The following is a 57,671-nucleotide window of genomic DNA, read 5'->3' as shown; positions in this document are numbered from 1 at the left end:
GTTGTTGATTTATTAGAGGAAAAAGGATTGTTAACAGAATCCGAAGGCGCAATGGTTGTATCTCTGGATGAGTACGACATGCCTCCTTGCTTAATAAAAAAACGTGACGGTGCTACCCTTTACGCAACCCGCGACCTAGCTGCTGCTTTGTATCGCCATGAGCAATATGATTTTGGAAAAGCATTATATGTGGTTGGCGGAGAACAACGCCTGCATTTCCAACAGCTATTTAAAGTCTTGCTAAAAATGGGCTATGACTGGGCTAACAATATGCATCACATTCCATTTGGTATGATGTTAAAAGATGGTAAAAAAATGTCCACCCGCAAAGGGAAAGTCGTTCTGTTGGAAGAAGTATTGTCCCAAGCAATCGCAGATGTATTAAAAGTAATCCAAGACAAAAATCCTTCTCTTGCAAATAAAGAACAGGTTGCTCGCCAAGTTGGTGTAGGTGCCGTTATCTTCCATGACTTGAAAAATTATCGTTTAAACGATGTCAACTTTTCCTGGGAAGAAATGCTTACTTTTGAAGGGGAAACAGGGCCTTACGTTCAATACACTCATGCCCGCGCTTGCTCTCTATTGAAAAAAGGTGGGTACCAGCCAGGAGCTGTAACCGTAGTAGACAAAGCTTTAGAGGGTCCAGAAGCATGGGCAGTCATTACTACTCTCTTGCAGTTCCCAAGCATTCTGGAAAAGGCTCGCGATCAATTCGATCCTTCGCAGATTGGAAAATACGTAATTGACCTGGCTCAAACCTTCAACAAATTCTACGCGCATGTCCGCATTGTCGCAGAGGATGAGCAAGTAAAACAAGCTCGCCTACAATTGGTTGCAGCAGTTATTGTTGTACTAAAAGAAGGACTCCGTCTATTGGGATTGGAAGCTCCTGAGGAAATGTAAGAAAAATAAGGGCCCCAAACACAATGGGCGCCCTTTTTATTTTTGGTCAAAAATTCATCCAACTCATCCAAAAAAGGAGGGCTTCCCCTCCTCTTTTTAATCCTGCTTTACCTAAACGCCTCTCATCTATGTTCCTTTTACTCTTTTTCGTTTATTTTCGGTTCAATAGCTGGTTTTGGTGTCGAGAACCAAGCCTTTGCTAATTGCTCAACAAGCTTTTTCGGTAGGGAAACAGGCTCTATTTTTACAGTTCCAATAGGGTCAACACCACGATATAGCATTGCCTTATCATCATTAGGGTCTGACATTGTTTCTAAAATCAGCTCGTCGATTTTGCCAGCCACTTTCCATTCCATAATCATTAGTTCATATTCATCTGGAGCTAATTCAATGTATTCTTCTTCTGTAATATCTACAATTGCATAGCCATCTGATTCAATTTCTGCTTCTAAGACCTTGCCATTTGCTTCTTCATAAAGTTTTAGTTCATTAAGGTCAGCTAAATTTTCTTTGATTTTATCAAAGCTGTGAATGGTTACTTTAATTGTGCGTGTCATAATATCTCCTCTGTCTCGTAAAATCCGTTCTGAAATACGGTCCCTCTAATCATATCCTACTGTGGACTTGCAAACAATTGTTTGACAAAAGCGATTTCTGACTTATGCCCACCCGGTCGTTCTGCTGGCGTTTCCAAAAATAAGGGAACCTCACGAACACCCCTGCTTCTAATCAATTCGCCTATCCTTTCAGCACCGATCTCTCCGTAACCAATATCAGCATGGCGATCACGATGGGAGCCGGTAGGATAGCGAGAATCATTGAGATGAACAGCCTTCAAATGGGTAAAATATCCTAATTCCTCGCCTCGCTTCTGCACCTCTTCCCAATTCCCTCCTGTCCATAATCCACTTGCAAAGGCATGGCAGGTATCGAAGCAAAATCCGACAAGCTCGGGTCTATTGATCAATGCACGCACTTGTACAAGCTCTTCTAATGTCATCCCCATCTTATTTCCCTGACCAGCATTATTTTCAAGTAAAATAAGTGCATTACCTGTCCAGCCTTCTAAGATTTCATTTAGTGAACGAATCATCAATTGGTAGCCAAATAACGGATCAGGGTGATTTCCTTTATATTGCCCGAAATGAACAACAACGCCAATCGAGCCACACGCGTCCGCAATCTCCAAATCATTGCGTACTGAAGCCACCATTGCCGCTTGTTCCTCTCTTCCCTCTGTACACAAGTTAGTTGGATATGGTGTGTGGGCAATCGAAATAATCCCGTGTTCCTTGCAAAAATCACGACATTGTTGGGCATCCTGTCTTGAGAATGATTTGATTTGTAAACTGCGCGGGTTTTTAGGAAAATACTGATAGCAAGTCCCTCCCAAGCGTTGCGCGATCCGGGCGGCTTCCGTATATCCCTGACGTACGCTTACATGACAACCGATGTGCAATTTGTCGCCTCCCTTCCTTGTTTCTCGTTGCTACGCTGTCAACATTATTTATTATTGTTTCAGACTTGAGAGAGGTACATTCACATGCACTGTTGTTCCTTGATTGATCACACTGTCAATGAGTATAGAGCCCTGATGGTCCCTGATGATTTTTTTACTAACCATGAGGCCTAGCCCTGTTCCTTTATCCTTTGTAGTATAAAAAGGCTCACCAAGTTTACTAACACGATCTTCCGGTATGCCGCATCCTTCATCGCGAAAACATATATCCACCATCTGAGCATTCTGTTTTACCGTTATATAGATCATTCCACCATTCGGCATTGCTTCCATTGCATTTTTCATGATATTTATAAAGACTTGTTTAATCTGATTTTCCTCACAAGTGATCAATATTGGCTTCTCTTTACATTCAAGCTGAAAAATTACATTATGCATCAAAGCTTGGCTCTCTAATAGCGTCATTACATTACGAACGAGATCGACTACATTTTTTTGCTTTACATTCTGAACTTGCGGTTTCGCTAATACCAATAACTCGCTTACAATAAAATTGATTCGATCTAATTCAGATATCATGACTTCAAAATAAAAATCATGCTCACTGGTTTGATTTTGTAACAACTGAATAAAGCCTCGCAGTGCAGTTAGCGGATTGCGAATTTCATGAGCAACTCCTGCCGCCATCTCTCCAATAAGGGATAGCTTATCCGAGTTACGCAATAAGGCCTCTGCTTGTTTCCGATCGGTAATATTTCTGGCTACAAAAACAAAGTGCTCTAAATTTTTTTCCCCATTAAAGACTGGCGTACCATTAGCCTCCAAATACATCCAGTCGCCTGAAGCACACCGATAGCGAAGCTCTACTTGCATCACGCTACCTTCAGCGATTAATCGTTTACGTCCCTGTTTCAAAAACTCTCTGTCATCGGTATGTACCCATTTACGATAATCCATTCCCAATAAGCTTTCCGGTGTATATCCTAAAATGGTCTTAAACGAAGGAGACACATAAATATAGCGTCCACTCCGATCCAAAATAGCAATAAGATCCGTCATATTTTCGGAAATCAATCTATATTTTGCCTCACTGTCACCCAATGCCTGCGCAATCCTCCTCTGTTCCGTTACATCCCTCGTAATTAAAGCGACCGCCAAAATCTTTCCTTCCGTATTTCGAATCGGAATATAGGATGATAGGGTGTGAACAAGATGTCCATTGCGATGAGTAAATGAATTCTCCTCATCCAAAACCATCTTTCCGTTCATAGCCTTTTGTGTGTTATCAATAATTCCTCGCAATATGACTGGCTTTAGCAGATTTTCTTGATGCATAAGCAATTCTTCATAACTGTATCCATACATTTTTTCACAAGCAGGATTCACCATTAAAATATTCCAATCTAAATCAATAAGCACGATACAATCAGAAGCGCTATTCACGAAAGATTCCAACAGTTCTTTCGCATCTCGTAATTCAGTCTCAACCTGAATACGCTCAGTAATATTGCGCATCACCGCTATTACACCTATAACGCCAGCATCTTTCTTGCAAATAGGTTTATAAGTCATACAAATCTCAAGAAGATGCCCCTTCTTATGACGTCGTCTCGTATGAAACAATACAGGTTTTCCTGTTTTTACAACGTAATCAAAATGCAGCTCCTGTTCTTGTAGCGCAACAGCATCAGGAAGTAAGATTCTAGGATTGTCATACAGCTCCTGTGGAGAATACCCAGTCATGATCTGAAATGAATTGCTCATACGTAATATTTGAAAATCGGGTGAAATGAGAAAAAGCGCATCCCGTGTGTACGTAATAAAGGTATCGAGGCTCTTCTCCATTTCCTCCAGCTTCCTCTGTCTTAGCTTTTGCTCTGTTACATCTCGTACAAGAGCTCCCACAGCCGCTTTTCCTTTATACCATTTCATCGGAAAAAGCGTAAATGAAACGTCCATCATCCCCCCTTCCTTATGAGGAATTTGAATGATGTAAGGATCATGATTGGTACACAATGGTTGTATGACACTTGGCTCTACGCTCACTATCCCTTGTTTACATCGAAGTAGATATACATCAATGGCTACTTCGAATTCATCAGAAAAACAATTACCTGCCAATTGGTACCAGGACTGATTGGCATACAAAACAGTACCGTCTGAAGAAAAAATGAAGACTGCATCTGGACAATTTTGAACAAAAGATACAAATCCATCTGTTTCTGACCACGAGATGACCTCTCGCACAAACCGCACCTCCAAAATAAGGATAAAAATGTATGTATATTTCATATTCGCATCAAAGATCAACCATTGTAAAGGAAAAAGAACTTTTTTATTGTTTGTTTTAAAAAAAGAGACAGGGTACCATGTTAACCTGCTTTGCATACGATGAGCCTAGATGACCGGTTTTACTTAGTAACGTTTACATGAAAAAGCACAGATGAGAAAGGGTGAGAAATCATGTGTGGAATTGCAGGCTGGGCTAGTTTTATGCGGAATGTAAAAGATGAACAAGAGACTATAGAAGCAATGACTAAGACACTTCAACACAGAGGTCCAGATAGTATGGGGTATTTTTTTCATGATCGGGTTGTATTTGGACATCGTCGTCTTATTGTTGTAGATCCTGAAGGCGGAACTCAGCCCATGACCAAAAGATATGGGGATATAAGCTACACACTTGTGTATAACGGCGAATTGTACAATACAGAAGATTTACGCAAGGAATTGCTAGACCGTGGTCACCGCTTCTCTTCCCACTCAGATACGGAGGTATTACTCACGGCTTATGTAGAATGGGGAGAAAAATGCCTAGAGCGACTGAACGGTATTTTTGCATTTGCTATCTGGAATGACAAAGAGCAGCTCTTATTTGTCGCACGTGATCGAATGGGTGTGAAGCCGTTCTTTTATCTAGTAAAAGATGGGCAGTTTCTATTCGGTTCAGAAATAAAAGCTATTCTTGCCCACCCCGAAGTTGAGCCTATTGTTGATCGGGAAGGCTTAGCCGAGGTACTGCTTATTTCACCCGCTCGCACGCCTGGACACGGTGTATTCAAAGGAATGCATGAGTTACGCCCCGGCTATTATGGAATATACTCTCAAAATGGCTTTACTACAGAATCGTATTGGTGCTTGAAAAGTCGTGAGCATCTCGACAATTTTGAGACAACCGTCGATACCATTCGTGATTTAGTCATAAATGCAATCGAACGTCAACTCGTTGCTGATGTTCCTGTCTCGATGCTGCTTTCAGGAGGCCTTGATTCCAGCGCCATCACCGCTATTGCGGCAAGATATTATCAACATCAAGGAAAAGGAACGATTCACACCTACTCCATTGATTATAAAGATAATGACCACTTTTTCACTGCCCATGCCTATCAACCTGATTCAGATTCTCAATGGATTAAACGAGTTAGCGATCATATAGGAACCCAGCACCATTATATTGAGTTTGATACCCCCGAGTTGGTGCAAGCCCTCCAAACCGCTGTTTATGCTCGCGACTTGCCTGGTATGGCAGATATTGACGCTTCGCTGTATCTTTTTTGCGCGGAAATGAAAAAGGAAACAACAGTCGTACTTTCAGGTGAATGCGCTGACGAAATATTTGGGGGCTATCCTTGGTTTCATCAAGAAGAAGCTCTTTATGCAGAAACTTTTCCATGGGCGCGAAAAAGTGAGCAGCGATACAAATGGCTCTCGAATGAAATGAAGGCTTGGTTACAACCAGATTCGTATGTAAAAGGACGTTTTCGTGATACACTAGCAGAGGTTCCCCGCTTGGAGGGGGAGTTTCGTATAGATGAAAAACGGCGCGAGATGTTTTACTTAAATCATGTCTGGTTTATGAATACGTTACTGGATCGAAAGGATCGCATGAGTATGATGGCTAGCCTAGAAGCCCGTGTACCCTTTTGCGATCATCGACTTGTAGAATACATGTGGAATGTACCTTGGGAGATGAAAATGTACGATTCCAGGGAAAAAGGCATTTTGCGCAAAGCTTTGGAAGGAATCTTGCCCTCTGATGTGTTATATCGTAAAAAAAGTCCTTATCCCAAAACACATAATCCCGCATATGCCCTAGCAACAAGGCAGTGGCTTAACGATGTTTTAGATGATAACAGATCTCCCCTTCATACTCTATTAGATGTTCCTTACCTCCGTACTCTCCTACAAACAGATGCATCTGCGATTGAAATTCCTTTTTTTGGTCAATTAATGAGCACCCCTCAGATGTTTGCCTTTTTAGCACAAGTAGACTTCTGGATGAAAACATACAAAGTACGCATCATGTAAAGAAACAAAAAAACCGGCGCGTTACTGCACCGGTTTTTCCTTTATAATACGATCATATTTGTTTGTTGCTTTATCATTTCATTTACATTTATACTTAAAAAATATTGAATAAGCAAGGAATGCTATAAGCCAGGTTCTGTATCTCTCGTGCTGCAAACGGACCTTCCCCTCGCACGAAGAGCTGTAGTCATCTATCTATGGCAAAATTTCTTTTGCCATCCGTCCTTTTCGTTCAATTCCGTCCAGACGGTTCCCCTACCTAATTTGGGTTTCTCGCTCGCAGGGTTTACCTCGTTCCATCTTCTCTGTCGCCAGAGAAGCTACGTTTCTGTGGCACTTTCAGCGTACTTGGGTCTCAGGGAGAACCCTTTCTGCGCCGTCAATGAGGCGAACCTCACTGCCCTAGTTTGCACTAGGTACGAACACTCCGGGCATCGCAGCCCGGGCGAGCCTGGACTTTCCTCTATCGTCTCCCAGACAAGCTGGTGACAACAGCGACTACCCACAATCCTTGCCTTACTAAGGATTAATCTATCATATATAGGGGTACAATTCAACCTTGACATTCTGGAAACGCTACTAAAAGATGTAAAATATCATGTTTATTCTTATTTACTTTATTTTTAGGAGGTTTGAAAATGAATGTATTTAACCTACGAATAAAGGGTAGGCTGATTTTTTTACAATTACTAACCCCTGCACATGCAGAATTTTTTCTTACTTATTTACTTGCAAATCAACCATTTCATGCACCGTATGTCCCTTTGCGTGACGAGAGTTATTTCACACTCGAAAATGCCATTAATCAAACTACTCAATGGACAGAGGTTGAACAGGATCAACGCTATTCTTTTGGTATCTTTGAGCAAGCTAGTGAACGCCTTGTTGGAAAAATAACACTATCCCAAGTATTTCGCGGTCCTTTTCAAAATGCTTTTATCGGTTATGATCTAGACCATTCCTGTCAAAGCCAAGGCTATATGACTGAAGCTCTCCATCTCATGATGTCGTTTTCCTTCAATAGACTTCTTTTGCATCGTTTGCAAGCCAATATCATGCCACATAATCGAGCGTCTCAACGGGTTTTGGAAAAAGCAGGATTCGCCAAAGAGGGGTTCGGTGCCAATTATCTTAAAATCAACGGGAAATGGGAAGATCATTTATTTTATGCTTTGACTAAAGAAAGGTTTGACGAACTTTATCAAAACGCTCCTTATCCTGTTATCTATGAAGAAAGAGCTGAGACGATTACTATAAAAGACTAAAGACAAAGCGATTACTCACAGAAATGCCTTAGCAAAGCTTGGTAGATCGTTGTGTGTTAGAATTATAAAAAGAGTATCGCAACTCTACATTTCACTCAGGAATGAAATATCCATCATCGAACAGGAGGCTTATTTTTCATGCTACTACTCCCTTTTGAAGGTAAAGAGCCACAGATTCATCCTAGCGTGTTTATCGCCAAAGGTGCTGTTGTCACGGGTGACGTTATTATCGGGGAAGAGACATCGATCTGGTACAATTCGGTCATACGAGGCGATGTCTCTCCTACTATTATTGGGAAACGAGTCAGTGTTCAAGATAATAGCACTCTCCACCAAAGTCCTCTTTGTCCACTCCTTATTGAGGATGATGTCACAATTGGCCATAACGCCGTGTTACATAGCTGCACCGTACGCCAAGGCGCTTTGATCGGTATGGGTTCTATTGTGCTAGATGGCGCCCAGATCGGGGAAGAGGCTATGGTTGCAGCGGGTGCTTTGGTTCCACCCGGCATGAAAGTCCCCCCTCGGACATTGGTCGTAGGCTCTCCCGCTAAGGTAAAGCGCGAATTAAACGAAGACGATTTTAAGGATTTACGCCGAGTTCGTCAGTCTTATGTGGATAAAGGAAAAATGTATCGAAAGCTGGAAGAAAATCCACTTACCAGATAAAAACAAAAAACGATCGTACCCTCTTCTAACAAGGATACGATCGTTTCTTTATTTTTGGATATGAGTAATTTTCGTAATGATCCAGCCGTACGGATTGCTACTCTGGTCGCTTTTAACCATTTCATATTCCACTTCATAATTACCAGTCATTGTGGAAAAATAAGCGCCTTTAGCCTTCATGGTACTTTCATTACTATCCATCACCTGATAGCTACCCAAAACATCATGCAAAGGTAGCGGGCGTAGCTTCTCTATCGTCTGTAATGCCTCTTTCCCGAAGTAGGACGTCATCCCTTGCTCGTTCTTTCTTAGATAAGCATGGGTGGCCGCTGTTAGCATCAGATTGCTGATGCGTGTTTGCTGTTGCACTGAGCCGTTCCATTGTTTTTCTTTTTGCTGCTCATTGGCGATCACTAGCCGCTGTAAAATAACCGCGAATTGGGCCCGAGTCATAGTCTTGGTTGGCTGAAAAAAACCGGTGCTATCTTCCAATAATTGATAGCCTTTAATTCCGGTAGCATACAACGATTTTGTATCCTGATACGCATTCGAAAGCGTCGCCTGATAATAGCCGTTTAAACCCTCCTGAATTTTAGCGGGCTCTATATGTAAATCATGTCGAATATTCGGCAGAATCGTATGAAACAACAGCATGCTAGCTTCTTCTCGATTTAATGGTGCTTGTAAATGCTCAGCGGATAACCACCAATCGCTTTCTAAGATAGCTCCCATTTTCATTGGCTTTTTACCTGCACTGAGGTGAAGCAAGTACAAGGCATTATCCCCTGGATTAAAACGTGTATATGCCTTCTGATCCGCATACAGCATAGCATTCATAGTACCTACAGCCTGCTTGAGTTCTTGAACGAGCGGATATCGTTTATCTACTTTAGCTGCTTCAACAGGAGGAGCTACAACTCCGTAGGAATACTGCGTTACCCGATTCAACAAAGCAATTGCCTCTCCCCGAGAAATCGGAGCGTTCGGGCGAAACGGAATATATTTTCCTTTTACAATGCCACGCTCGGCAAGAAATTGAATGTAAGATTTCGCCCAATGTTCATCTATATCAGTGAAGGTACTCGCTTGTACAGTGCTAGGGGTATGTGGATTTTCCGCTTGTATCTCGGCCGGCATACAAAAAGCCGCAATGACTGCAAACATTGTTGTGATACCTGCTACGATTTCTTTTCTAACCTTCATGGATCTGTTCCCACTCTCTTTCTTTTATCTCAATCTTTCATATTTCTTTCACAAATAATGTGTCTGAAAGAAATATTACCAGACAAAAAAATGGGAATCTATCATACTTTATTCATAAGATAGATACCAACCAAAGTCCTATAATGAATCGTTTGCCTCTTCCATATTCCGAAAATAAATAAACAACGCATAAGACCGAATCGCTGTATCCATATGTATGCGCTCCGGTTCCTTTGTTGTAAGATAATATTGCAAGAAGCCCGATACACGATACAATGGCTCAATTAGTCTTGGTGCATATTTGGATAATAGATTACATATTCCTATTCCAACAAGTCCAATCACAATAGCTATCCACAGTTGGAAAAAACAAATGGTTGGAAGAAAAAAAGCAAAGAAAAAAGTAACCATATTCGTTGAACAGCCTCGATTGATAATGGAAGCCTGCTGTATTGTTTCCCAATTCTCTGGTTTAACTTCCCCATAGTAGCTAAAAACCTTATGCTCAGCTCCATGAAACTGTTTTAATCGTTTTGGAAAAATAAAATGAAAGCCTGCTCCATAAACTACCAACCACAATGGATCAAATTCTCCTAAAACCGGAAAAAAAACATACAAAAGCATCAACAAATGTAGGATATGATAGTACCAAGGCAATGAGCTGACAATCCGCCACCACATTTTACATAGCGTTCTCATCCCCATTTTCTCGGCCCATGTGTGGATGACACCGTTCTTTACCTCGGCACATGCAATGACATTTTTGTTGTGATAAAAGACTCCGTTGCCAAATGAAATGCCTGCAATCATGGTGTTGGTATTCTCACCCTCTCCATTTATGGTTATAATGGTGTTTGTTCATATAGCCTCATCTAAGCTATTGAGGCCACGTTATGTTTCTACTAAGGAGGTTTCACCATTGAAACGCTTTGTTCCAACTACACCCATTACACCTCAAAAGGACCCATGGGAGCCTTTATATAATGCTACACCACCTTCCTACAAATTGACCAGTATCGAGTTTACTGTGACCAATCTATGCAATCTGCGCTGTGAACATTGCGCTGTTGGTGAAACATTACGGATAAAAGACGATCCACACTTGCCAATAGAACTTATCCTACAACGTCTAGAGGAAGCCAAGGATTTATTAACCCTTAGCATTACGGGTGGGGAACCGATGTACAGTATACGGACAGTAAATAATGTAATTGCACCAATTTTACAGTATGCGACAGATCGGGGCTTGCGCACACAGATTAACTCCAACTTATCTCTGCCATTTTCTCGTTACGAGGCTGTTTTGCCCTACATTGATGTCATGCATATGTCGTGGAACTATAGTAAGCCTGAGGATTTTCATGAAGTGGTATACGTAAATAGTCCGCAAAAGGTTTCACTCACCCAAGCAGAGAAACTGTACCAATTGACAATGGACAATGCAAAAAAATTAGCACACGCAGGTGTAATCGTCTCTGCCGAAAGCATGCTGAATACTCGGACGTGGCAAAAGCTCCCGAAGATTCATCAACTAATTAAAGAAATGGGTTGTGTTCGTCACGAGGTGCACCCTATGTATCAAAGCGATTTCGCCAAAAATTTACCAGTGCTGAGCTTGCCTCAATTACGTGAATCTATTCACACCCTTTTAGATGTACGCGATGAAGAGATGTGGATGCTGTTCGGTACCCTGCCATTTTTCGCATGTAGCCAAGACCCTGATGATCAGGAGCTTATTCTGCGTCTGCGTCAATCCAAGAATGTTACTGTACGTAACGACCCTGATGGACGCTGTCGCTTAAATATCAACATATTTACCGGAGATGTAACCGTAACTGACTTTGGGGATGTAGGCATTCTAGGAAATATTCAAACAGATACCCTAGAGACTATGTTCGCTCGTTGGCAAAGTCACTCTCTCAATCAATCCATTAATTGTTTTTGCCCAAATGCAGAATGTGCAGGCCCAAATCTGCTCGTATATCATAGCTATTACCTGAATACTGATTTTAAAGAACGTAAGGCACTTATATAAAAATCATTCTCAATATGTACGGCGAAAATAAAATGATCTTCCAACACGTTGAAAGGTTGCCCTTCTCAAGGCAACCTTTTCAGCGTGCATTTCCCATATTAATCCATATCGTGTGGAATGTTCTCTTTTGTTTTTTTAGCCTTAAAAGGGTTAACAGCTTTCCCTAATTCACCCATTCGATCGAATGAAGTAAATAAGGTGTCCACTGTCTCCACTAACTCTCGGATTTGAACAACTTTTGTACGAATCCCTAAAAAATGGTGCATCATCCCTTTGCTATTAAGTCCAGCCATTGTTCCCCACCTCCTAACATTCCTTACTATAGGCTATGTAAAAAAGGGGCAAACGCTGTAGGCAGAAGCATAGATACCGACCATTTTCTCCAAGCTACAATCAACCATGCCTTCTTAGTTGTAAATATCAGGACGGCGATCAGTAAATACCGGAATCTTAGAACGAACCTGATCGACAATATCCAAATCGATCTCAGCAGTTAGAATCATTTCTTCTTCACCAGCTTCAGCAATCACTTCTCCCCATGGATCAATCACCATAGAGTGACCGAAGAAGCTACTCGCAGAATCGCTTCCTACTCGATTGCAAGCAACGACATACATTTGATTTTCAATCGCTCGGGCAATCAATAGGGCGCGCCAATGAGCCAGTCTCGGGTTTGGCCACTGAGCACATACGAACAAGACCTTTGCTCCCTTAACTGCATAGAGACGAATCCATTCCGGGAAACGAATATCATAGCAAATAACCGCTCCCACCTTCTGATCGTCCATTTGATACAAGCCCAGTTGATCACCTGATTGCAGGAACTGGTGTTCATTCATTAGCTTGAATAAATGGGCTTTTGAATAAGAGCCAACCAAATTTCCCTGCTTATCAAACACATAGGAGGTATTATAGACCCCATCTTCCTTATGTTCAGCAATAGAGCCACCATATACATAGCTATGTAGTGATCGAGCAAGTTCCTTTAAAAACATCTGGGCATTCTTCCCTTGCTCATCCGCAATCTCGTCCAGACGCTCCAAATCATAGGCAATATCCCATAATTCGGGTAGCAATAATGCATCAATCCCTTTGCCTGATTCGCGTAAATTTTCGGTCATTTTCTTTACCTTTTCTCTGTTTGCCTCTGGATTTCCTAGCACGACATCCATTTGGATTAAAGCTATTCTCCACTTGTTACTCATTACGTATTCCTCCCATCCCCCGCATCTTTATCACCATTATAGTAGTGGAATTTTGTCAAAAAAGAAAGAGGAGCGGATACAGCTCCTCCCTTCCATGCATAGCATACTAGTAGTTACTAAGTACGGCGATGTTGTTCTAAAGCTCTGACCCGACGATTTAAATCTCTATACCTTTCATTTAGTCTCCGTACCTCACGCTCTAAACGTTCGATTCTGCGTTCCTCACCCACATTAGGTAATGGAGGCCCTTGATTAGGAATGAAAAGAGTTTGACCGACGTACAGCTCATATGGGGGAAATAGACGATTCACACGAATAAGTACATCGATAGGCACTCCAAAGCGTTGAGCAATAGCATATAGTGTATCCCCGCGTTGAACAGTATAATTCATACGTACCAGCTCCCTAAAGAAAGTTATCTTCTATTAGTACCGTATGCCCGTTTTGGTTGAGAGGAGATAAACGAATACCCATTTTTTAAAAGGTAGGCATCAACCTATGACCTGACAAGTAATGGAAGGTAAAAGCTCCTTTATTTCTTCATTGTATCGCAACCCTTACTCCTCTTTTGTACCTCTCTCGGAACGGGCATCCTCTCCTTTTCTTCTGTTGCTGACCCTGTCCTTACTTGTCTTCTAAATCGATGCACAAAAAGACCTTGCGTTCGCTACTGGTAGCGTTGCAAGGTCTTTTCCTTTTCTATGCGCTCAAATACTACATGTTGATTTAGAATACTAATTTTTTCTTATTAAAAAACGGGATCTGCATACTTCGCGAGCTTCTCAGCAGAATCCTTATCTACATCAGCATGAAGGCTGTTGCCGTGTGAATCCATTGTGACTATAGCGGCAAAGCCTTTAACACGTAAATGCCACATTGCTTCTGGAATACCAAATTCCAAGTAGTCCACGCCTTCTACCTGCTCGATACAATCCGCGTAGTATTGCGCAGCTCCACCAATGGCATTTAAGTATACGCCACCATGCTCTTGTAAGGCTTTCAATGTTTTAGGACCCATACCACCTTTTCCCATTACCGCTCGAATTCCGAATTTTTTCATGATGTCGCCTTGATATGGCTCCTCACGAATACTAGTGGTAGGCCCTGCTGCTTTGACATGATAGTTCCCTTCTTCATCTTTTAGCATAACTGGACCACAGTGATAGATAATGCCACCATTTAGGTCAATTGGACAATCATGATCGATTAAGTATTTATGCAAGGCATCGCGGCCGGTATGCATCATACCATTAATAGTGACCACATCACCCACTTTAAGACTGCGAATCTGTTCTTCTGTTATTGGTGCCTCCAATACAACCTCACGACGCTCTGTTTGTTCCTCGCTTGCGGAAGTCATGTCCATTTCCACATGATTTTCTTCTGTGTATAAATAACGGATGATTTCTCCAGTTTCTGGGTTAATATGCACCCCTTGACGTCGGAATGCCCAGCAGTTATAAGCTACAGAGACGAAAAAGCTAGCTGGCAAGCGATTTTCTACACCAATTTTACAGCCAAGTAGGGTTGTATTTCCGCCGAAACCCATGGTTCCGATCCCCAATTCATTTGCCGTTTGCATAATATAGTCTTCCAATTCAGCTAACGCAGGAATCGGATTGGAATCATCTGCGCTGCGGAACAATTGATGTTTGGCAAGTGAGTAGCCACTTGTACGATCTCCGCCAATACCTACCCCGATAAAGCCAGCGCTACAGCCTTGACCTTGTGCCTGATAGACAGCATGCAGGATACATTTGCGGATGCCATCTAGGTCACGACCAGCTTTTCCTAAGTGGGGAAGCTCACAGGGAAGAGAATATTGTATGTTTTTATTTTCACAGCCGCCACCTTTAAGAATTAACTTCACTTCGGCGTAATCCTCTTCCCATTGTTCAAAATGAACAACAGGTGTACCAGGTCCAATATTATCTCCAGAGTTGGCACCTGTTAACGAGTCTACAGAGTTCGTACGTAATTTACCAGTACGTGTCGCTTCTGCAATCGCTTCCAGAATCGCTTTCTTCATCGCGATCTGATTAACTCCTACCGGTGTCTTAATTTCAAATGTAGGCATTCCTGTATCCTGACAAATTGGGGAAACATTTTCTTCAGCCATCTTAATGTTTTGCGCAATGGTAGTGAGCGATAAAGCAGCACGCGTGCCAGCATCCTCTCTTTTTTTCGCAGCGTTAATGGCATGACGAACATCTGGCGGCAAGTTAGTGGAGGTCTCCACAATCAACTGCAACATGCTATCTTTGAACTTATCCATGATGGAAGTCGCCTCTCTTTTCAAAAAAGAATAAATACTCTACACAACGATCATAATTATAGCATAGCAAAAAAATAGGTGCGACACTTCCAATTGTGCGTTTTTTCTCAGCCGACTCAGATACAGCCCTCCCTATACCTGTCATCTTAGCTGTGATATCATGAAGATACTTTTTTGACGGAAAAAACGAAAGAGGAGTAGGGTTCATATGCATTATTTTCAGATGACGTTGCCTGCTACACTGACCGGATTGGCAGTAGTTTTATTCGTTGGCTTACTCCGTTTGCAGTGGCCTTTTCGCTACTATTACAGAACGTTGTTATGCAAGCGAAACCCCGAGCGTATGCAAATGATCCTAGAGGCTTCTTATCTTAAAAACAAAAAGCGCTCAGTAGCGCTACTCGACAAATCAAGTCAACAGCTACTGCAAGGGAAGTACGATGCAGCTGAATCATATATTACGCAGGCTATTATCTTGTGTAAAGAATCACCCACATTATTTCATCGTGCTCTCTTACAGCATCTTTTTTACAATTTGGCTGTTGCCTGCTATTATCGGGGACGATATCGGGATGCTCTGCAAATTGGCATACATCTATATAAGAGAGATCCGCGCATGCACTGTGCTCTGGGCGTCATTATTTGCTGTCAAGCTCGAATGGGGGACCTTCCAGGTGCTAAGCACGCCTTATCATTATTACAGCGAAGACGAATCCGCCCTGCTTTGCATTATTTTTGTTTAGCTGAAATAGAAGCCGCAGCAGGACGTTATACACATGCAGTCGAGCATATTGAAAAAATCAGGAACTACGCATATTCTCAAACACTGTATCTCCGTAAAGAAGAACTTGACTTGCGTCTACAAGAATGGACAAAAGCGGCTTCTCATGCAGGATGATCCAGTGAGGGTTTTACTTGTGGGCTAGGAGCCATTTCCCTTCAGCTCACAAGTTTTTTTATATTTTTTTGCTAAGGAAAAAATTGGCCAATGCCCCTTCTCCGATAGGATTTTTAAAGATATTTATTAAAAAAATTTGGTATTAAATGTGAATAATTTCACAACATAATCTTCTATTTTTTGTATAATGAATTTGCAAGTGAAAAGAAGAAAGAATCGGGTACATTCCGATTGTCTCTTCGAAATCAATGTTAAGAGGAGTGAATTGTATGAAACTAAAAAGAATAAGCAAATGTCTTACAATTTCAGCCGTCTTATCCCAGCTCGCTGTCTATCCAGTAACATCTTATGCAGTCAGCAACACAGAACAAAATACTGACGATAAGAAAATAGCGGAAGAAAAAAGCAATATGATAAGAAATGATTTATTAGGAAATGCTCATAAATCCTCTGTCAAATCTGCCTACTCTTCCAATGTTACTAACGTTGACGAGCAGATGAACAAAATTTCTGATTTTTATTATCAAAATAACTTTCGGGGGAAAGAAATCTCGACTTACTATTATGTAAACCAATTAAAAGAAAAAAAGACTACCATGTCCTTAAATCTGAACGCCTCTGATATAAATAACGTAACATATAATGACTTACAACCAGAATATATAGGTGAAAACGAATTTGAAAATACAACCGATCAGGATCAAACATTTACGACAGCATCCTATTCTCATGCAGTTACAGACACTGTAAGTTCTACTGTTACAAATGGATTTAAAATCGGAGGTAGTGGAGATACTATTTTCAAAATTCCTATTTTATTAAAAGATGGAATAAAACTGAGTGCAGAATTCAATTCCGCTACGAGTACAACGAACACAACTACAGATACGAAGACGCTTACAGCATCTCCTCAAAACATCAAGGTACCAGCAGGTAAAACCTATAAGGTGGTAGTAAATCTATACAAGAAAAGCTTCACTGGAGATATAGACTTCACTGGTAAAGCAACCAATGTAAATTCAAAATTAAGAGTAAATGCATCATATGTTGGCCCTGGATTCCCTCGACTGGATAAAGAGTACTCCTTCACCTATGCGACAGCAGACATGTTAAAAGATTTAACGAATGATCAACGAAATCAAATTACTGGAATCTCCTTTGATAATAATAAGAATTTAACACTTAATGGTAAAGCAAAAATAGAGGGTATTTTTGGAAGTAAATTACAAGTGAGTGTATATGATGTTACAAATAATGCTTATAGATTAGTGCAAGTATTCTAGTAAAACCCGCCTCTTCATTGAGTATAAATTATCTTTAGATATAATGTAAGAAAATGTTAATATATAAAAAACCAGTTGTATCATGAGCCTTACTTGATATAATTGGTTTTTATTTTGTTAAATGAATGGGGGTCTGCCAGCATTTTAACGAAAATATACGCTAAGCCCAATCATGACCTGCTAAGCGCGTTTTATCATACGCTAAGCATGGTTCGGGGCAGTTCATCCGGGATCGCCGGTCATTCAATCTTCTGCTCTTTAAATGGCCAGTAGCCTCGCTTTCAGCCCCTCCTAATTTGCTTATTAGTCTTTCTCCCTTTCCTCGTCAAAATAAAAGTACTTGGCAACGACTGAAACTTCAAACACGAAAAAATGCCCATTTGCGTCATTTTCTCAGCCTATAAAACCCGATTCACTTGAAGAATCGGGTCAGACTGTGGACAAGTTTTTTGTTTTCCTACTATGCATTCGTCATCTATTATTTTTACAGCCCTATAGCTAAGAGCTTTCTTTGTTACTAGGTCATCTCTTCATGTATTCAAGCCAAGCGCTGCTCCGTGTATTGAGACAATATCTCCACGATTTCCTGGAGGAATTGCGGAATATTACCTTGTAGAATTGGACCATGCCCTGTCGCCAGTATTTCAATGGGCCACTGTAGTAATGACTTGGTTGCTTCTAGAAATCCCATAACCTGATCGATATCAGGACAACGTTGTAACCAGGCCACGAAATAAAAAATAAGCTCTTTTCGACATTTCTCCTGATAACCGATCACCTGCTCAATGTCCATACCAAAAAAATGAAGGTGATCGCCAATAAAACAAATATTTGTTTCGGAATCAAAAAAAGCTACTGAGCCCTCTGTATAAGTTGGTAAGTTCACAAATGAAAACAGCCCAATCTGCCCTTTTTCTCCCGTAAAGGAATGACCGAATAACGTTTGCGAAAAATCATCTAGTTCAAAAAAATCATGCAGGTGAATCCAATTTTGGCTGGTGGCAAACAACTCCACATTTCCAATATGATCAGGCAAACGATGGGTACATAGCACATCTTCCACTTTATCTGAAGTGGCACCAATATCCTCAAGTGCTTGCTGAAAATACGAACGATGCTTTTTAAGATTTGTATCAATTAAATAAAACCGTCCATTTCGTTCCACTACATAATTATTGATGTAACTTTTCCATGAGTCTTCATAAGTGATAATCGTCCAAACACCAGGAGCAATTTGGCAGGTGACATTGGTCAAATTCCCATCTCTCCTCTCCGTGAACCGTTATGTAACATCTATCGTAAATACGATATCCTCCGTTATTTCCTTCTTATATTCCTATTATACAACATTTTTCACGAAAAGATTGCGAAAAAGCATGATTACAATCGTTTTTCTTCCAAATTCCGGACATCTGTAAAAATGTTGTCAGAAATTAATAATGGTTATTTCAATATTTATAAAAATAGTTTATCAAAAAAATATTGTAAATATTCAGAATATACTTTATACTGAGCATGTCTTACAAAAACAAAACATAAAGGAGGTACTACTTATGAAAATTCAGGCTAAAAAAATGGAGAAAGTCGCTCCTACCCTTGCTAACACTTGCGTTTAATGTAAGACTAGTTCATTTTCATAAACTGCCTTATTAATCGAATTGACAACAGAAAGGAGGTACTTCCTTATGAAAATCCAAGCTAAAAAAATGGAGAAAGTTGCTCCTACTCTTGCTAACACTTGCGTTTAATGTAGTCAAAAATGCATTACATATTGCCCCGAGCTAACTGTAAAAAAGATGGTTGAGCCATTCTCTGGCTACCATCTTTTTTATCATATTCTTTTATTGAATTTGATTTTTTGCTTTCATAACCTCGGTAACTAAAATAACACCATGCGAAAAAGTTGTTCCGCCTCCATACGCTCCAGAGACGCCTACTGTTTCTGCAATCTCCTGCTGGCTAGCACCCTCAGCTAAGGCAGCCTCCATATGATAGACAATACAGTGCTCATTACCTGCATATAAAGAAATTCCAAGGGCCATTAAGTGCTTCTGTTTGCTATCCATCGCACCGGAAGCAAAACAAGCGCTCGTAAATTGATTGTAGGCTTGCAATACATTTGGCATCATTTGTCCAAATGTCTGTAGGCCATCCCGATATTGTTCTGCTAATAAATGTTCTGCCATGTTAACGCCTCCTCTATCATCCAGATCATGCTTATGTTTCCACCTTCTTCTTACATTCATGTATTCTTTTTTTCATGAATCGGGTAATACTACTCCTAACCAACCATTAGGAGAAAGGAATGAGCATGATTGATCCGTCTGGGCTATGCCTGCATCAGTATGGCAACCAAGAACAATCCAAATAAAAAAACTACATTGGGACAACTAGCTAAGCTTTCTCCTCCTGACCAGTTAAAAAAACTACGAAAAATCATGCAAACTAATTTTTTTAATCTCTTAGATCTGTTGAAATACAACGTGGAGCATGGCATATTTCTATACCGATTACCTTCTGAATTTGTGCCTTTTGCTACACATTCTGTCGCAGAGCAATGGGATTGGGCAAAGGAATTTACTTGGGATTTTAATAAGGTAGGAGAATATATTCGTGCGCATGGCATACGAATGAGCGCCCATCCAGGTCATTACAGCATTTTAAATACACCGTCTAAAAAAGTTCTGGAGAGCACCATTAAGGATTTTTATTATCATGCCTCTGTCTTTGATTTAATGGGCCTCGATGAAAACTCAGTGTTAGTCACGCATGTAGGGGGCGTTTATGATGATAAAGAAAGCTCACTTAATCGGTTTGAGGAGAATTTTTTACAGCTACCGGAGAAAATAAAAAAGCGCCTCGTCGTAGAAAATGACGATACCTCTTTTACTATGCGCGAAGTCTTACATTTATGTGAGCGTATTAAGATACCTATGGTACTCGATATCCATCATCATCGCTGTCTTCATAATGGAGAGGATTTAGCTGAATACTTACCGCGTATCATCAAAACTTGGGGAACTCGGACCGTTAAAATGCACTTTTCTACACCTAAATCTGATAAAGAGTATCGCAGTCACGCAGATGATATTTTGTATGAGGACTTTATGTCATATCTCCCTCTATTAGAGAACTATAATGTGGATATTATGCTTGAATGTAAAAATAAGGATGAAGCTCTTTTGAAACTGCGTAATGAAATGCTAGCCAATAATCAGACTCAAGAATCCATTTATCTATAAACCTATGTACAAAAATAAGCCCACAATCACAGGGATAGTGGGACCTAACTAGTATGAAACGTTAATGCTTGTTAGCGACTATTTTTGCCACCGACCACACTTACCGCTGCATGCGCCGCCACATTTACCTCCGCACTTACATCCGTCATCTTTGTAAGGCTCTACATAATGGGAAGGACTAGAAGCTGAACAACTGGATTCGGAGAAAGAATGAGAGGCAGAATGCGAGCTACATGAATCACTTGGGTGATAGTTGCAGGCATAACATTTTTGGTAGTAATAATTCATTTTTTTCTTGTGATGCTTATACATTTGATAATATTTGTGGTAGTGCCTAGGAGATCTTCTATGTCGCATGCACTTATCCTCATAACCCATCATTTTTTCATAATGGAAATGATACTTAAAGATATAGATCTCTATTTTGGGCTGTACCATGGGGGCAGTAGGTCTTTGTCTAGGCGGCCTGGGCATTGGTCGCATTGGTTTCATAGGCCTTGTAGGCCTTCTGGGATACTCCTTTTTTGGTGCTGGCCTTACTGGCATCATTTCCTTAGGCGGATATTTTTCCCTGGCAGGCATATATATGCTACTACTTTCCATTCGATTAACCCCATCCTTTCATTATTACATGACATATAGCATGGTATGATAAATAACCAGTATATGCACCCCTGACCAATGCCCAATTTGGGTGAAGACCCGCGCCCAAACCTATTTATACAAACACTCTTATTGACACTCAAGCTATCCATTTGACATAATAACGATATTACGAAAAGCGAGGAATAGCGAATGAGGGTAACATGCCAATATAAATGTGACATGTCAACTATATATCAGGGTAACAAGGGGTTAGGAATTCGTTCCTAGCCCCTTTTATTTTCGCTCTCTGCTCTGCTAAAGGAGGAAATTTATCATGTCCATTCAACACGCACTAGCATTAGACGGTACTTCTCTTTCAATTGAACAGGTTGTTATGGTAGCTCGTAAGCATCATCCTATTTCTCTTTCTTCTAATGCTGTGGCCAAAGTACTCCACTCTCGTGAAATGGTAGAAGAAATAATCCGTGAAGAAAAAGTCGTATATGGAATCACTACAGGGTTTGGTAAATTTTCAGACGTCATGATCTCACAGGAAGATGTTAGCCATTTACAGGAAAATTTAATTATGAGCCATGCTTGCGGAATGGGAGAGCCTTATCCTACCGAGGTGGTTCGTGCCATGATGATCCTTAGAATCAATGCTTTATCCCAAGGTTTTTCAGGCATTCATTTAAAGACCCTTCAATTGTTAGTAGAGATGTGCAATCGTGGTGTTCATCCCATTATTCCTCAGCAGGGCTCTTTAGGGGCTAGTGGTGATTTGGCTCCCTTAGCACACATGGTATTGGTGATGCTGGGTAAGGGAGAAGCCGAATATCAAGGAAAACGGATGTCAGGAAAGGATGCCTTGCAAAAAGCTAATCTGACTCCCGTTCGTCTAGGAGCCAAAGAGGGATTAGCATTAATAAATGGGACACAGGCAATGACCGCTCTCTTATGTCTTGCTCTTTATGATGCGCGTTCTCTTATGGAAAATGCTGAAGTTATTGCTTCGTTAACAGTGGAAGCACTTCACGGAATTCCCAAAGCATACGATGCTCAATTGCATGCTGTACGGCCTCATCCAGGTCAGCAAGAGTCTGCGCGACGGATGTTACAACATCTAGCAAATAGTGAACGCACAACCGAACAAGGAGAAATTCGGGTACAGGATGCCTACAGTCTGCGTTGTATCCCGCAAGTACATGGGGCTACTCGTGATACACTGGAGTATGTTTGGCAAACAGTAACACGTGAATGCAACAGTGTCACAGATAATCCAATCTTATTTTCTGAAACGGGAGATGTCATTTCAGGCGGTAATTTCCATGGTCAACCGATGGCGTTGGTAGCCGATTTTTTAGCAATTGCTATGTCTGAGTTAGCTAATATTTCGGAACGCCGGACAGAGCGTCTCGTTAACCCTCAGCTCAGTAACCTACCAGCTTTTCTAACACCTAATGGCGGCTTACATTCTGGATTTATGATCGCCCAATATGTAGCTGCTTCGATCGTTTCTGAGAACAAGGTACTATGTCACCCTGCTTCTGTTGATTCTATCCCGTCCTCTGCCAATCAGGAGGATCATGTAAGTATGGGAACGACCGCAGCGCGTAAGCTTCGTACCGTTTTAGCCAATGTACGTAAAGTTTTAGCTATTGAATATATTTGTGCTGGCCAAGCAATTGAATTCTCAACTGGAAAACTGGGAGAAGGAACATCAAAAGCCTATCAGCGTCTGCGTCGTATAATACCAAAGCTTGAGGAGGATAGAGAACTGCATGTAGATTTAGCTTTAGCAGAACAAATCCTCCAAGAAGATATCCTATCTACCAACTAAATTGTAAAATAACGCACTCAAAAAAGGCACAGATGTCAAGAACATCCTCTGTGCCTTCCTGCATTTATCGTTATAGCTGTATCTTACTTCATAAGAAAACGAATTCGCTCTGTATATTGATTCCAATGAGCAAGGATTCGATTTGCATTTTCTGTGCGATTTTTAATAATTTGTTTCATGGATTCATTCGGAATTCTTTGGGGGTAGCATTTCAGAACAAAAACATTTTGCTTAGGACCAGCCTTCATCCCTTCTCCTCCTTTTTATCAGTATATGGAGAACCAACAAAATGTAAACGTTACAAGACCAAAATAAAAAAGCCCTATCGCTTAGGACTTTCTATCTGTATGCTTTGATCCACTAAGTGTCGCGGCAATTTGTATATTATTTTCTTCTACAACACGGGATGCCATAAGATTAAAGCCCTGAATGATATCTTTAGCAGTCTTTTGTCGTTTTTGATTGATTTCATTTTGGGTTAAGGATACGATTCTTCGTAGGTCTGTGTCATCTTGATAAGAGGTGGTCATCTGAGCTCTCCTCCTTCTTAGGAAATCCAGTGCTTTGCAGTAAAAGACAGAGAACATGTATCAATCTGAACAGTAATTTATTATCAATTATATCATGAATTGTCAAGTCTACCGCTTTTTTGTTCCGGTCTCGATGAAAATGAAGATTATACACCCACAGCTCATTATTCCCCATTCTCATCAGATAAGAAGCAATATAATAGTTTTTCCGAGGTTCATTGAAAAGAGGGTCAATAGATTTGGTTGTAACAACCTGCACAGCCGCCCACGTAGCATGTTCCTTGGAGTCCATGCTGATCACCCCTAGGCTATGACCACTTGTGCCCTCATCAGCAATTTTTATTAGGTGTCCTCCTTCTACCTTATAAATCGTAAAGTCTGCAATTAATTTCAAGTCAGAAACGGAAAACCGCCCATTCCGATATCGGTATAAAATAGTGATTAGCCGGTCAAGTAAATCCGCCATGTATTCAGAGGATAAGTTTGCCTCGCTTAGTTCATCATATAGCTGATGAAGAGATTGATCTGCTTTGGTAATAATCGAGTTTATAACCTCTTTTTGCCGTAATAATTCTGCTTCTAGCTCATTGTTTTGTTTTAAAAGATGGGATTCTTTTTCCTCATACCTTGCTTGATGAGCAAATGTAAAGCTGTCAAATTCGTTTTTTAGTCTTTCAAACGTTTTGTTTAATTCTTCTTCTCCATTTAAAGAATGATTGACAACATATAACAAGCCTTTAAAGGAGAAATCCGAAAACAAAAAGCTCCCTGTAAAAAGATCATACTCTCTTCTTTTTAAAAACCGATACGCTCCTATATGAAAATGAGTACTGTCTAGCTGCGTCATTAACCAAAGGTATCTACTTAATGAAATAAATAAAATTAGCCCTGATATTCCAAAGCCTACTACAGATGACACTCCTAAATAGGGAACTGCAAAAGGGATTCCAATAATACCAACACTCGGTATTACTGAGCTTAGCGATTTAACAATTCCTTCCGAGTCCAAATTCTTCACGGCTTCCATCATTCTTCTAACATCTGGGACAAGCTTTAATACCAGTGGTATCATCCAGCCTTGGTTCTGAGTATCCTCATAGCTTTTACGGAACCTATGCATAACGGGATCGAAATTTTCAGATAGTCTGATGAGTGAATTATGATAATTGGTACCTATTGTTTGTTTGATACCCATTTTTCTCAGCCTACAATGGCTGACTCACCTCCTATGGGTGGAATATTTGTTGCGTACATCCCATAGGTGCTATTTCTTCACGTTAGCTATTTTACTTATTCTGCTTCTTTTCCCTTTTCCCTAGTATTTTTTGGTATTTATTTTATTTTTTAAGTCTCATACAAAAAAAAGCCCAATCCCTAGCAGTGTTCGCTTCAGGGATTAGGCTTCTCTTTGTTGCTAGATATCCTTCGTAATATCTAATGAATCGTAAAACTGTTGAGTTGCATTTCGACGTTCCCTACGCATTTTTATTCGCTGTGGTGCCGTCTGGTAGAGATAAATTTCTTCTTCCGTCTCTGGAATGATTGGTGGTACAGGAGTTGGTTTTCCATCTTCATCTAAAGCGACAAAAGTGACAAACGAAGTAGCGGTTAATTGACGTTCCCCAGTTTGCAAATTCTCGCTGATGATTTTAACAAAGACTTCAATGGACGTACGCCCCGTCGAAGTAACGAACGCGTCCACACATACTGAGAAGCCCAGCTTTGCGGGTACGATAAAGTCAACCGAATCAATCGAAGCTGTTACAACTGGCTTGCGAGAATGGCGCATCGCCGCAATAGCGCTCACTTCATCAACATAAGACATAATTGTCCCGCCAAAAATGGTACCATGATGATTGGTATCTGAAGGTAAGATAAGCGATGCTTTCACCGTACGTGATTCTTTGACCGTCTTTCCTTTTAACTCCATGTCCATAGCAGTTTCTCCCTCTCTAGCTGTACTGATATATGGCTTCGATAACCGCCTGATAAGCTTCCTCACCAAAAGAGCGTTCGATAAGCTCTCGGCCCCAGATATAAGCAGGCTGGTATCCATCTAATGAAAAAAGGTGTTCTTCAATGTGCGTTGCTTGTTTACGTTTTTCCTTGTTAGCACAGTAGAATATGTCCAAATATTCATGTCCCCAGCGTGAAAAGGCTGCTGTCTCTTCCGTTAAAGCAGTTATTAGGATGTGTTCATTGTCCATCATCACTAAATCAATCGGGTATAGCTGACAGCTAAACGGTTTGATGGAATGCACATCCTTTTGCTCGCGCAGCCCATGAGCATGCAGCAAACAGCAGCGCTGTCCATCTACTTGTCCGTAGAATAGACAGGAGCCTTTTTCCATACGTACAACTCCTGGTTCAGCCGATTCAAAGCAACCATGCTCCATAACCCTTTGTTGTGATCGACCGTTCAGATAGGCGACAGCAACAGAGCGACTTTCTGCTTCAATAATGGAAAGCTGCCAGTCCTGTACAGCATACGGTTGTCCATTCTCACAACACGTTTCGCGATGAACAATATGACAATTGAAGCAATCTAGGTGACACGGCCTTTGCAGGGCATCTACATCAATGTAGAAATGCCCTTTTTGCACAAGGCGGTTTTTCTTCCTCTTTACATATTTATGCAAATGGTACGATTCTTTCTGAGACATCCGCTCAGTCGTACCGTAATATCCGTAGGTTTCAACATTTCTCATTTTGCTAGAACAAGCTCCGCCTCTGTACCGAAAATACGTACTAGTTGTTCTTCACTCACACCAAGATCTTGTTCGTCCGCTGGGATTTCCATCAAAAGCTCTACCTCATTGTCATCTTCTAAGAAGCGAAGGGCTAAATCTTTTTGCTCGAACTCATTATCGACCAAACTCACCCCTAGCAAAGTCCCACGAAAGGTAGTTACTACCTCGTCTTCTTGCTCGTCGCCTTCCCAGTCTGTATATGTTATCTGCACTTGTTGATTTACATATGCTTTTTCTAGTATTTCCATTAGGGCAGCATGGTTATGAATATCCATAGTTACCTCCTTATTAATCTGAGAGAGTAGCACTTTATCTGTTAGCTTACCCGCTATAGCACTCTTTTGAAAAGCCTTTTTTATTTGTAACCGTTTCCTTTTTTCGACTTTACTTTTTTACCGCATGAAAAATCATACGCGGAGAGCTTGCCTTGTCGTAAGGTTTAAAGGCATAGTCACCAAAGACCTGAATCTGGATAAATCCAGCGTCCTCTAGCATTCCCATCATCTGTTCTAATTCAAATAATCTTACCTGTTCCTGATAGATACGCGGCTCTCTCGCTTCAACGTCTTGGATTGTAATCTCTTTTTTTACAAAACCATCTTCAAGACGACGACGTTCTGTAATCAATAAGCCATTTGCTTCTCGTTCAGATTCTGGAACCAGATGTGCTTTTACATAGCTTGGGTTAAGGTAATCAATCACAACTTCTCCACCCGAGCGTAAAGCTTTCGCCATATTTTTAATAACCTTAGCACTCTCTTGATCATCAGAGAAATATCCAAAGCTTGTAAACAAATTAACAACAATATCAAATTCCGACTCAAACGGAATATCTCTCATATCATATTGATAATACGTAACCTGCTTTTGGTCATTAAGTAGCTCTGCCTGCTCTAACAGCACAGAAGATAAATCAACTCCCACTACCTCATAACCACGTTTGGCAATAGCTCGCGAGTGTCGACCGCTTCCACAGCATAAGTCTAGAACTCTTCCCTCACTCTTAATAGGTAAACGTTCCAATAGATTATGTATTTCTTGATCCGCAGAAGCCTCGTCTCGATGCTGATATACCAGCAGATAGTCTTCTCGGAAGCTTTTTTCAAACCAAGCGTCTCCCATGCTCTCTACCCCTTTGATTCTCATTTCGTCTGTTACATTTGTAACTACTTCGGTTATTATATCATACCCCGGTTCGTAGATTTTACATTTACCGGTTTACAGAAAACTTTAGGTTTACGTTCTTCCATTGCAAGTAACCTCTTACTCCTAGATGATCGAAGCCTAAAGCAGGGTCAATTAAATCAATGTAGCAAAACGACGGCTTTGCTTATTCTGTTCAGCAAAGCCGTCGGAACAACTAGCGTCGGTAATGACGAGCTGTATTAATTTTATCAGACAAACGTGCTAATACAACCTCTACAGAGTTGATATCATCCATCACGTCGTATTCATTGATATTAACACGCAATACCGGACAAGATGTAAAATTAGTAATCCACTCGTCATACCTAGCATACAGATCCTTCCAGTAACTAAGCGGAGTTTGTTGTTCCATTGGTCGACCGCGTTCCTGAATGCGATCAATGATATCCTCAAAGCTACCCTCTAAAGAAATCAGCACATCTGGATGCGGAAAATAAGGTGTCATCACCATTGCTTCAAATAATTGAGTATACGTCTGATAATCCTCATCTGTCATATTTCCCTGATCATGCAGCATCTTAGCAAAGATGCCTGTATCTTCATAAATAGAACGGTCCTGCACAAATCCACCACCGTAGTCAAAGATACGTTTTTGTTCCTTAAAGCGTTCTGCAAGGAAAAAGATTTGTAAATGAAAGCCCCACCGCGATAAATCATCATAAAATCGATCCAAATAAGGATTATTGTCTACTTTTTCATAAGAAACACGGAATCCAAGCAAACCAGCTAGCGCTTTCGTAAACGTTGATTTGCCTACACCCACCATTCCAGCAATGGTAATAACCGCATCACTTGGAATTTGATACTTTTCACGCAATTCATTTGTTTGAAAAACCGACATGATATACTCCTTATCGCTGTTTAGTTAGATTGTTAGGTAAAAATTGTGCGACACGCTTTATAACATAGTCCAAATCTTCTGGTTGGTGTACATAATCTAATTGATCACATTCGATAGTCAATACAGGGATTGTTGGATGCATCAATTGAAATTGGTGCATAAATTCCTCATAATCCGAGATTAAATTCTCCATATAAGACCGTTCAATCATTTGTTCCATCCCTCGACCACGTAGTGCAATCCGTTGCATCGCCGTTTCGACAGAAGCTTTTAAATAAATAACTAAATTAGCTTGAGGAATATCACTAGTCAGGATGCCATAAATTTGCTGGTACTTTGGCAAATTATCTTCACTCAATGTCCGTTTAGCAAATATTGTATTCTTAAAAATATTATAATCAGCCACAACAGAGTACCCATTATGTAGCCGTTTTGCTATATCTTGTAATTGTTTATAGCGATTGCAAAGAAAGAACATCTCAGTCTGGAAGCTCCATTCCGAAATATTCTCGTAGAACTTGTCCAAAAATGGATTCTCGTACACAATCTCTTCCAAAAGCTCCAAGCCCCACTGCTTGCTAATCGCCTTTGACAAAGAGGTTTTCCCTACCCCAATCGGGCCTTCCACTGTAATAAAAATGGATTTCATGCGTATCTGTACCCCTCCCAGTAAGACCAAAACGAATATCATTTTACCATGTGAAACGATCATTTGTCGAAAGGAAAAACATACTGAAGTAGGCAGCCAATTATTATACACACAATTCCGATATGTTATGATGTAATTAACAAGAAACAATGAAAATAAAGCCACAGGGAGGAATCGTACATGCGTGTTGCTCAAACCATGGCTGATTTAATCGGTCACACTCCGATTGTCCAGCTGCAACGATTGATAAGTCAAGACATGGCACAGGTCTTTGTAAAATTAGAAAAATACAACCCGAGCGGCAGTGTTAAAGACCGAGCGGCCTACCATATGCTTGTACAAGCAGAAAAGGCAGGCAAGCTTTTAGTCGGTTCTACCATCATTGAACCAACCAGCGGCAATACAGGCATCGGTTTAGCAATGGCATGTGCCGCTAAAGGATACCGTTGCATAATTGTTATGCCAGATACAATGACCCGTGAACGCATTCAACTGTTACGTGCTTATGGAGCTGAGGTCATTCTCACCCCTGGCGACGAAAAAATGCCGGGTGCCATTCGCAAAGCTACGGAATTAGCCGCTAGTATTTCAAACAGCTTTATGCCTATGCAGTTCGAGAATGCCTCAAATCCAGATATTCATCGGCATACCACTGCTTTAGAAATAATCGAACAGATGGGAAGCTCACTTGATGGATTTGTGGCAACGGCAGGTACAGGCGGAACCATTACTGGATGCGGTGAGGTATTACGTCAGCATTACAAAGATCTGCACATAGCTGTAGTAGAACCATCTGGATCACCAGTATTAGCAGGTGGAAAGCCAGGTCCCCATCAAATTGTAGGCACAAGTCCCGGCTTTATTCCTCCCATTCTGAATCAGCAAGTATACGATGAAATCATTCATATAATCGATGAGCAAGCTATTGAAACGACACGCAAGCTTGCTTCACAAGAGGCAATCCTAGTCGGACCCTCTTCCGGTGCAGCAGTTTATGCAGCCTTGCAGGTAGCCAAACAATTAGGCCCCGAAAAAAAAGTACTTGCTATTTGTGCAGACAGTGGAGAACGCTATCTGTCTAGTAATTTATTTTCATTCCTACCATAAATTTAGGTTATATAAACATGTCACTGTACATACAAAAAGATCATGCGAGACGATATCCGCACGATCTTTTTTGTTACTAAAAGGTCAGGTAAAATATTCAATCTTAGCATCCGGAAAGAGCCTTGCAATCTCTTTTTGCATATGTGTCTTTAATGCATTGGCTTGAATATCAGGATAGACATACTTACCTTTCCCATACTTTCCCCATTTGTATTTTCGTTCTTCCTCATTCATGATTAATTTTGTTTTTGGGTATCTCTTTAGAATGAGGCCTTTAGCTATTTTCGTAAATCGGTGCTGTATCAATTCAAAAGTGATATCCTTTTTTGCTTCATCATCTAGTCGTGAGCTGAGACGTTCCAATAAATCTGTATATCCTGCTTCCCAACCAGCAAACCAGTACAGTGGTGCAATAATAAAACCGAGCGGATAACCAGCCATCGAGACCTTTCCCGCTGCCTCAATTCGCTGTTCAAAGGAAGAGGTTCCCGGTTCAAAATTTCGTATGACATAATCTGCATTCATGCTAAACCGAAAACGAGTATGCTTGTTATGCTTTGCATCCAGTAAGGAGTCAACCTGATGGAACTTAGTCACGAATCGCAAGCGCCCTAATGGCTGCTTTCCCATAAATTCAATCGCTTTTTTTAGATTTCCTGTTAGATGCTCAATATTGATCGGATCTGATGTACAAGCCGCTTCAAATCGAGTTATCTCTGGTACTCGCTCCTGAATATATGCTTCGGCCTTTGCTAAAATTTCGTCTGTATTAACATAGACACGAACATATGGCTTTGTACCTACATTTGTATTTAGGTAGCAATAATGACAGTGTGCAGCACACCCCGTCGCCAGAGGAAGCGCATATTCAGCAGACGGCTTTGACTGTTCGAATTTAAGCGTTTTTTTGACGCCAACCACCAAAGTACGTTTGGCATTGCGGTATTGTTGCAGTTCCGTATCCCCCGGAATTCCACGCACCTGATTGTGGCTTGTGGTCATTTTAATAGGAATATCGGATTTCTGGTATTTCTCATACAATTGTTTCCCAAGTGGAAAGGAAAGCGCATCTGGTTCAAAATAAACCAAATCAGGCTCAAAGTATCGAGTTGGGCCTGTTGTGCCATTCCCCCCTGTCTGATTTCCAAAGACCTGCTTTGCAGTGGATGGTCTTTCCAGCACCTGAGTAGTCATGCTATCCCTCCTCTTACTACTAGCATTTCCGTGTTACATGCATCAGTAGCAAGGGGAATATTGGGTATTATAATTGCATCTCTTTTTTCATAGTATGAAGCACCTGCAATGCTCTGTCTTTTTCTCCAATAGGAACCTGAAGATTATAAATGAAGGTGGCTCCGCTCTTTTTGGACGTAATTCTACTTCGGATATGAGCCAGTTTTAATCTCTGCCGATAATCCTCAGCTGCTCTCGGTAACCCATACGACTGGTGTATACTTACCCATTTAACCCACATGAAGCATTACTCCTTCCTAATTAACGAAAACGCTTACATCTATAGATATTGCTATTCAGGAAAAGGCAAAAAAACAGAATAGTTATCCTACTATCATATGCGTCCTGTCTAATAAAGCACCTCTCCCGTTAAAAATTATCTACATGATTTTGTGAAATCGCGATCAGCTAACGAGAGAGGTTTTCCATAAGAGGTAACTTAGAGTGGGAGCTGAACCCAGTGGTTTGTTGGCCCATGACCAGAGCCAAGATTTGGTGCCGTTTGAATAGCCATTACGATAAATTGCTGTGCGGTATGAAAAGCGGTTACAGCATCAGCTCCTTTAGCTAATTCGGCTGTAAGGCATGCTGAGAATGTACAACCTGTTCCATGAGTATGTCGAGTGTTAACTCGTTCATGCTCAACTTTATGAAAATTTTGACCATCAAATAATAGATCAGTCAGTTGGTGATCAAGCATATGACCACCTTTCATTACTACGTGAGCTACTCCATATTCGTGGAGATATTTTGCTGCTTCCTTCATATCAGCTACATTTTGAATCGTTCTCCCTACTAAAACCTCAGCTTCCGGTAAATTAGGAGTAATCATATGAGCTTGGGGGAGAAGCTGAGTCAAAAGCGCTTGAATCGCTTCATCCTGAAGTAACTTGGCACCGCCTTTAGCCACCATAACCGGATCAATTACCAATTTAGTTGCCTGATGCTTGCGAAGTTGTTCCCCTACCGCTTGAATAATTGGAGCAGTAGCTAGCATGCCTGTCTTAACAGCATCAGCAGGCAAATCATCTAATACGACTCTGATTTGATCAGCAACAAACTCTGGGGTCATTACATGAACACCGTGAACACCCTGTGTATTTTGAGCGGTAATAGCAGTAAGAGCACTGGTGCCATAAACTCCTCTTTGATGGAAGGTTTTAAGATCAGCCTGTATTCCAGCTCCACCGCCACTATCGGAACCTGCAATTGTCATAGCTATAGATGGTTTCTTCACTCCGATCCCCCGCTCTATGTATCAATCTTCTGTCTATTCCCATTTAGTATAACAGAAGAAAGCTATACAACCCAACTGTCAGGTTTAGCCGCCTACTGATTTTCGTCGCTGCTTTCTCTTAATTTGGTACACGATCCAAGCCGGATGCTTGCGAGCCATTTTATAAAGAGACAACTGGCGTACAAATAATAAAAATAATAACGCTGTGACAAACAGAAGCAATACCATGCTAATCTGTCTTGTTGTTGCGGAAGGTAAAACAAATAAGACAGCTAATGGAAATAAAATAATAAGCGCCGCATTTGTAAAATGTTTTTCTCTTTTCCTTGCTTCTTCTGCTGTTATTTTTTTCTTGTAAGAACATTCGCGTTGCTGAACTGATCGGATTAAACGCCACTTGCCAGCCGTAGCTATTTCCAGACCAGCTCCTATATAAATAACGCCAAGCATGGCGTACATCCACCACTCTTTAACATGAAAAAAGATAGGTATAAGCTTGCCGGAAATAAATAATAAATCAACTGATGTCAGAAAACCATAATAGGCATGGAACAGTAGGCTTAAAACCTGCCTTCGATGCTCATATGGTTGAATAGAGATCCAGATTCCCATAACAATCGTAATAAAATGCAAGGCAATCAAAGGATAGGTAACTCCTCTAGGATGAACAGGGTCTAGTTGCAATGCAAACCAAATAACAAAGATATGGAGCAATAAAATAGCCGTGTACATCGCTCTCGAATGAACAAATGGTATAGCAATAACGGGATGACTCTCTGGTTTCGTCTGTTTTTTGTCTGTTTCAGGGGGCAGGCTCTGCTTGATGAGGTTTACTTTCACACGGATTTACCTACTCTCTTTATATGATAATTATTTATAATAAAAGTAGGCGAAGATAGCTCTATTTTGCAAGTAATTTTTCTTCAGAAACCTGAATTTTCATTTATATCTGAAAATAAACAAGCAGCCGATTTCCTTCGACCGCTTGTTGGCATTTGCCTTTAGTCTTCCATCGTAGATAAATCTCCGGTCGGCAGCCCCAGCTCCCACGCTTTAAGCACTCGACGCATGATTTTACCAGAACGGGTTTTTGGAAGCTTATCACGGAACTCAATCTCACGAGGTGCTGCATGTGCTGCTAATCCTTCTTTGACAAATCGCTTAATGTCATCCATCAGCTCATCACTGACCTCATACCCGTCACGCAGAGCAATAAAGGCCTTAATTACTTCTCCACGCACAGGATCAGGTTTCCCAATCACTCCAGCTTCAGCAACAGCAGGGTGTTCAACCAATTTACTTTCGACTTCAAATGGTCCAACGCGTTCACCAGAAGTATTGATTACATCGTCAATACGCCCCTGGAACCAGAAATAGCCTTCCTCATCCTTATAAGCAGAATCGCCTGAAAGATACCATCCAGGTATATAAAAATACTCTTCATACTTGGCGGGATTTTTCCAGATAGCTCGCATCATAGACGGCCAGCCTGCTTTAATAGCCAAATTTCCCATGCGATTGGGTGGTAGTTCATTCCCTTGATTATCCAGAATGGTCGCATAGACGCCCGGTACTGGTTTACCCATGGAACCTGGCTTAATCGGCATACTTGGATAATTGGATATTAATTGCCCACCTGTTTCTGTCATCCACCAGTTATCATGGATACGTTTTTCAAAAACCTTCATACCCCAATACACAACCTCAGGATTAAGTGGCTCGCCTACACTCAAGATATGACGTAAAGAGGTAAGATCGTATTTTTGAACTAATTCATCCCCCGCTCCCATCAGCATGCGAAAAGCAGTTGGCGCACTATACCAGACAGTAATTTTATTTTTTTCCAGCGTTTTATACCAGTCATCTGGTGTAAAGCGGCCACCGCGAACAACATTGGTTACACCATTGAGCCAAGGCGAAAAGATACCATAAGATGTCCCAGTCACCCAGCCTGGGTCGGCGGTACACCAGTATACATCATCATCTTTTAAATCCAGTACCCATTTTCCTGTTTGGTAATGCTGAATCATTGCATTATGCACATGCAATACGCCCTTTGGTTTTCCAGTAGAACCTGATGTATAGTGTAAAATCATTCCGTCTTCTCGATCCAGCCAAACCATATCGAATTCATCGGAAGCTTGTTCCATTTGTTTCTCGTAGCTTACTTGTCCGTCAGATACCTCTCCATTCGCTCCCACTACAATAACATGCTTGAGATGAGGTAGCTCCTTAACTGGAATACGCGGTAGTAAGCTAGGAGTTGTCACAATAGCTACTGCTTCACTATCTGCTAGTCGATCTCGAATAGCCGCCTCCATAAAGGCTTCAAATAACGGGCCTACAATAGCCCCATTCTTTAAAATCCCCAATAAGCTTACATAAAGCTCTGGAGTACGTGGCATGAAAATAAATACGCGATCCCCTTTATTTACTCCCAAATCATGAAGTACATTAGCAAAACGGTTGGAAAGCCTGCTTAATTCAGCATAGGTATAGCTTTCTTCTCGTGTAGAATCACTATAGACAAGCGCTACTTTATCTTTCTTTTCTGAATGAGCATGACGATCAATAGCCTCATAGGCCATGTTAACCTTGCCTGTCTCGTACCAACTGAATTGTTTCTCTACATCTTCCCATTGAAAGGCTTCATAAGTGTGATCGTAATCTTTAAGGTTACTATTTTCATGGGTTGCTGGAATGCTTTCAACTTTCATATTCTTCACTCTCCGATTCTCTAGGTTCATGTACTGAGAAGACTTTCCGACATACATATTTCTCCAAGTACGAATCAATTCCTCTTAACCTTTTGATTATTCTAACATTTTAGATAAATCAACGCTACCCATGATTAAAGCACCAATTGTCATGACGGGAAGTTCTAGTTTTTTACCTCATTTCCCTGTGATGATTAGGTTACACACCCCTCTTTATTTAGGTGAGAAGGAGCCAAAATGTCCTCCTACCATGAATTTTAGCTTTGGAAAGGTAGAACGTATGGATCAAGCTCAAGACCAATCCATTGTATCAATCCCTAAACGGATCAATAGCAGCTAAACGAAATACTCCTATCTATGGGTATGTAAGCAGTATCTTTCGCAGTGGTGGATTTAGCTATAATTTGCCAATAGGTAGGATAGGCATCCCCTAAAAATCATGGAACGATTAGGAGATGCCTGTATTTTTTACTCTGTTCGGACGCTTGCCTCACTATCCTCTTCACGGATGTTTGTCCCGTCAACAGTCCCCAGCGCATAGGAATCACTTACCTGCTCATGCGTCACGGCTAACCCTTTACTTTGTATGTCATTACTTTGGTAATCATTGATATCATATGATTTTGTAACGTACTGATCACTTGAAGCCTGCTTATTGTTACCCTTATCGTTTTGCTTTTCCACCTTCCATACCTCCTTATATATCATTTACCGTTCCTCTTCTATTTTGCTTTGTCCCTTTTATTTTTAACCATTTGCTCCACTAAGATTTTCCGTCATAAAGAACGGAGAAACGTACAGGCTAAAGATAATCTAATGTGGGGAGGAGTTTACGTGAAAACCATCTTTACACTATTATTTGTTGGCCTTTTAGCAGGTGTTTTGTTTACGGGAAGTCACTGGCTCACTCCGGGAAAACAAATGCCGCAAGCAGTGAAATCCCCTACCTCACGAACTTTAGAAAACAAAAAAGAACCGCCTGCTGTAACCCAAGATAAAGTGCGGGTTCCCAAAATTAACTATGTTGAGCAAGTCCGTGACATGCGCCGAGATATGGAGCGTCGACAGCATATCAAGACCATTCATCACAACAAAAAGGATAAGAGCCATTATGTTGACCGAGAGGTAGTCGTTCACTTCACTCCCCGTCCTTCCAATCAAGATTTACAAAAAATGCTACGCAAGGTTGACGGATATGTAAAACGCGACTTTAAAAAGGCAATGATTATCAAATCCCGCACGCTATCTACTGAACAACTGATGAGGTATTTTGCTGAACATCCAGATTCTGTGTATGCTGAACCCAATTATTTACTGCTGCCAAATAAACAACCTAATGATACCTACTACAAACGCTATCAATGGAATCTTAACCAGCTAGGTATGGAACAAAGCTGGGAAATTACTGAAGGCTCCAGTCAGGTCATTGTAGCCGTGGTAGATACAGGGGTTGACTTGACCCATCCTGAGTTCAAAGGGAAATTGGTGAATGGATACAATGTATTAAACACGAATAAGCGTCCACAAGACGATAATGGTCATGGAACACACGTAGCGGGAATTATCGCCGCCCGTACCAATAATAAGGATGGGATCGCCGGTATCTCTTGGAAAAGTAAGATTATGCCTATTAAAGCAATTGGAGCAGATGGTAGTGGTAGTGCTATCGACATTGCTCAGGGAATCGAGTGGGCTGTTGACCATGGAGCTTCAATTATTAATTTAAGTGTGGGAAATTATGTGTCCTCCGCAGCCTTAAAGGCAGCATGTACGTATGCCTTTCAAAATGATGTAGTACTTGTAGCTGCCACTGGAAACGATGCAAGCGAGCAACCAAGCTTTCCAGCTGCTTTTCCAGAGGTAATTGGGGTTTCAGCCGTCGATCAGGATGAGAATCTAGCAGACTTCTCTAATTATGGAAAAACGGTTAGTGTCGTTGCCCCAGGAGTAGATATTCCTAGTACCTATATCTACAAAGACTATGCGGCACTCTCAGGCACGTCGATGGCTTGCCCTCATGTCGCAGCGGTGGCCAGTTTAATTCGTTCTGTTAATCCCTCTCTTAGCAATAAACAGGTCAGACAAATTCTAGAAAAGACAGCAACAGACTTAGGCGCACCAGGTCGGGATTCATTATATGGGTACGGATATATCAATGTAAAAAAAGCACTACAGGAAAGTCAAGTGGGACAAGAAACAGCACCTCTAATTTCTCCCGCGGCTACGCCTTCCACTGAACAGGCTCCAGTTTCTGGCTTTCAGCGTTTTTTAGAGTTACTGCTGGGTCGCTATCTACAATCATTTCGTACCCACCAGCAATAAGGTATATCCCCATATAAAAGGAGGACGATGTTATTGAAAGCCGTCATTTTGTTTGCTCATCCTGGAACGAAAAGCTTTAATCACGCTATTTTACAGCAAGTGACAGAGAGTCTGCATAAGCATGGTATCACCCCAATCTTACGTAATTTGTATGAACAAAAATTTTCACCCATTTTTTCTCCCGCTGATATGCAGGCATTGGAATCAGAGCAAGTGCCAAAAGCCATCGAAGAGGAACAAACCATTTTATCGGAATCTGATCTATTGATTATGATTTATCCTGTTTGGTGGTGGTCACAGCCAGCCATTTTGAAAGGCTACATTGATCGTATCTTTTCAGACGGGTTTGCTTTTAAATATGAAAAAAATGGACCTGTTGGTTTGTTAACGGGGAAACAAGCCCTAGTTTTTACAACTACACGAGAATCACAGCAGGAAATGCAGGCAAGCGGTCTAGATGAGGTTGTTAAAAAACAGGTCGTAGATGGTATTTTACGATTCTCAGGATTTGAACCAGTTATCTATCATAATTTTGCAGAAGTACCATATGTGCAGGAAGCTATTCGAGAAACCTATCTACAACAGGTAGGTCAAGCGATTGCTTCGTTAAAACTTCCCGTACTGATGTAGACCCTATGTAAAAATAGGCTTTCCTCAAATGGACTAGATGTTGTCTTACATGCTACAGTTCCATTAAAATTTTTGGAAAGCCTATTTTTTATAAGGAGAAATCAATTCATTTTGTAAAATTTTGTAACAGGTCACAAAAAAGTCAAAAAATTTGACACTTTTCGTTCATATACTCCCTTTCAATTTTCTGATTTATTCGTATAATAGAAAAAGAAAGCATACAACATATTAGCAGAGAAAAAAGAGACCCTTCAAAATGAAAGGTCTCCACCCAGATATAATGCCGTTATAAAATAAATACTTGTAAACCCATTCTCCTGTTAATTGCTCGGTTGCATCCGCTTTTTCGTAATGTAATCTGTTTCGTAGTACTGCAATTCATCACGTAGAGGCTCAAAAATTCGAGATAATCCTAATGTTAGGCTCTCTAGTTCAGGAGTAACCTCTTTGCGGAAAATAATGCAGTCTTGCCCTGTGTACGAGTACCTGCCATCCTCATCGTAAACCTCGCCTTTGGGATAGTAAAAATTAATTACACAGGTGTGGTACACCTGATAGAGGGCTTCTTCGGCAAACTCCTCGTTAAAGCGAGCACGTCGAAGACAAATTCCCAACTTCTCATAGGCATTCTCTGCATAAACCAACAAGCGACGTAAATCAGAAAGATAGCTACCATAGTAAGCTTCATACTCCTCAGCATCTCCAGATCTTTCAATCAAATCTGCTAAAGTAGTTTGATTTAGGAATCTCTCCACTTCTATGCTAACCTTCTTCAACCGCATAAAGGTATCTTCGCATAACTGTTTTACATGAGCGTCTGACATAGAGAATCCTCCTTAGGGCAACAGATATTAAGATTTACGTTTATTGTAAAAAAACTGCCCCGGAGTTACAAGAAGTTTTTATTTTATAACACAGTTTCTGAATTAGATTGATAGTTTTTTCTAGTATATTTCTTTTGATACATGTACGTAACAAATGCCACAAATAGCGCCACGACAACCATAAAGAGCAATATAAGATTATCGGTGCTAACAAATTCCCAGCCGTGTCCTTTGCTGATAATTTCTCGTACGGAATGTAGGAAATATGTGAGCGGCAAGGATTTTGCTATGATCGCAATCGCTGTTGGCATAGAAGTAATTGGCCAAGTCCATCCAGATAGCATAAATGATGGTACTGCGATTAGCATAGCTGTTTGTGTCGCTTGTAGCATATTGGAAGAGAAAAACGAGATAGCAAATCCAATAGACACGACTGCTAGATTGAAAATAAATCCGCTAAGGAAAAGTAAGCTCAAGCTTCCATAGTACGTAACAGCAAAAAATTTAAAGATCAGTACATAGGTTAGCAAAAAGTTAAACATGGCAAGGATCATATGAGTCGTTATTTTACTTAACGCAATTTTGACAAACCCATTTCCGTTTAAGGTATCCATCCAAGTTCCTTCTTCTTTTTGGCGAGTTACGCTTAAAGAAACACTCAAGAATGCTACCTGCTGCAAAACAGTTCCGGCCAACCCAAAGATCATAAATGCCAGATAGTTAAAGGTTGGGTTATGCAGAATACGATAGCGATAGTCAATCCCTGTCGCAAAGTTTGTTGCCGCACTGCCCCATTCACCTTTCGCCTCTAACTTTTTTAACGTCACTCCACCAGAGATTGTTTTCACTAGAGAGCTCGCAGCGCGAACAGAGGTATTGGAAACCATCATGTTACTTCCATCAATCAGATTTAAAATCTCTGTTGGCTTACCCAATTTGGCATTGACGGTCAAGCCCTTGGGAATGATAAATCCAACCTGCGCCTCTTCATAGGTCATCAGATGTTGTAACTCTTCTTCTGTTGTAACTACATTTGTTACTGAAAACGTTTGATCATTATCAATCGCTCTAATCAATTCTCTTGTTAATTCCGTTTGGTCCAGGTCTGCTACCACTGTCGGTATTTCCATCACGCGTTTTTCCTGATACAAATATCCAAACATGAGCATATAAACACACGGAACAAGAAACACAATATTACGTATCGTTTTATTCGTATAAATGGATCGCCATTCGTCAGCAACTAATTGCAAAAAGCTATTCACGAGCGCCAGCCCCTTTTAGGTGCCATTCGACAGTAAAGCCAGGGCGTACATCAATATCCTCCACTTGCAATTTCACTTGGAATGCTCGCAAATCACGGGAGTTTAGCTCCTGTGTTGCTTTCTTCGTTGCAAAATCTGCTGCTGGTGCCACCATTTGTACAGTCGCATTTACTTCCTTATTTAAGCTTGGGACAAACAATGTAGTTTTCTCGCCTACTTTTATGTTGCCAAGCTGGTTTTCATCCACATACATTTTTACAAATTTATCGTTCTCTACTTGAATTGTCATGATAGAAGAGCCTTGTGCTACAAGTTCCCCTTTTTGTGAGGAAATAGATTTTACAATACCGCTAACAGGTGCAATCATTTGTGTATTGCGCAAGTATGCCTCTGCTTCATCCAAAGCACCTTTTGCTTGTTTTACGCCTGCTTCTGCTGATTTTACATCAGATTCGCGCAATCCTACCTGACCAAGCCCAGCAATTGCATTCTGGTATGCTGCATTCGCTTGGTTTACTTGAGCTGTAAGTGCTTCAATCTGTTCTGGTCGAGCACCTTTTTGCGCCATGTTTAATTGCTCTTGTGTTGCCGTATATTCAGCGGAGTATTTTTCAAATTCAGCCTGAGATTCTTCCCATTTAATTTTTGGAATAGCCCCTTCTTTTAATAAATCCTCCATGCGTTTCATGTTCGTCTGAGCCAAGTTGCGAGCTGTTTTGGTTGCCTGAAGCTTTCCTTTTAGCTGCGCAATCTCTTCTGGACGAGCCCCGTTTTTGTTGGCTTGTAAATTAGCTTGAGCTGCTTGCAAAGCTGCCTGAGCCTGCTTTACCGTAGCATCGCTTGATCCGCTGGTAACGGAAACTCCTTTTTTAGCCTGCTCCAATTTCGCTTGAGCTAATTGGTACGCTGCTGCTGCCTGATCGCGTTTTGCTGCAATCTCAGCGCTTCCCAGCACAGCTAAGAGTTGACCTTCAACTACTTTGTCGCCCTCTTTAACATCAATCTTGTCAATGGTTCCTGGAACCTTGAAGGCTAAATCTACTTCGGTTCCTTCTACAACAGCAGTTACTTGTTTCGCGGAACCTCCGGCATAACTATTTTTTTCAGAAAAAAGTAAGTATCCACCTAAAAGTACGATAGCTGCTAAGAATCCAACCAAACCAACCATCATCTTTTTATTCTCTCTCATAACCTTCCACTCCAATTCGCAATTTAAGCGAGTCCCAGAGCTCCTTTAAATAAAATGAGTAATGTATCTCTGGTCTCTAGCGTATAAACTGGCTCATTGCGGAACATCTTGCGAAGAACCACAAATCCAATACTCCCAAACAAAGCGGATACCACTGTCTGCGTTTCCATATCGCTTTTTATAAAGCCTTGTTCCTGCATGTTTGCCAGGTATTTCTCCATTAAAGAAAAATAATTGCCTAATAATGTTCGAACCATATTATCCCGTGTTATATCTCCTGAGGAGAAACTTAACAGCAATAAACAAAACTCACTGTTATCCGAAAAGAAGCGCAAATGCTCATCTAGTACGTGTAAAAGACGTTCCTGTGGCGTTAAGCTGCTATCTTCCGTCGCCCCTTTGACGGACTCCATCAGCATTTCCACTCCCTTTTGATTTACATAATAGAATAACTCCTCCTTTGTCTTAAAGTGATAATACAACGTACCCTTAGCTACCTGGGCAAATTCTGCAATCGTATCCATCGTTGTATCCGTGTACCCATATTGGGCAAAAGCTTGCAGGGCACTTTCATAAATTAAATCCTTCTTTTTACTCATTAATATGTACCCCCATATAAACTGACCAGTCAGTACAGAGATTAGTGTACTCTGCTTTTTGATGACCGTCAAGGTATTTTTGGAAAAAAGTGATTACTCATTCATATTTCATTGGTGTGATCTTCGTTATGTACTCTATTTACATTATTGATACCCGTAATCTTACTGCTTCAAACGATTGCAGCCTAAGACAGATTATCCATCCCCTAGCAACTTGTTCTAGTCGTAGCCAATTGTTTTTATGAAAGTAAAAAAGCCGATGAACAAGTCATCGGCTTCCCATGTAAGCAATATGGCGGAGGGAGAGGGATTCGAACCCCCGTGACGTTGCCGCCTAACGGTTTTCAAGACCGCCCCGTTATGACCACTTCGGTATCCCTCCATATAATAGCTGATAATCATTATGTATGAAATAATTTCGTCCTGCGAAATACATCAGCAAGGATTATTATACTAGAGTATATGTAAAAAGACAAGTATTTTTTTATTATTTTTTTCTAAAATGATTGCAACGTTTGTATCCGTTCACTAGATTGTGTATGATAGACTAAATACGTAATTTGGTAAGTTCCTACATAATCCTTATGGTTCTTACCCTTTCATGAAGGAGTGACTTTGTAGCAATGGACCAACTCATTACATTTGCTAAGGATTATTGGGTAATTCTTATCCTAGTCTTATTGGCAGTGTTTGTGCTTAATTTTTTTCTAAAAGCCTTGTACAAAATTGTTTTATTTAGTCTGGTCGTCGGGGCTATTCTGGTCTTTGGTTTCAATTATACACCAACTGAAGTGGTGAACATAGGACGTCAGGTGGTAAATGGTGTCGATGAAGTGTTCACATCTACTGTAAGACCTTTAATTGATTCTGAAATTAAGGACGCCACTTACAATTTCCGTGAAGATGGAAGCTATGAAATCAAGACGACGAATATCCGTATTGAGGGGAAAAAGGGCGATCCGAAAGCCACTGTCTACTATAAGAATTTTAATTTCTCCATTAATATTAAAGATCTAGGTGAATTAGCTCAGCAACACATCCAGAAGGCTGCTGATGGTAAATCAACACCGTAACACCAATATATTCGTCTATTAACTTTACTTGCTAAGTAAGAATCCCGGTTCACGCCTGCTAAGGCTACGAGCCGGGATTTTTCATTAGGTATGTTTATATCCATTTTGTGTAGTGATTTACAATGTACTCTTGCTATTAGACACATCCACTATATAAGCATACAAAAAAACCGAGGAACCTCTCAGCTCATCGGTTTGCTATTCTTTATGTATGGCGGAGGGAGAGGGATTCGAACCCCCGTGACGTTGCCGCCTAACGGTTTTCAAGACCGCCCCGTTATGACCACTTCGGTATCCCTCCGCGTTGCTACATAAAAAATATAGCATATAAAAAATCAAATAGCAACACCTTTTTAAAAAAATTTATGGGTTTAATAGTTTTTCTTTTCAATCAGCTAGCTCACACCACTCGATGAGAGTCAGTGCAAATAACTCAGCACACGCAAAAATATCATCGAGGACGATATACTCATCGGGATAATGTGCAACTTGGGTTACCCCTGGTCCTATAATGATAGAAGGAGTATCGGCCAGCTTCGTTAATAGACCTCCATCAGTCCCCCATGGCGATGCTTCTATGATCGCTGCCTCTCCAAAAACAGACGGATATAGCTCCTGCAATCGTGCAAGCAATGGATGATCCATTGCTACCTCTCCTGGCACCCATCTGGCACCGTACCATTCCAGCTCCACAGGATGATCTACAAACCATTCATCTTCCTCAGTAAGCTTTTGTAACGCAGCCTGCATTTCAATTTTGGCCATCTCCATTTCTTCTCCAGGTGCTACACCCATACGTCCTTCCATTGTAACCAAATCCGAAACAGATGATGGCCATTTTCCCCCTTGTATTACACCTAGATTAATCGGGATCGGTATAGGTAATTTCGCGTATAAAGGGTCTGACATTCGTTGATTTCTCTCTTGCTCTAAGCGCTGAATCTGTCTGATTACGGTCATGCTTTTTTCGATGGCACTAACTCCTTCATAGCGTGTACCTCCATGTGCCGATCTGCCTCGTATGAACAAGCGGAACCACATGGAGCCTTGTTGCTTGGGAAAAATTTTCAGGTTTGTTGGCTCAGGTATTAAAGCAGCGTCGGCTTTATACCCACGTAAAATGGTGGATAAGGTCCCAGCCCCACCGCTTTCTTCTTCTACAACACTTTGAAAGATAACATCGCCCTTCAAACGTACACCAAGCTGTTGGAGGGTTTGAATAGCTAAGAGAGACGCGAGATTGCCACCTTTCATGTCCGTTACCCCGCGGCCATACAATTTTCCATCCACAATTTCTCCACTAAACGGCTCCTGTGTCCATTGTTTTCGCTCACCTTCTGGCACAACATCAACATGGCCATTGAGAATAAGAGAACGTCCTCCTCCCGTACCCTTCCATACCCCTACTACGTTCGGACTACCTGAAAATTCAGTACGTGGCGAAACAAAATAGGCATGTTTCTCCAACTTTTCAAGCTCGTCACCTGTCATCTCCCACACATCGACTTCAAGTCCCATCTCTACCAAGTGATTGGCTATTTTCTGCTGAATCCCCGCTTCCTGCCCTTGTACGCTAGCCTCACGCACCCATTCCTGCAACAAGCCTATGGCACCCGCTCGACCCTTCTGTAGCTGTTCACGAATTCGCTCCTGCCATGTTAGTGTCTGGCTTACGCTCATGGTAGTCTCCCCCTTAGATAAAAGTGGTTACTTCTCCGCTAAATAACAGCTCTGCTTCTGTCGAACCAATCACATCTGCTACGGTGTATGGATGCATAACCTCCAATAAATGCAATCCATCCGTTTTTACCTCCATCACTGCCATATCAGTGATTATCATATCAGCACTTCCTTTTGCGGTCAGAGGTAGCTTACACTCACGGACAATCTTGGAGCGGCCATTTTTGTCCAAATGTGTAGTAAGGACTAGAACCTTCTTTGCCTTTTGTGCTAATTCCATCGCACCGCCCATCCCAGGAACCCGTTTTCCAGGAACAATCCAATTGGCAATATCACCACGCTGACTTACCTCTAACACCCCAAGAATCGTCATATCTAGCAACCCTCTGCGAATGACCGCAAAAGCAGTGGCACTATCAAAAAAGGAAGCGCCGGGCATCAAAGTAACAGGAAAGCCTCCCGCGTTGCACAAATTCGGATTTTCTTCTCCTTTCTGGGGAGTGGGACCTGTACCTACAATGCCATTTTCAGCATGAAACAAAACATATTTTTCTTCTGGTATAAAATCTGCTACAAGCGTAGGGATCCCGATCCCTAGATTAATCAGCATACCGCTTTTTACCTCCAAAGCAGCACGCCTAGCAATTCGTTCCCGATAACTCTCCGTCGTACCTTCTTTTGTTACTTCTCCCATGCCCATCGCCAATTCACCCCTTCACTTTGCACAATATAGGTTACAAACACGCCCGGTGTCACGATTTCTTCAGGATCAAGCTCTCCAATCTCAACAATTTCTTCTGCTTCCACGATCGTGATATCTCCAGCCATGGCCACCAAGGGGTTAAAATTACGCGCACTTGTATCAAAAACAAGATTGCCAAATCGATCTGCCTTTTTAGCAGATACGATAGCCACTTGGGCAGTTAGCGGTGTCTCAATTAAAAATGTTTTTCCATCCACTATCACCTGCTGCTTCCCTTCTTCCGCAATTGTACCGATCCCGATGTCAGATAAAATTCCTCCTAGACCTACTCCGCCTGCTCGAACTCTTTCTGCCAAAATGCCTTGTGGACAAAATTCCACCTCCAGCTCCCCTGCCGTCATTTGGGCACCAGCATTCGGATTAGAGCCAATGTGAGAAGCAATGACCTTCTTTACTCGGCGCTGTGTAATTAATCGTCCGACTCCAATATCAGGAAAAGCTGTATCGTTACTAATCAGTGTTATTCCTTTGATTTGTTTTTCCAATAGTCCCTGTATTAAGGTAGGAGGGTTACCGACCCCACCGAAGCCACCAACCATCAATGTCATCCCATCATGAAAATGCTCCAATGCTTCTTCTAATGAAATCTCTTTATTCCAGGTCGATTGTGATATCATATGCGCTCCTCCTTTCTACCAAATTCCCTCTTTCGTGAACTCTGCTTGAGCTTCCTGTAAAGTCTGACGCAGTAAATGGATCAATTCATCAATTTCATGCTGTTCAATGATAAGCGGAGGCGAAATAATGACCGCATCGCCTGCTATTCCATCTAAACCTCCAATAGCTGGGTAAATCATCAATCCTTTAGCAAACGCTCTCTGGATAATTCGATTGGTTACTTGATGTGAGAGTGCGAATGGCTCTTTCGTCAGCTTGTTCTTTACAAATTCTAGTCCACACAGTAATCCTTTCCCACGTGCCTCTCCAACAATGTCAAATTCCTGCTCTATTTGTTTTAAGTGTTGTAATAAATACTTTCCATTCTGTTCAGCTTTTTGCACTAGCTGATGTTGTTGCATGTAACGTATCACAGACACACAGATCGCTGCTGATTGAGGGTTAGCGCTGTAGGTATGACCTGCCATGATAGAGCCAGAGCCATCTGCAATCGTCTGCATGATAGAATCACTCACCATAGTGGCTGCCATCGGTGTATATCCTGAACTCATTCCTTTCCCCAACGTCATTACATCAGGCGTTACCTGCCAATGATCAATTCCAAAGTTTTTACCAGTACGCCCCACACCTGTCATAACTTCGTCGGCTATAAATAAAATGTGATGCTTCGTACAAATTTCACGGATACGAGCAAAATAGCCGTCTGGGGGTACTACAGCACCTCCAGAAGCGCCAATAATTGGCTCTGCGATAAAGGCCGCAACATTTTCCGCTCCTGTTCTGATAATGGCTGCTTCTAACTCATTCGCAGCCTGACGTGCATATGCATCACTATCAAGTCCCTGCTGATTTCGATAGGGATAGGGTGCCGATATACAGGGGTAATCTGCCAATAACGGTACGAAACGCTTGCGTCTTAGCACATGTCCTGACATGGATAAAGCCCCCATCGTAATTCCGTGATAGCTCATCCAGCGTGATAAAATCCGATTTTTGGTCATGCGTCCTTGTTCTTGCCAGTACTGAATTGCAATTTTTTGAGCTGTCTCCGTTGCCTCTGATCCACTGTTGACAAAAAAGCTCCAATTCACATTACCAGGTGCCCAAGAAGCCAGAATATCCGCTAACTCCTCTACTGCTTCACTACTGAAGTGTGAGCGATAAGCAAAGGATACCTTTTCAGCTTGCTGTCTCATAGCATCGACCACTTCATCCATCGCATGCCCGATACTCACAGTTACAGCCCCTGAACAAGCATCCATATAACGTTTTCCACTCTCTTCATATAAATAAATTCCTTTTCCGTGAGAAATTCGTGGATATTGTTTGCCACATTCAGGTTTAATTACATAGCTTTTTCGTTCGGTTTTGCTATCCATGCCCTTCGCTCCTTCCGTTTTCACTGCCACTTTATTACTCATCGTATCGAATCTAGAACCTCCTGACATTCTACTTCCTGGCAAAAAAACGCTGGATAAAAAACAGAATTTTTTGTACATTTTGTATAATGCTAGTTTATGTAAAGAGTAGAGGTTTTCAAAGTAATAGAGAGGTGGGGAAGCCCATGTCTATAACGATCCGTGAAGCCATGCAGTTACCTGATATGGTGCAAACCAGATTGGTAGCAGGGGAATCTGGATTACATCATCCAATTCAATGGGTCACAATCGTAGAAATTGTAGAGGATTTGGAGCGTTTACAAGCAGGGGAATTTCTTATTACCACTGGTTTTGGTTTGGAGATGAACACGGATAAATACGATCAGTTCATACCTTCACTGGCAGCTCGAGGATTGAGTGGAGTTGCGATTCATACCGGATTTTATTTACGTGAAATTCCAGCGCTTTTTGTTCAACAAGCGAATCAGTTTGGACTCCCTTTAATTGAGATTCCCACAGAGCTTAATTTCTCTACCATCACAAAAGCCATTCTTCAGCCGATTGTGAATCGTCAATTTGAGTTGATTCGCTATTCAGAACAAATTCATCAGCGATTGTTAAATGTAGCTTTGCTAGGCGAGGGTCTTTCTGCCATTGCAGACGAATTATCCGCCGTTACCCAAGGAGAAGTGATTATAACAGACGTACTTGGCTATGAATTAGTTCGTACGTGCCCACAGGCATGTCGGCCTGCTACTGTTGACATGCTCTCACCGGAAGATTCCCGTCAAGTCCGCTCTGATCAAAGCTGTGAATCCATCTCCTCTATCGAATTAACCCATCCAATCGAAGCCGCTCGTTTTACCTTTGGCGCTATCACCTTACGCAAACAGCAAACATGCCGGCAGGAATGGGATATGATCGCTTTGCAGCATGCCTCAACATTGGCTGCCTTAGCTTGCAGTAAGGACAGAGAGATAGCCCAAGCAGAATGGCGTCTGAAAGGTGATTTTTTAGATGAGTTACTAAGCGGAACCTTTGAACATAATGCAGAATCGGAGGCACGCAGCCGTATGTTAGGCTACCCTCTACATCATCATGCCCGTCACCTTGTTGTTGCGCTAGCCATACCCGCTACTCCTTCTGCAAAGGAATATAATTTTGCCATGCTACAAAAGCTACCCACCTTATTAAAGCGGGTAGCAGAGGTTTATCAGCCTACTTATCTCAGTAAGGAACGGGCAACCGAAATCTTATTACTAATGCCTGAGGATAAGGCTAGTGAAGTTTTTATTCAAAAAATGGCAAAAAAGTGGCTTGATTTGTATCCTCAGCATCCGTTGGCAATCGGGATTAGCAGCCCCCGTGCTTCCTTCGATACCTTGTCAATAGCCGTTCAAGAAGCGATCTATGCCATGAAATGCCAGTCAGCTCTCCTCCCAGCACTCCAAATACAGTCTGTATCGCATTTTGACCGACTAGCCGGCTATCAGTTCCTGTTTCCCTATCACGCGCAGCCTGAGGCCTTACAGGAGCTCTGGAAGCCACTCTTAGCCACATTGCTTTACTATGATCAGAAGCATGGACAACAATTGTTAGAGACTATCCAAGTTTATTTTGAAGAGTGTCTGAATGGGCAAAAAACATCACAACGTCTATTTATTCACCGGCACACGCTTAAATACCGTTTACAGCAGATCGAGCAAAAAACCGCTGGATCACTTCAAGACGCATCTCACCGTTGGCAGTTACAGCTAGCCATCATGGCTTATCATTTACAACAAATTTTCTACCCAGACATGTCGGGCATTCCCTAGAGTAAGCTTACGGAGCTATCAGTCCCATACAGCTTTCAACGGCTTAACCCAGATATTCATATCTTCAAAGCCGGTTGAAATCACACAATTGTTAATTAGCCTGCCAGTATATCGATAGCCCATTTTAGCGGCTGTCACATTCATCGCAGCGGAATGGGCACGTGTAAGTGTATATAGATAGGAAATACCTATTTCTTGCATATGTTGCTCCAAAGCTACAAACAGGTGCTGAAGCAATCCCTTTCCTAACCATTTAGGGTGTGTGGCACAATCCGTCATTTCTGCTGATCCCCAATTCGGAGTCACTTCAGCAGAAGCAGCGCAAACAATCTGGCCCCCTGCTTCTACAACAGCGTAATAGGTGTCTGCTTGTATCGTAGTTCGCACATACTCGGGATCATGCATGGGGGTTGGATAGGTCTCAAAAACAACTTGATACAGCTTAGCCAGTTCTTCTGCATCTTCAAGCTTAGCCCAGCGGACACGACAATCGTCTGGTAGCTCCTTGCATACACTATTGGTTGCTTGTTTGGCCAAGCTTATTTGTAGAATTTCGTCTGCAAGTGGCTCATTTTTAGGCGTTCCTCGCTCTGATGTAACAAAATAACGAAGCATGTGCGCATTCTGACCATTCATACAGCCTTCTAGAATCCCTTCACGTACAAATCCATGTTTCTCCCAGGCTGACAAATCCTCATGTCGGGCATAGACAATTAGCTTAGTCATACCCAATTTGTCAGCCTGTTGTTTGCAAGACTTTGCAATCTCGTCAATTTGATCAGAGTCGTACTCCATTACCTTGATACGTTGGTTATGTATATCCACAATTATTTGTGAAAGATTTTCAATCGGTTCCATCGTCATTTCTTTACACCTCATTGCGTTATTTCTTACTATTATAAAACCCCTTGCATTGCTAGTCATTCGACAAGTTGTCCAAAGTACCTCTTTGACACAATTCTCTTCTTTCATATCTAAACCATAGCCTTTGCGCATAGGTATCAAGAAGAGACAGGAAAAAAGGAGGATTCCACCCATGCATACCCTTATTTATGCTCACAGGGGTGCCTCTGGCATGTATCCCGAAAATACATTTCCAGCTTTTCATGCTGCCTATCTACAAGGCTCTAACGGTATGGAAATCGACGTTCAAGTAACAGCCGATGAACAGCTTATTGTCATGCACGATACCAATGTAGAGCATACAACTGACGGGGTGGGCGAAGTACGGCATCTCACCTATGAACAGATCTATCGTCTAAATGCGGCAGCCAAAAGCAGAAAATATTATCCCCCTACAAAGGTTCCAGAGCTATCAGATGTCTTATTGTTCGTCAAAACAACTGGGCTTCGACTTATCATTGAACTAAAGAACTTTATCGTCCCTCAGCCTCAATTGGAAGAGCATGTAATTCGTCTCATCCATGATCTTCGTTTACATAAACAGGTGGTTATTTCCTCTTTTAATTATCACAGTCTGTTGCATGTTAAGGAGCTAGACCCACAAATTCGCACCGGTATGCTTTATTTCGGACAACTACATAAACCCTGGGAGATTGCCAAACAATTTCGTGCTGACGAACTCCATGCCCCCGAGGAACAGGTAAATAAAGCACTACTGCAAGCTGCTCGTCAGCACCATTTATCACTGCTTGCATGGACAGTGAACACTCCGGAACGCATGCAGGAGCTCTTTTCATTACAAATTGATGGCATAATTACAAATTATCCTAATGTAGCACGAAAATATTTGAATAAGAAGTAAAAGGATTGTTTACAAGCCCTACAGGATATTTCTATACTAAAGAAGAGATCAGGATATAAGGGGGTTATTGCATGTTCATTACCGACTGTCTATCACCACTACATTCTCTCACAGTGGTAAAGCCAACCGACACCATTGCCCATGCTCTGGAGGAAATGAAAAAGGGAAAATTGCTTAGCATGCCTGTGATTAATGAAGATGGTACTTATTTTGGAACGCTGAGCAAACGCAGTTTGTTTGAAAAATTCGAACAAGATCATGCGGACAAAACTTTTACAGAATTCACTCAACTTCCTCTTGCCGATGGTGTTGATCAGAATTTAAAGCCACTTACGACTGAACATCTTTATGAAGACGCCCTCCCTATTATTGTGCGTTATCCATTTGTACCGATTGTAGACGAGAATAATCGTTTTCTTGGTATCATTAAACGTAAAGATATGGAGCTAGTATTAGAATCTGTTTTTGGGATGGGTGTGAAAGGGACTAGAATAACCCTAACCCGTTTCGAAGGAAAAGGTGTGCTACGAGAAATCTCTAGTATTTTGACCGAACACAAGTCAAATGTGATCTCCTGTGTATCCTTTGATTCTAAACACTCTGGTGTCAGACGTATTTTAGTTAAGTTTAAAACGGAAGATAATCTGATTGATATTATTCAGGAACTGGAGAATCATGGCTTTGCTGTCACCTCTGTTCATGAAAGCTAACTCCCCAGCATGTAGTAAGAAGCAAGAATTTATAATAAAAAAAGGAACGCTAATTGCTTGCGTTCCTTTTTTACATTCCGATTCGATTATTTTCCAAGGTCCAGAGGTGGTACCCAATTTGGATCAAAGAACTTTCCTTGCCATGTATTACGACGTTTCATCTCTGCCTCAATGCCATTGAGCACTTCCCATTTTTTACGACTCCACATCGGCCCAATCAAAATATCAGGAGGCCCATCACCAGTAATACGATGCACAATCATTTCTGGTGGTAGAATTTCCAGAGTGTCGACAACTAATTTCGTATACTCCTCTTGTGTCAAGAATTCCAATAAACCAGCATTGTACTGCTTCACCATTGGCGTTTTCTTTAACAGATGTAGTAAATGTATTTTAATACCTTGTACGTCCAAATGAGCAGCGGCCTGCGCAGTCATCATCATATCTTCGGCAGTCTCTCCAGGTAATCCATAAATAATGTGGGAGCAGACACGAATGTTATGTTTACGAAGCTTCTCTAGTCCATCAAGATAGCATTGATAATCATGGGCACGATTAATCAGTAGCTGTGTACGTTCATGTACTGTTTGCAACCCCAATTCTACCCATAGATAGGTACGTTCATTTAATTCTGCTAAGTACTCTACTACATCATCTTCTAAACAGTCAGGTCTGGTTGCTATAGAAAGACCCACAACATCATCTTGCCGTAAAATCGTTTCGTACATATCGCGAAGCTCTTCTACAGGCGCATAGGTATTGCTAAATGCTTGAAAAAAACCTAAATACTTCGCTGTAGGCCATTTTTCATGCATACGATCCTTAACATCATGAAACTGCTTCTCTAACGTCATACGACGATCGCCTGCAAAGTCCCCCGATCCGCGTGCACTACAAAATGTACAGCCACCTACTGCAACATTGCCATCTCGATTGGGGCAGGAAAATCCTCCATCTAGCGGTACCTTAAATACCTTGTGTTGAAACATACTACGCAAATGATAGTTCCATGTATGATAACGCTTATCACCCCATAGCAGAGGCTGACAGCTCTTTTGTATATCCTCCGTTGACATCTTTATACTCCCTTCTGTCCCATGCATTTCTACAGTATACCAGTTTCTGTAGAGCTTTTTAATAGTGAAAAATATTACACCACACATTTTTGCACATCTCATGCTTCCGTCAATTGTTGCTTTTATATCAACATCAATAACATTTCGAAGTTTTTTTACTAGAAAAAAAGAACCGCAGTTCTTTCCCGCGGTTCATCATCATTATATTTCCCACTTTATTACGTTTACATTACTGTTGCATTTCTTCTATCTGAATTGCACGTGTATGTGCAGTATGGCTCCACTCTTGATTGTTCTTGGTAAAGAACGCGTAAATAAAGATAGGTAACCATGTCAGGAAGAAAATTGGCAACAGGATGAGTCCCAAATAAGCTTTTAGTGGGACTTTCTCTAAGTACAATGCGAGTACAGGTAACAAATAGAAAATACCTGTTGTCACGTAAATCAACCAATCAGGCAAGAAGCCTGTTGTAGGTAGGAACGTGTTAAAGCTCAACAATCTGGCCATAAACAATACCGACATAAATGTAACAATCAACACATACATGGGTTGAAAGAGGTAAAAAGCTGCGTCAAGCATTCCTAGTCTTCTTGCTTTTAAGCCATTTTTTACAACTGAACCAATGTAACGTCCAGCTACATCATAATGACCTTGCATCCAACGAAGTCTCTGCTTCATTGAAGATTTTAGGTCGATTGGTTTTTCGTCAAAAACCTTTGTTTCATGAGCCCAGCAAGGATAGATGCCACGTTCGATACATCTCGTTGCAAACTCTAAGTCTTCCGTTAAGCTGGTTGCCCCCCAACCCATATCTTTTAACAGCTTACTCTCAATACAAAGTCCTGTACCACCTAATGTGTTTGGCAGCCCTAGGTTATGGCGAGCCAATTGCCACATACGGTTGGTGAACCAGTACGTACAAGCGTACGAAAGAGTAATCCAAGAGTCAAACGGGTTTTTGGAGTCAAGGTAACCTTGGATAACTTGTTGTCCTTTGCATAGACGATCGTTCATGACAGTTAGGAAGTTTTTCTCTACCAAGTTATCTGCATCAAACATTACGACAGCATCGTACTGCTTTTCTCGTGACCATAAATTTTCTAGCATCCACTCAATACCGTAGCCCTTGCCACGCTTTGAAGTGTCAAATCGTTCGCAAGCATAGGCGCCATGCTTCCGAACAATCTCCGCGGTGTTATCTGTACAATTGTCACAGATAACAAAAATGTCGTACATCTCACGCGGATAGTCCATTTTTTTCAAATTCTCGATCAATGGTGCAACAACCGCTGATTCATTGTGTGCAGCTATCAATACAGCAAATGTTTTCTCTGGCTTGTGGGTCACAGGCTTTTTCTTATGAAGTAAAATGCCTCCCCCTACTGAAATTGCTGTTTGATAGATGCTGACTAACCCCATTGTGGTGGTAAAACCGATGAAAAGCCCCTCAATTATATCTTTTAAGTCAACCATCTTTTCTTCTCCTCGACCTGGTATGCTTATATGCATACAGGTAGTGTTATATCTCCTTCAAACCCTATTTGCGAGTTTACACGATTCACAACTAGCCTGCAATCGTTCAAAAGTGGGAAAAATCAATGTTTACTTCTCTCTATATCTATTTGTTGCTTAATATGACGCAAAAGCTCAGTGATTCGCTTCATCTTGCAAGCAGTTTTTGAGAAACACTTGTCCCTATCACGTTTCCCTCTTCATCCTACTCTTATTCTGCAACCTCAAAATTTACTACAGAAAAAAAAGCCTGCTATAAAAAGGTCTACCCTTTTCAAATAGGCTTGAATCCAGAAGATGCAAAAATCTGGCCTCTATAACTAAAGGTCAGCCGATATTCCTAGTAAAATTTCTATAGTGATGTTTTTTTATCCCAGGGACAAAAGAACTAATTGACATTAGATGTAATCATTTACCTATTCTCTGTCTCTTATAAAAAATCCTATTTCATCAGCAAATATTTTTTGTATAAAATGACAAAATATGAACTTTCGTGGAATATTTTTAATAAATTTCTCACTTCTTACTTTTCTTTACAACTATAAAAACAAATAAAAACTCAGCGATACGAACCCTTTGGCCGAGCAGAGTCTTATGTGATTTCCTTTTTTGAAGGTTGACATTCAATTTTTACAAATACATAAAAATGGCGTCTCAGGAGAGACTCGAACTCCCGACCGACCGCTTAGAAGGCGGTTGCTCTATCCAGCTGAGCTACTGAGACGCATTTTGGAGGGAGTACCCGGATTTGAACCGGGGAATAAAGGTTTTGCAGACCTGTGCCTTACCACTTGGCTATACTCCCTTATGAAATTAAAAAGGGGCGATCGATGGGAATCGAACCCACGAGTGTCGGAGCCACAATCCGATGCGTTAACCACTTCGCCACGACCGCCATTATGTAAGTAAAAGTTGGCAGGGGCAGTAGGAATCGAACCCACACCAAAAGTTTTGGAGACTTTTGTTCTACCACTAAACTATGCCCCTATGGTAGCGGCGGAGGGGATCGAACCCCCGACCTTTCGGGTATGAACCGAACGCTCTAGCCAGCTGAGCTACACCGCCAAAAAACGATATAAAACAATATGGCGGAGAGTGAGGGATTCGAACCCTCGCTACGCTTACGCATACTAACGGTTTAGCAAACCGTCCCCTTCGGCCTCTTGGGTAACTCTCCGTATAATAACTCCTCAGAATAAATCTATATGATTCAATCTACTACATTATTCTTATTTAATATACCTAAGGAATAATTATACCAAACACATACCTTTATTCCCTGAAAACTGAATAATGAAAGTTAGCATAAGGCAATGTGGATAAGTCCTCGACCGATTAGTATTCGTCAGCTCCATGCATTACTGCACTTCCACACCGAACCTATCAACCTCATCGTCTATAAGGGGTCTTACTAGCTTGCGCTATGGGAAGTCTCATCTTGAAGGGGGCTTCACGCTTAGATGCTTTCAGCGCTTATCCCGTCCGCACATAGCTACCCAGCTGTGCCACTGGCGTGACAACTGGTGCACCAGAGGTGCGTCCATCCCGGTCCTCTCGTACTAAGGACAGCTCTCCTCAAACTTCCTACGCCCGCGACAGATAGGGACCGAACTGTCTCACGACGTTCTGAACCCAGCTCGCGTACCGCTTTAATGGGCGAACAGCCCAACCCTTGGGACCTACTTCAGCCCCAGGATGCGATGAGCCGACATCGAGGTGCCAAACCTCCCCGTCGATGTGGACTCTTGGGGGAGATAAGCCTGTTATCCCCAGGGTAGCTTTTATCCGTTGAGCGATGGCCCTTCCATGCGGAACCACCGGATCACTAAGCCCGACTTTCGTCCCTGCTCGACTTGTAGGTCTCGCAGTCAAGCTCCCTTGTGCCTTTACACTCTACGAATGATTTCCGACCATTCTGAGGGAACCTTTGGGCGCCTCCGTTACTCTTTAGGAGGCGACCGCCCCAGTCAAACTGCCCACCTGGCATGGTCCTTCCACCCGATAAGGGCGGCAAGTTAGAAACTCCGTACATCAAGGGTGGTATCCCAACGACAGCTCCACGAAGGCTGGCGCCCTCGCTTCACAGCTTCCCACCTATTCTGTACATGATGCACAAAGTTTCAATACCAGGCTACAGTAAAGCTCCATGGGGTCTTTCCGTCTTGTCGCGGGTAACCTGCATCTTCACAGGTATTATGATTTCACCGGGTCTCTTGCCGAGACAGCGCCCAAGTCGTTACGCCTTTCGTGCGGGTCGGAACTTACCCGACAAGGAATTTCGCTACCTTAGGACCGTTATAGTTACGGCCGCCGTTTACTGGGGCTTCGGTTCAAAGCTTCGCTTGCGCTAACTCATCCCCTTAACCTTCCAGCACCGGGCAGGCGTCAGCCCCTATACTTCGCCTTGCGGCTTCGCAGAGACCTGTGTTTTTGCTAAACAGTCGCTTGGGCCTTTTCACTGCGGCCTCCTCGGGCTATAAACCCTACCGAGGCGCCCCTTCTCCCGAAGTTACGGGGCCATTTTGCCGAGTTCCTTAGCAAGAGTTATCCCGCGCACCTTAGGATTCTCTCCTCGCCTACCTGTGTCGGTTTGCGGTACGGGCACCTTGTTCCTCACTAGACGCTTTTCTTGGCAGTGTGAAATCAGGGACTTCGGTACTTAAATTTCCCTCGCCATCACAGCTTGTGCTTATTGGTGTGCGGATTTGCCTACACACCACACTTACTGCTTAGACGGCCATCCAATAGGCCGCTCACCCTATCCTCCTGCGTCACGCCATTGCTCAAGCGGAACAGAGGTGGTACTGGAATATCAACCAGTTGTCCATCGCCTACGCCTTTCGGCCTCAGCTTAGGTCCCGACTAACCCTGGGAGGACGAGCCTTCCCCAGGAAACCTTAGGCTTTCGGTGGACAAGATTCTCACTTGTCTTTTCGCTACTTACACCGGCATTCTCACTTCCAAGCGCTCCACCGCTCCTCACGATACGGCTTCACTGCTGCTTGGAA

53 protein-coding genes, 8 tRNA genes, 1 rRNA gene and 1 other RNA gene (2 of these 63 only partly in view) are annotated in these 57,671 nt (G+C 41.7%); 16 read left to right on the top strand and 47 right to left on the bottom strand.

Going from position 1 to position 57,671, the window contains the following annotated elements:
- Nucleotides 1-903: the 3' portion of an arginine--tRNA ligase gene (gene argS, locus BRLA_RS07350; protein ID WP_003338105.1), read on the top strand. 810 nt of this gene lie to the left of the window's left edge; 903 of the gene's 1,713 nt are visible here — the last part of the coding sequence; the start codon falls outside the window, past its left edge; its stop codon occupies nt 901-903.
- Between the two features lie 137 nt (nt 904-1,040).
- On the opposite strand, the gene BRLA_RS07345 is transcribed toward argS, so the two are convergent.
- The 3 genes from BRLA_RS07345 to BRLA_RS07335 are packed head-to-tail and all read right to left on the bottom strand — an operon-like array spanning nt 1,041 to nt 4,609.
- Nucleotides 1,041-1,460 (bottom strand): hypothetical protein, encoded by a 420-nt coding sequence (locus BRLA_RS07345; RefSeq protein WP_003338106.1) that lies wholly within the window; start codon nt 1,458-1,460, stop codon nt 1,041-1,043.
- A gap of 56 nt (nt 1,461-1,516) precedes the next feature.
- Nucleotides 1,517-2,362: a deoxyribonuclease IV gene (locus BRLA_RS07340; protein WP_003338107.1), complete on the bottom strand. Its 846-nt coding sequence runs from the start codon at nt 2,360-2,362 to the stop codon at nt 1,517-1,519.
- A gap of 51 nt (nt 2,363-2,413) precedes the next feature.
- Nucleotides 2,414-4,609 carry a PAS domain S-box protein gene (locus BRLA_RS07335; RefSeq protein ID WP_003338108.1) on the bottom strand — a complete coding sequence of 732 codons (2,196 nt, stop codon included), beginning with the start codon at nt 4,607-4,609 and terminating at the stop codon, nt 2,414-2,416.
- Nucleotides 4,610-4,825: 216 nt separating this feature from the next.
- On the opposite strand from BRLA_RS07335, the gene asnB reads away from it, so the two are divergent.
- A complete protein-coding gene (asnB, locus tag BRLA_RS07330) occupies nt 4,826-6,670 on the top strand; it encodes an asparagine synthase (glutamine-hydrolyzing) (RefSeq protein WP_003338109.1) in 1,845 nt (614 codons plus the stop codon).
- 120 nt (nt 6,671-6,790) lie between these two features.
- Here the strand turns inward: asnB and rnpB are convergent.
- An RNA gene (gene rnpB / locus BRLA_RS23070) (RNase P RNA component class B) lies at nt 6,791-7,180 on the bottom strand.
- Between the two features lie 128 nt (nt 7,181-7,308).
- Here rnpB and BRLA_RS07325 point away from each other — a divergent pair.
- Both BRLA_RS07325 and BRLA_RS07320 read left to right on the top strand, forming a co-directional pair.
- Entirely contained in the window at nt 7,309-7,935 is a 627-nt protein-coding gene (locus tag BRLA_RS07325) for a GNAT family N-acetyltransferase (RefSeq protein ID WP_003338111.1), read from the top strand.
- 138 nt (nt 7,936-8,073) lie between these two features.
- On the top strand, nt 8,074-8,604 hold the full coding sequence (locus BRLA_RS07320) for a gamma carbonic anhydrase (RefSeq protein WP_003338112.1): 531 nt from the start codon (nt 8,074-8,076) through the stop codon (nt 8,602-8,604).
- Nucleotides 8,605-8,652: 48 nt separating this feature from the next.
- Here the strand turns inward: BRLA_RS07320 and BRLA_RS07315 are convergent, their stop codons facing one another.
- Nucleotides 8,653-9,807 (bottom strand): S-layer homology domain-containing protein, encoded by a 1,155-nt coding sequence (locus BRLA_RS07315; protein WP_003338113.1) that lies wholly within the window; start codon nt 9,805-9,807, stop codon nt 8,653-8,655.
- Between the two features lie 138 nt (nt 9,808-9,945).
- Nucleotides 9,946-10,617: a DUF1385 domain-containing protein gene (locus BRLA_RS07310; RefSeq protein WP_003338115.1), complete on the bottom strand. Its 672-nt coding sequence runs from the start codon at nt 10,615-10,617 to the stop codon at nt 9,946-9,948.
- 109 nt (nt 10,618-10,726) lie between these two features.
- Between BRLA_RS07310 and yfkAB the strand changes: the two genes are divergently transcribed.
- Nucleotides 10,727-11,842 carry a radical SAM/CxCxxxxC motif protein YfkAB gene (yfkAB, locus tag BRLA_RS07305; protein ID WP_003338116.1) on the top strand — a complete coding sequence of 372 codons (1,116 nt, stop codon included), beginning with the start codon at nt 10,727-10,729 and terminating at the stop codon, nt 11,840-11,842.
- A gap of 98 nt (nt 11,843-11,940) precedes the next feature.
- Here yfkAB and BRLA_RS07300 read toward each other — a convergent pair whose 3' ends face one another.
- The 4 genes from BRLA_RS07300 to BRLA_RS07285 all read right to left on the bottom strand — a co-directional run bounded on the left by BRLA_RS07300 (nt 11,941) and on the right by BRLA_RS07285 (nt 15,322).
- Complete coding sequence (locus tag BRLA_RS07300; protein WP_003338117.1) at nt 11,941-12,135, bottom strand: hypothetical protein; 195 nt, start codon at nt 12,133-12,135, stop codon at nt 11,941-11,943.
- Nucleotides 12,136-12,249: 114 nt separating this feature from the next.
- Entirely contained in the window at nt 12,250-13,047 is a 798-nt protein-coding gene (locus BRLA_RS07295; protein WP_003338118.1) for a carbon-nitrogen family hydrolase, read from the bottom strand.
- A 116-nt stretch (nt 13,048-13,163) separates the two neighbouring features.
- Complete coding sequence (locus BRLA_RS07290) at nt 13,164-13,439, bottom strand: LysM peptidoglycan-binding domain-containing protein (RefSeq protein WP_003338119.1); 276 nt, start codon at nt 13,437-13,439, stop codon at nt 13,164-13,166.
- 356 nt (nt 13,440-13,795) lie between these two features.
- Entirely contained in the window at nt 13,796-15,322 is a 1,527-nt protein-coding gene (locus BRLA_RS07285) for a fumarate hydratase (RefSeq protein ID WP_003338120.1), read from the bottom strand.
- A 208-nt stretch (nt 15,323-15,530) separates the two neighbouring features.
- Between BRLA_RS07285 and BRLA_RS07280 the strand changes: the two genes are divergently transcribed.
- Nucleotides 15,531-16,220 (top strand): tetratricopeptide repeat protein, encoded by a 690-nt coding sequence (locus BRLA_RS07280; RefSeq protein WP_003338122.1) that lies wholly within the window; start codon nt 15,531-15,533, stop codon nt 16,218-16,220.
- Between the two features lie 269 nt (nt 16,221-16,489).
- The gene (locus BRLA_RS07275) at nt 16,490-17,503 is read left to right on the top strand and encodes an ETX/MTX2 family pore-forming toxin (RefSeq protein WP_003338123.1); all 1,014 of its coding nucleotides are present in this window, start codon (nt 16,490-16,492) and stop codon (nt 17,501-17,503) included.
- A gap of 538 nt (nt 17,504-18,041) precedes the next feature.
- On the opposite strand, the gene BRLA_RS07270 is transcribed toward BRLA_RS07275, so the two are convergent.
- The gene (locus tag BRLA_RS07270; RefSeq protein WP_003338124.1) at nt 18,042-18,758 is read right to left on the bottom strand and encodes an MBL fold metallo-hydrolase; all 717 of its coding nucleotides are present in this window, start codon (nt 18,756-18,758) and stop codon (nt 18,042-18,044) included.
- Nucleotides 18,759-19,344: 586 nt separating this feature from the next.
- Nucleotides 19,345-19,689, bottom strand: a complete 345-nt coding sequence (locus tag BRLA_RS07265; protein ID WP_003338127.1) for a carboxymuconolactone decarboxylase family protein — start codon at nt 19,687-19,689, stop codon at nt 19,345-19,347.
- A 129-nt stretch (nt 19,690-19,818) separates the two neighbouring features.
- Between BRLA_RS07265 and uvsE the strand changes: the two genes are divergently transcribed.
- Together uvsE and hutH are read left to right on the top strand one after the other, a co-directional pair.
- Nucleotides 19,819-20,745: a UV DNA damage repair endonuclease UvsE gene (uvsE, locus tag BRLA_RS07260; protein WP_003338128.1), complete on the top strand. Its 927-nt coding sequence runs from the start codon at nt 19,819-19,821 to the stop codon at nt 20,743-20,745.
- Nucleotides 20,746-21,664: 919 nt separating this feature from the next.
- The gene (gene hutH, locus BRLA_RS07255) at nt 21,665-23,170 is read left to right on the top strand and encodes a histidine ammonia-lyase (protein WP_003338130.1); all 1,506 of its coding nucleotides are present in this window, start codon (nt 21,665-21,667) and stop codon (nt 23,168-23,170) included.
- An 83-nt stretch (nt 23,171-23,253) separates the two neighbouring features.
- Here hutH and BRLA_RS24205 read toward each other — a convergent pair whose 3' ends face one another.
- The 9 genes from BRLA_RS24205 to BRLA_RS07215 all read right to left on the bottom strand — a co-directional run bounded on the left by BRLA_RS24205 (nt 23,254) and on the right by BRLA_RS07215 (nt 29,146).
- Nucleotides 23,254-23,418, bottom strand: coding sequence for a hypothetical protein (locus BRLA_RS24205; protein WP_003338131.1), 165 nt, complete (start codon nt 23,416-23,418; stop codon nt 23,254-23,256).
- A gap of 81 nt (nt 23,419-23,499) precedes the next feature.
- Entirely contained in the window at nt 23,500-23,700 is a 201-nt protein-coding gene (locus BRLA_RS07250) for a hypothetical protein (RefSeq protein WP_003338132.1), read from the bottom strand.
- The gene (locus BRLA_RS07245) at nt 23,678-24,895 is read right to left on the bottom strand and encodes a hypothetical protein (protein WP_003338133.1); all 1,218 of its coding nucleotides are present in this window, start codon (nt 24,893-24,895) and stop codon (nt 23,678-23,680) included. Before BRLA_RS07245 ends, BRLA_RS07250 begins: the two co-directional genes overlap by 23 nt.
- Before the next feature lie 219 nt (nt 24,896-25,114).
- Nucleotides 25,115-25,636, bottom strand: a complete 522-nt coding sequence (locus tag BRLA_RS07240) for an acyl-CoA thioesterase (RefSeq protein ID WP_003338135.1) — start codon at nt 25,634-25,636, stop codon at nt 25,115-25,117.
- A 16-nt stretch (nt 25,637-25,652) separates the two neighbouring features.
- A complete protein-coding gene (locus BRLA_RS07235) occupies nt 25,653-26,408 on the bottom strand; it encodes a DUF3109 family protein (protein WP_003338136.1) in 756 nt (251 codons plus the stop codon).
- Nucleotides 26,405-26,725, bottom strand: coding sequence for a hypothetical protein (locus BRLA_RS07230; protein ID WP_003338137.1), 321 nt, complete (start codon nt 26,723-26,725; stop codon nt 26,405-26,407). The genes BRLA_RS07235 and BRLA_RS07230 overlap by 4 nt, the downstream gene beginning before the upstream one ends.
- 109 nt (nt 26,726-26,834) lie before the next feature.
- Nucleotides 26,835-27,572 (bottom strand): class I SAM-dependent methyltransferase, encoded by a 738-nt coding sequence (locus BRLA_RS07225; protein WP_003338138.1) that lies wholly within the window; start codon nt 27,570-27,572, stop codon nt 26,835-26,837.
- Between the two features lie 238 nt (nt 27,573-27,810).
- Nucleotides 27,811-28,497 carry a deoxynucleoside kinase gene (locus BRLA_RS07220; protein WP_003338139.1) on the bottom strand — a complete coding sequence of 229 codons (687 nt, stop codon included), beginning with the start codon at nt 28,495-28,497 and terminating at the stop codon, nt 27,811-27,813.
- A 10-nt stretch (nt 28,498-28,507) separates the two neighbouring features.
- Nucleotides 28,508-29,146 (bottom strand): deoxynucleoside kinase, encoded by a 639-nt coding sequence (locus BRLA_RS07215; protein WP_003338140.1) that lies wholly within the window; start codon nt 29,144-29,146, stop codon nt 28,508-28,510.
- 180 nt (nt 29,147-29,326) lie between these two features.
- Here BRLA_RS07215 and cysK point away from each other — a divergent pair, with 180 nt between their 5' ends.
- On the top strand, nt 29,327-30,253 hold the full coding sequence (gene cysK / locus BRLA_RS07210) for a cysteine synthase A (protein WP_003338141.1): 927 nt from the start codon (nt 29,327-29,329) through the stop codon (nt 30,251-30,253).
- Between the two features lie 84 nt (nt 30,254-30,337).
- Here the strand turns inward: cysK and splB are convergent, their stop codons facing one another.
- The 6 genes from splB to BRLA_RS07180 form a co-directional block, all read right to left on the bottom strand.
- Nucleotides 30,338-31,447, bottom strand: a complete 1,110-nt coding sequence (splB, locus tag BRLA_RS07205; protein ID WP_003338142.1) for a spore photoproduct lyase — start codon at nt 31,445-31,447, stop codon at nt 30,338-30,340.
- A gap of 67 nt (nt 31,448-31,514) precedes the next feature.
- On the bottom strand, nt 31,515-31,727 hold the full coding sequence (locus tag BRLA_RS07200; RefSeq protein WP_003338143.1) for an SPOR domain-containing protein: 213 nt from the start codon (nt 31,725-31,727) through the stop codon (nt 31,515-31,517).
- A gap of 198 nt (nt 31,728-31,925) precedes the next feature.
- Entirely contained in the window at nt 31,926-32,723 is a 798-nt protein-coding gene (gene thiD / locus BRLA_RS07195) for a bifunctional hydroxymethylpyrimidine kinase/phosphomethylpyrimidine kinase (RefSeq protein WP_003338144.1), read from the bottom strand.
- A gap of 84 nt (nt 32,724-32,807) precedes the next feature.
- Nucleotides 32,808-33,563 carry a hypothetical protein gene (locus BRLA_RS07190; protein WP_003338146.1) on the bottom strand — a complete coding sequence of 252 codons (756 nt, stop codon included), beginning with the start codon at nt 33,561-33,563 and terminating at the stop codon, nt 32,808-32,810.
- Nucleotides 33,564-33,724: 161 nt separating this feature from the next.
- Entirely contained in the window at nt 33,725-35,440 is a 1,716-nt protein-coding gene (gene acsA, locus BRLA_RS07185) for an acetate--CoA ligase (RefSeq protein WP_041752000.1), read from the bottom strand.
- Between the two features lie 468 nt (nt 35,441-35,908).
- The gene (locus BRLA_RS07180; RefSeq protein WP_041752510.1) at nt 35,909-36,124 is read right to left on the bottom strand and encodes a YozQ family protein; all 216 of its coding nucleotides are present in this window, start codon (nt 36,122-36,124) and stop codon (nt 35,909-35,911) included.
- Between the two features lie 150 nt (nt 36,125-36,274).
- Between BRLA_RS07180 and BRLA_RS07175 the strand changes: the two genes are divergently transcribed.
- Both BRLA_RS07175 and BRLA_RS07170 read left to right on the top strand, forming a co-directional pair.
- A complete protein-coding gene (locus BRLA_RS07175) occupies nt 36,275-37,762 on the top strand; it encodes a S8 family peptidase (protein WP_003338150.1) in 1,488 nt (495 codons plus the stop codon).
- 27 nt (nt 37,763-37,789) lie between these two features.
- Complete coding sequence (locus tag BRLA_RS07170) at nt 37,790-38,392, top strand: NAD(P)H-dependent oxidoreductase (protein ID WP_236867807.1); 603 nt, start codon at nt 37,790-37,792, stop codon at nt 38,390-38,392.
- 320 nt (nt 38,393-38,712) lie between these two features.
- On the opposite strand, the gene BRLA_RS07165 is transcribed toward BRLA_RS07170, so the two are convergent.
- From BRLA_RS07165 to BRLA_RS07145, 5 genes are all read right to left on the bottom strand, one after another.
- A complete protein-coding gene (locus BRLA_RS07165) occupies nt 38,713-39,216 on the bottom strand; it encodes a DUF3907 family protein (protein ID WP_003338152.1) in 504 nt (167 codons plus the stop codon).
- An 83-nt stretch (nt 39,217-39,299) separates the two neighbouring features.
- Nucleotides 39,300-40,481: an ABC transporter permease gene (locus BRLA_RS07160; RefSeq protein ID WP_003338153.1), complete on the bottom strand. Its 1,182-nt coding sequence runs from the start codon at nt 40,479-40,481 to the stop codon at nt 39,300-39,302.
- A complete protein-coding gene (locus BRLA_RS07155; protein ID WP_003338154.1) occupies nt 40,474-41,670 on the bottom strand; it encodes an HlyD family secretion protein in 1,197 nt (398 codons plus the stop codon). Before BRLA_RS07155 ends, BRLA_RS07160 begins: the two co-directional genes overlap by 8 nt.
- Before the next feature lie 23 nt (nt 41,671-41,693).
- The gene (locus BRLA_RS07150) at nt 41,694-42,269 is read right to left on the bottom strand and encodes a TetR/AcrR family transcriptional regulator (protein ID WP_003338155.1); all 576 of its coding nucleotides are present in this window, start codon (nt 42,267-42,269) and stop codon (nt 41,694-41,696) included.
- A 293-nt stretch (nt 42,270-42,562) separates the two neighbouring features.
- Nucleotides 42,563-42,651: transfer RNA gene (locus tag BRLA_RS07145), tRNA-Ser, on the bottom strand.
- 241 nt (nt 42,652-42,892) lie between these two features.
- Here BRLA_RS07145 and BRLA_RS07140 point away from each other — a divergent pair.
- Complete coding sequence (locus BRLA_RS07140) at nt 42,893-43,342, top strand: hypothetical protein (RefSeq protein ID WP_003338157.1); 450 nt, start codon at nt 42,893-42,895, stop codon at nt 43,340-43,342.
- A gap of 212 nt (nt 43,343-43,554) precedes the next feature.
- Here BRLA_RS07140 and BRLA_RS07135 read toward each other — a convergent pair.
- The 5 genes from BRLA_RS07135 to BRLA_RS07115 form a co-directional block, all read right to left on the bottom strand.
- Nucleotides 43,555-43,643, bottom strand: a tRNA-Ser gene (locus tag BRLA_RS07135).
- An 86-nt stretch (nt 43,644-43,729) separates the two neighbouring features.
- Nucleotides 43,730-45,022 (bottom strand): peptidase, encoded by a 1,293-nt coding sequence (locus tag BRLA_RS07130; protein ID WP_003338158.1) that lies wholly within the window; start codon nt 45,020-45,022, stop codon nt 43,730-43,732.
- 13 nt (nt 45,023-45,035) lie between these two features.
- Nucleotides 45,036-45,722: a 3-oxoacid CoA-transferase subunit B gene (locus BRLA_RS07125; protein ID WP_003338159.1), complete on the bottom strand. Its 687-nt coding sequence runs from the start codon at nt 45,720-45,722 to the stop codon at nt 45,036-45,038.
- Nucleotides 45,704-46,402 carry a 3-oxoacid CoA-transferase subunit A gene (locus BRLA_RS07120; RefSeq protein WP_003338160.1) on the bottom strand — a complete coding sequence of 233 codons (699 nt, stop codon included), beginning with the start codon at nt 46,400-46,402 and terminating at the stop codon, nt 45,704-45,706. Before BRLA_RS07120 ends, BRLA_RS07125 begins: the two co-directional genes overlap by 19 nt.
- A 15-nt stretch (nt 46,403-46,417) precedes the next feature.
- Entirely contained in the window at nt 46,418-47,782 is a 1,365-nt protein-coding gene (locus BRLA_RS07115; protein ID WP_041752509.1) for an aspartate aminotransferase family protein, read from the bottom strand.
- Between the two features lie 185 nt (nt 47,783-47,967).
- Here BRLA_RS07115 and BRLA_RS07110 point away from each other — a divergent pair, with 185 nt between their 5' ends.
- Nucleotides 47,968-49,599, top strand: a complete 1,632-nt coding sequence (locus tag BRLA_RS07110) for a PucR family transcriptional regulator (RefSeq protein WP_003338162.1) — start codon at nt 47,968-47,970, stop codon at nt 49,597-49,599.
- Between the two features lie 18 nt (nt 49,600-49,617).
- On the opposite strand, the gene ablB is transcribed toward BRLA_RS07110, so the two are convergent.
- A complete protein-coding gene (gene ablB / locus BRLA_RS07105; protein ID WP_081870801.1) occupies nt 49,618-50,463 on the bottom strand; it encodes a putative beta-lysine N-acetyltransferase in 846 nt (281 codons plus the stop codon).
- A gap of 172 nt (nt 50,464-50,635) precedes the next feature.
- On the opposite strand from ablB, the gene BRLA_RS07100 reads away from it, so the two are divergent.
- Together BRLA_RS07100 and BRLA_RS07095 are read left to right on the top strand one after the other, a co-directional pair.
- On the top strand, nt 50,636-51,364 hold the full coding sequence (locus tag BRLA_RS07100) for a glycerophosphodiester phosphodiesterase (protein WP_003338164.1): 729 nt from the start codon (nt 50,636-50,638) through the stop codon (nt 51,362-51,364).
- A 71-nt stretch (nt 51,365-51,435) separates the two neighbouring features.
- Nucleotides 51,436-52,074, top strand: coding sequence for a CBS domain-containing protein (locus tag BRLA_RS07095; RefSeq protein ID WP_003338166.1), 639 nt, complete (start codon nt 51,436-51,438; stop codon nt 52,072-52,074).
- An 86-nt stretch (nt 52,075-52,160) separates the two neighbouring features.
- Here the strand turns inward: BRLA_RS07095 and BRLA_RS07090 are convergent, their stop codons facing one another.
- The 9 genes from BRLA_RS07090 to BRLA_RS07050 form a co-directional block, all read right to left on the bottom strand.
- Nucleotides 52,161-53,150 (bottom strand): tRNA modification radical SAM protein MnmL/YtqA, encoded by a 990-nt coding sequence (locus BRLA_RS07090; RefSeq protein WP_003338167.1) that lies wholly within the window; start codon nt 53,148-53,150, stop codon nt 52,161-52,163.
- Nucleotides 53,151-53,379: 229 nt separating this feature from the next.
- Nucleotides 53,380-54,624, bottom strand: a complete 1,245-nt coding sequence (locus BRLA_RS07085) for a glycosyltransferase family 2 protein (protein WP_003338168.1) — start codon at nt 54,622-54,624, stop codon at nt 53,380-53,382.
- Between the two features lie 686 nt (nt 54,625-55,310).
- Nucleotides 55,311-55,387: transfer RNA gene (locus tag BRLA_RS07080), tRNA-Arg, on the bottom strand.
- 6 nt (nt 55,388-55,393) lie between these two features.
- Nucleotides 55,394-55,468: transfer RNA gene (locus BRLA_RS07075), tRNA-Cys, on the bottom strand.
- A 17-nt stretch (nt 55,469-55,485) separates the two neighbouring features.
- A tRNA-His gene (locus BRLA_RS07070) sits at nt 55,486-55,558 on the bottom strand.
- Between the two features lie 18 nt (nt 55,559-55,576).
- Nucleotides 55,577-55,650 (bottom strand) — tRNA-Trp (locus tag BRLA_RS07065).
- A 1-nt stretch (nt 55,651) separates the two neighbouring features.
- Nucleotides 55,652-55,728: transfer RNA gene (locus tag BRLA_RS07060), tRNA-Met, on the bottom strand.
- Between the two features lie 21 nt (nt 55,729-55,749).
- A tRNA-Ser gene (locus BRLA_RS07055) sits at nt 55,750-55,840 on the bottom strand.
- 138 nt (nt 55,841-55,978) lie between these two features.
- A 23S ribosomal RNA gene (locus BRLA_RS07050) occupies nt 55,979-57,671 on the bottom strand; it runs 1,237 nt beyond the window's last position.

The organism is Brevibacillus laterosporus LMG 15441 (assembly GCF_000219535.2).
Lineage (GTDB): Bacteria > Bacillota > Bacilli > Brevibacillales > Brevibacillaceae > Brevibacillus_B > Brevibacillus_B halotolerans.
This window is presented reverse-complemented; position numbering and strand designations above follow the sequence as displayed.

What these genes read in the sequence shown, in the direction of transcription:
- BRLA_RS07345 (WP_003338106.1), bottom strand. Translation starts at nt 1,460, where the DNA reads ATGACACGCACAATTAAAGTAACCATTCACAGCTTTGATAAAATCAAA.
- asnB (WP_003338109.1), top strand. Translation starts at nt 4,826, where the DNA reads ATGTGTGGAATTGCAGGCTGGGCTAGTTTTATGCGGAATGTAAAAGAT.
- BRLA_RS07325 (WP_003338111.1), top strand. Translation starts at nt 7,309, where the DNA reads ATGAATGTATTTAACCTACGAATAAAGGGTAGGCTGATTTTTTTACAA.
- BRLA_RS07320 (WP_003338112.1), top strand. Translation starts at nt 8,074, where the DNA reads ATGCTACTACTCCCTTTTGAAGGTAAAGAGCCACAGATTCATCCTAGC.
- BRLA_RS07315 (WP_003338113.1), bottom strand. Translation starts at nt 9,807, where the DNA reads ATGAAGGTTAGAAAAGAAATCGTAGCAGGTATCACAACAATGTTTGCA.
- BRLA_RS07310 (WP_003338115.1), bottom strand. Translation starts at nt 10,617, where the DNA reads ATGATTGCAGGCATTTCATTTGGCAACGGAGTCTTTTATCACAACAAA.
- BRLA_RS07300 (WP_003338117.1), bottom strand. Translation starts at nt 12,135, where the DNA reads ATGGCTGGACTTAATAGCAAAGGGATGATGCACCATTTTTTAGGGATT.
- BRLA_RS07295 (WP_003338118.1), bottom strand. Translation starts at nt 13,047, where the DNA reads ATGAGTAACAAGTGGAGAATAGCTTTAATCCAAATGGATGTCGTGCTA.
- BRLA_RS07290 (WP_003338119.1), bottom strand. Translation starts at nt 13,439, where the DNA reads ATGAATTATACTGTTCAACGCGGGGATACACTATATGCTATTGCTCAA.
- BRLA_RS07285 (WP_003338120.1), bottom strand. Translation starts at nt 15,322, where the DNA reads ATGGATAAGTTCAAAGATAGCATGTTGCAGTTGATTGTGGAGACCTCC.
- BRLA_RS07280 (WP_003338122.1), top strand. Translation starts at nt 15,531, where the DNA reads ATGCATTATTTTCAGATGACGTTGCCTGCTACACTGACCGGATTGGCA.
- BRLA_RS07275 (WP_003338123.1), top strand. Translation starts at nt 16,490, where the DNA reads ATGAAACTAAAAAGAATAAGCAAATGTCTTACAATTTCAGCCGTCTTA.
- BRLA_RS07265 (WP_003338127.1), bottom strand. Translation starts at nt 19,689, where the DNA reads ATGGCAGAACATTTATTAGCAGAACAATATCGGGATGGCCTACAGACA.
- hutH (WP_003338130.1), top strand. Translation starts at nt 21,665, where the DNA reads ATGTCCATTCAACACGCACTAGCATTAGACGGTACTTCTCTTTCAATT.
- BRLA_RS24205 (WP_003338131.1), bottom strand. Translation starts at nt 23,418, where the DNA reads ATGAAGGCTGGTCCTAAGCAAAATGTTTTTGTTCTGAAATGCTACCCC.
- BRLA_RS07250 (WP_003338132.1), bottom strand. Translation starts at nt 23,700, where the DNA reads ATGACCACCTCTTATCAAGATGACACAGACCTACGAAGAATCGTATCC.
- BRLA_RS07245 (WP_003338133.1), bottom strand. Translation starts at nt 24,895, where the DNA reads ATGGGTATCAAACAAACAATAGGTACCAATTATCATAATTCACTCATC.
- BRLA_RS07240 (WP_003338135.1), bottom strand. Translation starts at nt 25,636, where the DNA reads ATGGACATGGAGTTAAAAGGAAAGACGGTCAAAGAATCACGTACGGTG.
- BRLA_RS07235 (WP_003338136.1), bottom strand. Translation starts at nt 26,408, where the DNA reads ATGAGAAATGTTGAAACCTACGGATATTACGGTACGACTGAGCGGATG.
- BRLA_RS07230 (WP_003338137.1), bottom strand. Translation starts at nt 26,725, where the DNA reads ATGGATATTCATAACCATGCTGCCCTAATGGAAATACTAGAAAAAGCA.
- BRLA_RS07225 (WP_003338138.1), bottom strand. Translation starts at nt 27,572, where the DNA reads ATGGGAGACGCTTGGTTTGAAAAAAGCTTCCGAGAAGACTATCTGCTG.
- BRLA_RS07220 (WP_003338139.1), bottom strand. Translation starts at nt 28,497, where the DNA reads ATGTCGGTTTTTCAAACAAATGAATTGCGTGAAAAGTATCAAATTCCA.
- BRLA_RS07215 (WP_003338140.1), bottom strand. Translation starts at nt 29,146, where the DNA reads ATGAAATCCATTTTTATTACAGTGGAAGGCCCGATTGGGGTAGGGAAA.
- cysK (WP_003338141.1), top strand. Translation starts at nt 29,327, where the DNA reads ATGCGTGTTGCTCAAACCATGGCTGATTTAATCGGTCACACTCCGATT.
- splB (WP_003338142.1), bottom strand. Translation starts at nt 31,447, where the DNA reads ATGACTACTCAGGTGCTGGAAAGACCATCCACTGCAAAGCAGGTCTTT.
- BRLA_RS07200 (WP_003338143.1), bottom strand. Translation starts at nt 31,727, where the DNA reads ATGTGGGTTAAATGGGTAAGTATACACCAGTCGTATGGGTTACCGAGA.
- acsA (WP_041752000.1), bottom strand. Translation starts at nt 35,440, where the DNA reads ATGAAAGTTGAAAGCATTCCAGCAACCCATGAAAATAGTAACCTTAAA.
- BRLA_RS07170 (WP_236867807.1), top strand. Translation starts at nt 37,790, where the DNA reads ATGTTATTGAAAGCCGTCATTTTGTTTGCTCATCCTGGAACGAAAAGC.
- BRLA_RS07165 (WP_003338152.1), bottom strand. Translation starts at nt 39,216, where the DNA reads ATGTCAGACGCTCATGTAAAACAGTTATGCGAAGATACCTTTATGCGG.
- BRLA_RS07155 (WP_003338154.1), bottom strand. Translation starts at nt 41,670, where the DNA reads ATGAGAGAGAATAAAAAGATGATGGTTGGTTTGGTTGGATTCTTAGCA.
- BRLA_RS07150 (WP_003338155.1), bottom strand. Translation starts at nt 42,269, where the DNA reads ATGAGTAAAAAGAAGGATTTAATTTATGAAAGTGCCCTGCAAGCTTTT.
- BRLA_RS07140 (WP_003338157.1), top strand. Translation starts at nt 42,893, where the DNA reads ATGGACCAACTCATTACATTTGCTAAGGATTATTGGGTAATTCTTATC.
- BRLA_RS07130 (WP_003338158.1), bottom strand. Translation starts at nt 45,022, where the DNA reads ATGAGCGTAAGCCAGACACTAACATGGCAGGAGCGAATTCGTGAACAG.
- BRLA_RS07125 (WP_003338159.1), bottom strand. Translation starts at nt 45,722, where the DNA reads ATGGGCATGGGAGAAGTAACAAAAGAAGGTACGACGGAGAGTTATCGG.
- BRLA_RS07120 (WP_003338160.1), bottom strand. Translation starts at nt 46,402, where the DNA reads ATGATATCACAATCGACCTGGAATAAAGAGATTTCATTAGAAGAAGCA.
- BRLA_RS07115 (WP_041752509.1), bottom strand. Translation starts at nt 47,782, where the DNA reads ATGGATAGCAAAACCGAACGAAAAAGCTATGTAATTAAACCTGAATGT.
- BRLA_RS07110 (WP_003338162.1), top strand. Translation starts at nt 47,968, where the DNA reads ATGTCTATAACGATCCGTGAAGCCATGCAGTTACCTGATATGGTGCAA.
- ablB (WP_081870801.1), bottom strand. Translation starts at nt 50,463, where the DNA reads ATGACGATGGAACCGATTGAAAATCTTTCACAAATAATTGTGGATATA.
- BRLA_RS07100 (WP_003338164.1), top strand. Translation starts at nt 50,636, where the DNA reads ATGCATACCCTTATTTATGCTCACAGGGGTGCCTCTGGCATGTATCCC.
- BRLA_RS07095 (WP_003338166.1), top strand. Translation starts at nt 51,436, where the DNA reads ATGTTCATTACCGACTGTCTATCACCACTACATTCTCTCACAGTGGTA.
- BRLA_RS07090 (WP_003338167.1), bottom strand. Translation starts at nt 53,150, where the DNA reads ATGTCAACGGAGGATATACAAAAGAGCTGTCAGCCTCTGCTATGGGGT.
- BRLA_RS07085 (WP_003338168.1), bottom strand. Translation starts at nt 54,624, where the DNA reads ATGGTTGACTTAAAAGATATAATTGAGGGGCTTTTCATCGGTTTTACC.